At 71.6% G+C, this 57,671-nt stretch carries 47 protein-coding genes (2 of these 47 running past the window's edge); 17 read left to right on the top strand and 30 right to left on the bottom strand.

Annotated features, from left to right (window positions below):
* From ABTX18_RS11250 to ABTX18_RS11225, 6 genes are all read left to right on the top strand, one after another.
* A protein-coding gene (locus ABTX18_RS11250; protein WP_352122438.1) for an SCO5717 family growth-regulating ATPase crosses the window boundary here: on the top strand, nt 1-780 show its final stretch. The gene continues 2,139 nt to the left of window position 1, outside the view; 780 of the gene's 2,919 nt are visible here — the last part of the coding sequence; the start codon falls outside the window, past its left edge; it ends in the stop codon at nt 778-780.
* A gap of 197 nt (nt 781-977) precedes the next feature.
* Nucleotides 978-2,855 carry an ABC transporter substrate-binding protein gene (locus ABTX18_RS11245; protein WP_352122437.1) on the top strand — a complete coding sequence of 626 codons (1,878 nt, stop codon included), beginning with the start codon at nt 978-980 and terminating at the stop codon, nt 2,853-2,855.
* A 119-nt stretch (nt 2,856-2,974) separates the two neighbouring features.
* On the top strand, nt 2,975-4,057 hold the full coding sequence (locus ABTX18_RS11240; protein WP_352122436.1) for an ABC transporter permease: 1,083 nt from the start codon (nt 2,975-2,977) through the stop codon (nt 4,055-4,057).
* On the top strand, nt 4,054-5,022 hold the full coding sequence (locus ABTX18_RS11235) for an ABC transporter permease (RefSeq protein WP_352122435.1): 969 nt from the start codon (nt 4,054-4,056) through the stop codon (nt 5,020-5,022). The genes ABTX18_RS11240 and ABTX18_RS11235 overlap by 4 nt, the downstream gene beginning before the upstream one ends.
* Entirely contained in the window at nt 5,019-6,038 is a 1,020-nt protein-coding gene (locus tag ABTX18_RS11230) for an ABC transporter ATP-binding protein (protein ID WP_352122434.1), read from the top strand. Before ABTX18_RS11235 ends, ABTX18_RS11230 begins: the two co-directional genes overlap by 4 nt.
* Nucleotides 6,035-7,030 (top strand): oligopeptide/dipeptide ABC transporter ATP-binding protein, encoded by a 996-nt coding sequence (locus tag ABTX18_RS11225; protein ID WP_352122433.1) that lies wholly within the window; start codon nt 6,035-6,037, stop codon nt 7,028-7,030. The genes ABTX18_RS11230 and ABTX18_RS11225 overlap by 4 nt, the downstream gene beginning before the upstream one ends.
* A gap of 41 nt (nt 7,031-7,071) precedes the next feature.
* Here the strand turns inward: ABTX18_RS11225 and ABTX18_RS11220 are convergent, their stop codons facing one another.
* From ABTX18_RS11220 to rimP, 9 genes are all read right to left on the bottom strand, one after another.
* Entirely contained in the window at nt 7,072-8,025 is a 954-nt protein-coding gene (locus tag ABTX18_RS11220; protein WP_352122432.1) for a bifunctional riboflavin kinase/FAD synthetase, read from the bottom strand.
* 43 nt (nt 8,026-8,068) lie between these two features.
* Complete coding sequence (locus ABTX18_RS11215) at nt 8,069-11,860, bottom strand: trypsin-like peptidase domain-containing protein (protein ID WP_352122431.1); 3,792 nt, start codon at nt 11,858-11,860, stop codon at nt 8,069-8,071.
* A gap of 202 nt (nt 11,861-12,062) precedes the next feature.
* Entirely contained in the window at nt 12,063-12,959 is an 897-nt protein-coding gene (truB, locus tag ABTX18_RS11210; RefSeq protein ID WP_352122430.1) for a tRNA pseudouridine(55) synthase TruB, read from the bottom strand.
* On the bottom strand, nt 12,956-13,405 hold the full coding sequence (rbfA, locus tag ABTX18_RS11205) for a 30S ribosome-binding factor RbfA (protein WP_352122429.1): 450 nt from the start codon (nt 13,403-13,405) through the stop codon (nt 12,956-12,958). The genes truB and rbfA overlap by 4 nt, the downstream gene beginning before the upstream one ends.
* Before the next feature lie 24 nt (nt 13,406-13,429).
* Nucleotides 13,430-13,726 carry a DUF503 domain-containing protein gene (locus ABTX18_RS11200; protein WP_352122428.1) on the bottom strand — a complete coding sequence of 99 codons (297 nt, stop codon included), beginning with the start codon at nt 13,724-13,726 and terminating at the stop codon, nt 13,430-13,432.
* Nucleotides 13,727-13,863: 137 nt separating this feature from the next.
* Nucleotides 13,864-16,998: a translation initiation factor IF-2 gene (infB, locus tag ABTX18_RS11195; protein WP_352122427.1), complete on the bottom strand. Its 3,135-nt coding sequence runs from the start codon at nt 16,996-16,998 to the stop codon at nt 13,864-13,866.
* Nucleotides 16,999-17,161: 163 nt separating this feature from the next.
* The gene (locus tag ABTX18_RS11190; RefSeq protein WP_176729335.1) at nt 17,162-17,440 is read right to left on the bottom strand and encodes a YlxR family protein; all 279 of its coding nucleotides are present in this window, start codon (nt 17,438-17,440) and stop codon (nt 17,162-17,164) included.
* Between the two features lie 184 nt (nt 17,441-17,624).
* Complete coding sequence (gene nusA, locus ABTX18_RS11185; protein ID WP_136329552.1) at nt 17,625-18,665, bottom strand: transcription termination factor NusA; 1,041 nt, start codon at nt 18,663-18,665, stop codon at nt 17,625-17,627.
* 2 nt (nt 18,666-18,667) lie between these two features.
* The gene (gene rimP / locus ABTX18_RS11180) at nt 18,668-19,165 is read right to left on the bottom strand and encodes a ribosome maturation factor RimP (RefSeq protein ID WP_352122426.1); all 498 of its coding nucleotides are present in this window, start codon (nt 19,163-19,165) and stop codon (nt 18,668-18,670) included.
* Nucleotides 19,166-19,342: 177 nt separating this feature from the next.
* On the opposite strand from rimP, the gene ABTX18_RS11175 reads away from it, so the two are divergent.
* Genes ABTX18_RS11175 through ABTX18_RS11165 form a run of 3 tightly spaced genes read left to right on the top strand, consistent with a single transcriptional unit; the run spans nt 19,343 to nt 21,334 of the window.
* Nucleotides 19,343-19,870 (top strand): hypothetical protein, encoded by a 528-nt coding sequence (locus tag ABTX18_RS11175; RefSeq protein ID WP_352122425.1) that lies wholly within the window; start codon nt 19,343-19,345, stop codon nt 19,868-19,870.
* Complete coding sequence (locus ABTX18_RS11170) at nt 19,867-20,391, top strand: ferritin-like domain-containing protein (RefSeq protein WP_352122424.1); 525 nt, start codon at nt 19,867-19,869, stop codon at nt 20,389-20,391. The genes ABTX18_RS11175 and ABTX18_RS11170 overlap by 4 nt, the downstream gene beginning before the upstream one ends.
* A 28-nt stretch (nt 20,392-20,419) precedes the next feature.
* Nucleotides 20,420-21,334, top strand: a complete 915-nt coding sequence (locus tag ABTX18_RS11165) for an aminoglycoside phosphotransferase family protein (protein WP_352122423.1) — start codon at nt 20,420-20,422, stop codon at nt 21,332-21,334.
* A 65-nt stretch (nt 21,335-21,399) separates the two neighbouring features.
* On the opposite strand, the gene ABTX18_RS11160 is transcribed toward ABTX18_RS11165, so the two are convergent.
* The 12 genes from ABTX18_RS11160 to ABTX18_RS11105 all read right to left on the bottom strand — a co-directional run bounded on the left by ABTX18_RS11160 (nt 21,400) and on the right by ABTX18_RS11105 (nt 39,063).
* A complete protein-coding gene (locus tag ABTX18_RS11160; protein WP_352122422.1) occupies nt 21,400-23,100 on the bottom strand; it encodes a proline--tRNA ligase in 1,701 nt (566 codons plus the stop codon).
* Between the two features lie 85 nt (nt 23,101-23,185).
* Nucleotides 23,186-23,761 (bottom strand): GNAT family N-acetyltransferase, encoded by a 576-nt coding sequence (locus ABTX18_RS11155; RefSeq protein WP_352122421.1) that lies wholly within the window; start codon nt 23,759-23,761, stop codon nt 23,186-23,188.
* A gap of 110 nt (nt 23,762-23,871) precedes the next feature.
* Nucleotides 23,872-24,714, bottom strand: coding sequence for a GNAT family N-acetyltransferase (locus ABTX18_RS11150; protein ID WP_352122496.1), 843 nt, complete (start codon nt 24,712-24,714; stop codon nt 23,872-23,874).
* 191 nt (nt 24,715-24,905) lie between these two features.
* Entirely contained in the window at nt 24,906-26,060 is a 1,155-nt protein-coding gene (gene ispG / locus ABTX18_RS11145) for a flavodoxin-dependent (E)-4-hydroxy-3-methylbut-2-enyl-diphosphate synthase (RefSeq protein WP_266783521.1), read from the bottom strand.
* A 178-nt stretch (nt 26,061-26,238) separates the two neighbouring features.
* Nucleotides 26,239-27,546: a M50 family metallopeptidase gene (locus tag ABTX18_RS11140; RefSeq protein WP_352122420.1), complete on the bottom strand. Its 1,308-nt coding sequence runs from the start codon at nt 27,544-27,546 to the stop codon at nt 26,239-26,241.
* On the bottom strand, nt 27,543-28,805 hold the full coding sequence (gene dxr / locus ABTX18_RS11135; RefSeq protein WP_352122495.1) for a 1-deoxy-D-xylulose-5-phosphate reductoisomerase: 1,263 nt from the start codon (nt 28,803-28,805) through the stop codon (nt 27,543-27,545). Before dxr ends, ABTX18_RS11140 begins: the two co-directional genes overlap by 4 nt.
* A gap of 73 nt (nt 28,806-28,878) precedes the next feature.
* A complete protein-coding gene (locus ABTX18_RS11130) occupies nt 28,879-29,646 on the bottom strand; it encodes a hypothetical protein (protein WP_352122419.1) in 768 nt (255 codons plus the stop codon).
* Nucleotides 29,647-29,685: 39 nt separating this feature from the next.
* A complete protein-coding gene (aroA, locus tag ABTX18_RS11125; protein WP_352122418.1) occupies nt 29,686-30,957 on the bottom strand; it encodes a 3-phosphoshikimate 1-carboxyvinyltransferase in 1,272 nt (423 codons plus the stop codon).
* Nucleotides 30,958-31,119: 162 nt separating this feature from the next.
* Nucleotides 31,120-33,081, bottom strand: a complete 1,962-nt coding sequence (locus ABTX18_RS11120; protein ID WP_352122417.1) for an acyl-CoA dehydrogenase family protein — start codon at nt 33,079-33,081, stop codon at nt 31,120-31,122.
* Nucleotides 33,082-33,340: 259 nt separating this feature from the next.
* A complete protein-coding gene (locus ABTX18_RS11115) occupies nt 33,341-34,786 on the bottom strand; it encodes an aldehyde dehydrogenase family protein (RefSeq protein WP_352122416.1) in 1,446 nt (481 codons plus the stop codon).
* Nucleotides 34,787-34,910: 124 nt separating this feature from the next.
* Entirely contained in the window at nt 34,911-36,476 is a 1,566-nt protein-coding gene (locus tag ABTX18_RS11110) for a PucR family transcriptional regulator (RefSeq protein ID WP_352122415.1), read from the bottom strand.
* Between the two features lie 115 nt (nt 36,477-36,591).
* Nucleotides 36,592-39,063: a type IV secretory system conjugative DNA transfer family protein gene (locus ABTX18_RS11105; protein WP_352122414.1), complete on the bottom strand. Its 2,472-nt coding sequence runs from the start codon at nt 39,061-39,063 to the stop codon at nt 36,592-36,594.
* Between the two features lie 269 nt (nt 39,064-39,332).
* On the opposite strand from ABTX18_RS11105, the gene gabT reads away from it, so the two are divergent.
* A complete protein-coding gene (gene gabT, locus ABTX18_RS11100) occupies nt 39,333-40,673 on the top strand; it encodes a 4-aminobutyrate--2-oxoglutarate transaminase (RefSeq protein ID WP_352122413.1) in 1,341 nt (446 codons plus the stop codon).
* 372 nt (nt 40,674-41,045) lie between these two features.
* Nucleotides 41,046-41,630 carry a phosphatase PAP2 family protein gene (locus ABTX18_RS11095; RefSeq protein ID WP_352122412.1) on the top strand — a complete coding sequence of 195 codons (585 nt, stop codon included), beginning with the start codon at nt 41,046-41,048 and terminating at the stop codon, nt 41,628-41,630.
* On the opposite strand, the gene ABTX18_RS11090 is transcribed toward ABTX18_RS11095, so the two are convergent.
* From ABTX18_RS11090 to ABTX18_RS11055, 8 genes are all read right to left on the bottom strand, one after another.
* Nucleotides 41,615-43,441, bottom strand: coding sequence for a chitinase (locus ABTX18_RS11090; protein ID WP_352122411.1), 1,827 nt, complete (start codon nt 43,439-43,441; stop codon nt 41,615-41,617). The two genes, ABTX18_RS11095 and ABTX18_RS11090, sit on opposite strands and share 16 nt — an antisense overlap.
* A gap of 125 nt (nt 43,442-43,566) precedes the next feature.
* The gene (locus ABTX18_RS11085) at nt 43,567-44,016 is read right to left on the bottom strand and encodes a hypothetical protein (RefSeq protein WP_352122410.1); all 450 of its coding nucleotides are present in this window, start codon (nt 44,014-44,016) and stop codon (nt 43,567-43,569) included.
* Nucleotides 44,017-44,143: 127 nt separating this feature from the next.
* Nucleotides 44,144-45,559: an NAD(P)/FAD-dependent oxidoreductase gene (locus ABTX18_RS11080; protein WP_352122409.1), complete on the bottom strand. Its 1,416-nt coding sequence runs from the start codon at nt 45,557-45,559 to the stop codon at nt 44,144-44,146.
* A 23-nt stretch (nt 45,560-45,582) separates the two neighbouring features.
* Nucleotides 45,583-46,383: an ABC transporter permease gene (locus tag ABTX18_RS11075; protein ID WP_352122408.1), complete on the bottom strand. Its 801-nt coding sequence runs from the start codon at nt 46,381-46,383 to the stop codon at nt 45,583-45,585.
* Nucleotides 46,383-47,309 (bottom strand): ABC transporter permease, encoded by a 927-nt coding sequence (locus ABTX18_RS11070; protein WP_352122407.1) that lies wholly within the window; start codon nt 47,307-47,309, stop codon nt 46,383-46,385. Before ABTX18_RS11070 ends, ABTX18_RS11075 begins: the two co-directional genes overlap by 1 nt.
* Nucleotides 47,306-48,454: an ABC transporter ATP-binding protein gene (locus ABTX18_RS11065; protein ID WP_352122406.1), complete on the bottom strand. Its 1,149-nt coding sequence runs from the start codon at nt 48,452-48,454 to the stop codon at nt 47,306-47,308. The genes ABTX18_RS11070 and ABTX18_RS11065 overlap by 4 nt, the downstream gene beginning before the upstream one ends.
* Before the next feature lie 74 nt (nt 48,455-48,528).
* Nucleotides 48,529-49,779 carry a polyamine ABC transporter substrate-binding protein gene (locus ABTX18_RS11060; RefSeq protein ID WP_352122405.1) on the bottom strand — a complete coding sequence of 417 codons (1,251 nt, stop codon included), beginning with the start codon at nt 49,777-49,779 and terminating at the stop codon, nt 48,529-48,531.
* 43 nt (nt 49,780-49,822) lie between these two features.
* Nucleotides 49,823-51,337, bottom strand: a complete 1,515-nt coding sequence (locus ABTX18_RS11055; RefSeq protein WP_352122404.1) for a gamma-aminobutyraldehyde dehydrogenase — start codon at nt 51,335-51,337, stop codon at nt 49,823-49,825.
* A gap of 213 nt (nt 51,338-51,550) precedes the next feature.
* Here ABTX18_RS11055 and ybiA point away from each other — a divergent pair, with 213 nt between their 5' ends.
* Entirely contained in the window at nt 51,551-52,120 is a 570-nt protein-coding gene (gene ybiA, locus ABTX18_RS11050) for a riboflavin biosynthesis intermediates N-glycosidase (protein WP_503061126.1), read from the top strand.
* 91 nt (nt 52,121-52,211) lie between these two features.
* Here the strand turns inward: ybiA and ABTX18_RS11045 are convergent, their stop codons facing one another.
* Nucleotides 52,212-53,009 (bottom strand): DUF4190 domain-containing protein, encoded by a 798-nt coding sequence (locus ABTX18_RS11045; RefSeq protein ID WP_352122402.1) that lies wholly within the window; start codon nt 53,007-53,009, stop codon nt 52,212-52,214.
* Between the two features lie 120 nt (nt 53,010-53,129).
* Between ABTX18_RS11045 and ABTX18_RS11040 the strand changes: the two genes are divergently transcribed.
* The 5 genes from ABTX18_RS11040 to ABTX18_RS11020 all read left to right on the top strand — a co-directional run.
* Nucleotides 53,130-54,164 (top strand): adenosine deaminase, encoded by a 1,035-nt coding sequence (locus ABTX18_RS11040; protein WP_352122401.1) that lies wholly within the window; start codon nt 53,130-53,132, stop codon nt 54,162-54,164.
* A 24-nt stretch (nt 54,165-54,188) separates the two neighbouring features.
* Nucleotides 54,189-54,929, top strand: coding sequence for a glycerophosphodiester phosphodiesterase (locus ABTX18_RS11035; RefSeq protein ID WP_352122400.1), 741 nt, complete (start codon nt 54,189-54,191; stop codon nt 54,927-54,929).
* Between the two features lie 65 nt (nt 54,930-54,994).
* Nucleotides 54,995-55,801: an SAM-dependent methyltransferase gene (locus ABTX18_RS11030; RefSeq protein ID WP_352122399.1), complete on the top strand. Its 807-nt coding sequence runs from the start codon at nt 54,995-54,997 to the stop codon at nt 55,799-55,801.
* 12 nt (nt 55,802-55,813) lie between these two features.
* The gene (locus tag ABTX18_RS11025) at nt 55,814-57,016 is read left to right on the top strand and encodes a sensor histidine kinase (RefSeq protein ID WP_352122398.1); all 1,203 of its coding nucleotides are present in this window, start codon (nt 55,814-55,816) and stop codon (nt 57,014-57,016) included.
* Nucleotides 57,013-57,671, top strand: partial view of a response regulator gene (locus ABTX18_RS11020; RefSeq protein WP_352122397.1) — the 5' portion only. 70 nt of this gene lie beyond the right edge of the window; only the first 659 of its 729 coding nucleotides appear in the window; its start codon is at nt 57,013-57,015; its stop codon lies off the right edge, out of view. Before ABTX18_RS11025 ends, ABTX18_RS11020 begins: the two co-directional genes overlap by 4 nt.

Raw genomic sequence — 57,671 nt, 5'->3', positions numbered from 1 at the left:
GTGCTGGACCTCGCCGACCAGCTGATCATCATCTCGACCCCGTCGGTCGACGGTGCGTCAAGCGCCTCCACCACGCTGGACTGGCTGTCGGCGCACGGATACGCGGAACTGGTCCAGCGGTCCCTCACCGTCATCTCCGGGGTCCGCGAGACCGGCAAGATGATCAAGGTCGATGACATCGTCCAGCACTTCGAGACGCGCTGCCGCGGCGTGGTCGTCGTCCCGTTCGACGAGCACCTGTCGGCCGGCGCCGAGGTCGATCTCGACATGATGCGCCCGAAGACACGGGACGCGTACTTCCACCTCTCCGCCCTCGTCGCCGAGGACTTCGCGCGCGCCCAGCAGCAGCAGGGGCTCTGGACGGCGAACGGCGGCAACCCGCCGCCGCAGTACGCCCCTCCGATGCCCGGTCAGCAGATGCCGGCGCAGCAGGCGTACGCACCCCAGCAGCCCCAGCACCCCGGTCAGCCGTACCCGCAGCAGCCCGGTCAGCCGTACCCGCAGCAGCAGCCGCCCTACGGCGGGCACCCGCAGCAGCCCTATCCCCCGCAGCAGGCGCCCGGCGCCGGGCAGAACTGGCAGCAGTCACTGCCCTCCCAGGCGCAGTCGGCGACCGGTCAGGCCAGCCCGCCGCAGCCGCAGCCGCAGCCGCAGCCGCAGCAGCACGGTGGACAGCCAGGTCAGCCGGGGCAGTCCGCACATCCCGGACTCGAGGGTCCCGTCCCGCCGGCGGGGTGGCAGCAGCAGCCTCCACAGCCGCCGCCAGCGCCTCAGCAGTAAGGCGTCAGAGGTCTAAACCAATGAGGGTCCGCATCGCTCCGGCGATGGGGACCCTCATCGCATTCCCGCAGACCACACGCCGTTTCGGTGACCGTTGACGCGGCTCGACCACCGCTGATAAACCTTCGCTTCACCAGCTGGCGAACCACAGATCAACCCGCCTTCTCCGTGCGAGTCCTGACGCGAGGTCCCTGACCATGGTCGAAAGAGTCCCACCGTCCTCAGCCCAGCCACGCTCACGTCCGCGTGTCCTCCTGGCCTCCGGCGCCGCCGCCCTCGCTCTCGCAGCCGGGTCCGTCGTGCCGGGTGTGCCCTTCGCGCCTGCTCCCCAGCAGGCGCAGGCCGCCGACAGCGGCGACAAGACGCTGACCGTCGCGGTCGCGCAGAGCGTCGACTCCCTGAGCCCGTTCCTCGCCCAGAAGCTGCTGAGCACCAGCGTCTCCCGGCTCATGTACGACTTCCTGACGAACTACGACCCGAAGGACAATCACGCCGTCCCTGGTCTCGCCACCAAGTGGGAGCCGTCAGCCGACAAGCTGACGTGGACGTACACCATTCGGCCCAATTCCAAGTGGTCGGACGGTCAGCAGGCCACCGCGGAGGACGCGGCCTGGACGTTCAACAAGATCATGACCGACGAGAGCGCCGCCCAGGCGAACGGCAGTTTCGTCACCAACTTCAGGAAGGTGACGGCTCCGAGCCCGACGAAGCTGGTCATCGAGCTCAAGGAACCGCAGGCCACGATGGCCGCGCTCGATGTGCCGATCGTCCCCAAGCACGTCTGGGAGAAGGTCAAGGACTTCTCGAAGTTCAACAACGACACGGACTTCCCCGTCGTGGGCAACGGGCCCTTCGTGCTGAGCGACTACAAGGTCGACCAGTACGTGAAGCTCAAGGCCAACAAGGACTTCTGGCGCGGCAGCCCGAAGTTCGACGAGCTGGTCTTCAAGACGTACAAGGACCAGGACGCCGCGGTCGCCGCGCTCCGCAAGGGCGAGGTCTCCTTCGTCGCCGGCTCCCCCGCGCTGACGCCCGCCCAGGCCGCGTCGCTCAAGGGTGACGCGAACATCAAGGTCAACGAGGGTCCCGGCCGCCGCTTCTTCGCGCTGGCCACCAACCCGGGCGCACAGACCAAGGACGGCAAGAAGTTCGGCAACGGGAACAAGGCGCTGCTGGACCAGAAGGTCCGCCAGGCGCTGTTCCTGTCGATCGACCGCAAGACGATCATCGACAAGGTCTTCCAGGGCCACGCCGTCGAGGGCCAGGGATACATCCCGCCGCGCTTCTCGGAGTACAGCTGGCAGCCGTCGGCGAGCCAGAACCTCGCCTACGACCCCGCGAAGGCGGGCCAACTGCTGGACCAGGCGGGTTACGCGCTCAAGGGCGGCAAGCGCGTCGGCAAGGACGGCAAGGCACTCGACCTGCGCATCCTGTGCCACGCGACGGACCCGAACGACAAGGCGATCGGCAAGTACCTCAAGGAGTGGTGGGGCAAGCTCGGCGTCGGCCTCAAGGTCGACTGCCTCGATGACGTCTCCGTGCCCTGGTACGCCGGTGAGTACGACCTCGCCTTCGACGGCTGGTCCGTCAACCCGGACCCGGACTTCGTCCTCGGCATCCACACCTGTGCGGCCCTGCCGGCCAAGGCCAAGGCGAGCGCGGCCACGGACAACTTCATCTGCGACAAGACGTACGACGGGCTGTACAAGAAGCAGCTCGCCGAGTACGACCCCGCCAAGCGGGCGAATCTCGTCGGCCAGATGCAGTCCTGGCTGTACGACTCCGGTTACATGAACGTCATCGCGTACCCCAACGCGGTCGAGGCGTACCGCACGGACCAGATCAAGTCGATCACGACCATGCCCGAGGCGGCCGGCAACATCTACGGCCAGGACGGGTACTGGAGCTGGTGGTCGGCCGTTCCGGCCGGCAGCGGTGACGGGGACGGTGACAGCGGCTCCGGTTCGAGCTCCACGGGCATCGTCATCGGCATCGTCGTCGCCGTGGTGGTCCTCGCCGGTGGCGGGTTCCTCCTCTCCAGGCGCCGCCGCACCACCGCGGACGACCGCGAGTAGGACCGCGGACCGCGGGCAGTTCCCGCGGACGGATTGAGAGCGATCGGCCGGCGGGCCCCGGACAGCCTCGGGCCCGCCGGCCGGTCCCTCCACACGCAGCACGAGTAACGAGAGTTCCTATGACAGCTGACAGCACTCCGGCGCTCGTGAAACAGGCGGATGCGGACACGGACGGTCCGGCTCCTGCCGCACCTTCGGCCGCCCGCGGCCCACGGGCGCGCGACACCAAGGCCTATCTGAAGTACGTGGCCGGCAAGATCATCGGCGCGGCCGTCTCCCTCTTCGCCGTACTGGTCACCAGCTTCTTCCTCTTCCGGCTCATCCCCAGCGACCCGGTGAAGCAGATGACCGGCGGACGCCGCGTCTCCGCCGAGCAACTCGAGTCGCTGCGCCACCAGTTCGGCCTCGACCAGCCGATGTGGCAGCAGTTCACCGATTACGTGGGCGACGCGCTCACCGGCGACTTCGGCACCTCGTTCCAGTACCACGCCCCGGTCATCGACAAGATCACCGAGGCCCTCCCGGCGACGCTGCTCCTCACCGGAACGGCGTACGTCCTCTACAGCGCGCTGGGCATCTGGCTCGGCACCCGTACCGCCTGGCGCAACGGATCGAAGAGCGACCGCTTCCACACCGCGCTCGCGCTGACTCTCTACTCCGTGCCCTCGTTCTGGCTCGGTCTGCTGCTGATCATCGTCTTCTCGGTGGGCGTCGGACCGATCCCGGGCATGTTCCCGACGGGCGGCCTGGAGTCGGGCAACGAGACGGGCTTCGCGTACGTGCTCGACGTCGCGCACCACATGGTGCTCCCCGTGATCACCCTGGTCGCGGTCGGCTACGCGCAGACGCTCCTCGTGATGCGCTCCTCGCTTCTGGACGAGATGGGCAGCGACTATCTGACGACGGCACGCGCGAAGGGACTCCGCGACGACACGGTCCGCCGTCGGCACGCCGTGCCCAACGCGATGCTCCCGACCTTCACGCTGATGTTCGTCAACCTGGGCCATGTGGTCGCGGGGCAGATCCTGGTCGAGACGGTGTTCTCCTGGCCGGGTCTCGGCGGACTCTTCTACCAAGGGCTGAGCGTCCCCGACCTTCCGCTCGTCCAGGCGCTGTTCTTCGTCTTCGCCACCGCGGTGATCCTGGCGAACACCCTGGCCGATCTGCTGTATCCGCTGCTCGATCCCCGGGTGGGCCGATGACGACCGAATCCATGCCCGCGTCCACGCCGGGGGCGAAGGCCCCCGTACCCGAGGAGTCCGGGCCGGAGGCGGCCAAGAGCCCCGGCGCACTGGCCCGGGCCCGCAAGCGGCGCTCGATGGCCCGGTTCTGGCGGGAGTACCGCGGCCACCGGGGCGGCCTGTGGGGACTGGCCGGACTCGCGCTGATCGCACTGATCGCGGTGTTCGCTCCCGCGCTGACCGGCTCGGACGCGCAGAGCGTGACCGAGGCGCCGGGCGGCGCGCTGGAGTCACCGAGCGCCGAATTCCCTCTCGGGACCGACCAGTTCGGCCGCAGCGTCCTTGCCCTGCTGATCTGGGGGGCACGCGTCTCCCTCACCGTGGGGCTGCTGGCGGCCTTCCTCTGTGTGGCCATCGGTACGGTCATCGGGATCGTCGCGGGGCACTTCCGCGGCTGGTACGCGACCGTCCTGATGCGGGTCACCGACTGGTTCCTGGTGATGCCGACCCTGGTCCTGGCGATCGCGCTCGCCACCGTGATGGACCGCTCCCTGTGGACGGTCATCATCGCGATCGGCGTCACGACCTGGCCGACGACGGCCCGGCTGGTGCGGGCGCAGACCCTTGCCGTGGAGTCCCGCCCGTACATCGAGCGCGCCCGCGCGCTCGGCGGCGGGCACGGGCGCATCATGCTCCGGCACGTCCTGCCGAACGTGATGCCGCTGGTGCTCGCGCAGACCACGCTGGTGATCTCCGGCGCGATCCTGACGGAGGCCACCCTGGCCTTCCTCGGGCTCGGCGACCCGACCATCACCTCCTGGGGCGGCATGCTCCAGGACGCGCGCGAGGCCGGCGCGGTGAGCGCGGGCGACTGGTGGTACCTGGCGCCGCCCGGCATCGCCATCGCCCTGGTGGCCCTGGCGTTCACGCTGTGCGGCCGTGCCATCGAGACCGTCCTCAATCCCAAGCTGGGGGTGACCCGTTGAGCACGACGAACATCCGCGCGACGCCTCTTCTCGAGGTACGCGATCTGACGGTGACGTACGCCGGCGGGGCCGAGGCCGTCCGCGGGGTGGATCTGGAGGTCGACGCGGGCAGGAAGCTGGGCATCGCCGGGGAGTCGGGTTGCGGGAAGTCGACGCTGGCGCTCGCCCTGCTGCGGCTGCTGCCCGCGGGCACGAAGGTCACCGGCGAGATCCTGCTGAACGGCGAGGACGTCCTCGCCATGAAATGGGGCCAGGTCAGGGCCGTGCGCTGGGCGGGCGCCTCGATCGTCTTCCAGGGCGCGATGCACTCGCTGAACGCGGTGCACCGCATCGGCGACCAGATCGCCGAGCCGATCGTGCTGCACGGGAAGACGACGCAGGCCGCCGCCCGCAAGCGCGCCGGTGAGCTGCTGGAACAGGTGGGTCTGCCCGCCGCCCGGGCGGACACCTATCCGCACGAGCTCTCCGGCGGGCAGCGGCAGCGCGTCATGATCGCGATGGCGCTCGCCTGCGATCCGGGCCTGATCATCGCCGACGAGCCCACGACGGCCCTCGACGTGATGATCCAGGCCCAGATCCTGCGGCTGATCGAGCAGCTGGTCTCCGAGCAGGACCTCGGACTGATCATGATCAGCCATGACCTCGCGGTGCTCTCGGACACCTGCGACCGGCTCGCGGTGATGTACGCGGGACGGGTCGTGGAGCAGGGGCCCGCGTCCGAGGTCTACGAGCGGGCGCACCACCCGTACAGCAAGGCCCTGTCGGGCGCCTTCCCCCGGATCGGGGACCCGGCCTCGCGGTTCGCGCCCCGGGGACTGCCGGGCGACCCGCCCGACCCGTCGGCGCTGCCGGCCGGCTGCACGTTCCATCCGCGCTGCACGGTGGCCCTGGACTCCTGCACCACGCAGGACCAGGTGCTGCGGGTGGCGGGGCCGGGGCGGGAGGCCGCCTGCGTGCTGGTCGGGCCGGACGGAGCCGCCACGCGGGGCGCCGAGGAAGCAAGGAGCACAGCATGACCACCACCACGGACCTGCTCAGCGCGCGGGAGCTCCAGGTCACCTTCCCCGGCAGGCACGGCGCCGGGCCGGCCCGCGCCGTGGACGGCGTCGACCTCGACATCAGGCCGGGCGAGATCGTCGCCCTGGTCGGCGAGTCGGGCTGCGGCAAGACGACGCTGGCGCGCTCGCTGCTGGGCCTGGTCCCGCCGACGGCCGGGCAGGTCACCTTCGACGGCAAGCCGCTCGACTACGGCAGCCGGGCGCTGAAGGCGTACCGCAAGCGGGTCCAGCTGGTGCTCCAGGACCCGAGCGGTTCGCTGAACCCGCGGCACACGGTGTACGACGCGGTGGCCGAGGGCCTGCGGATCCACCGTTACCCGGGCGACGAGCGGAAGGCGGTGGCCGACGCGCTGTCCCGGGCGGGACTGCGGCCTCCGGAGCGGTTCTTCCTCCGCTACCCGCACGAGCTGTCGGGCGGTCAGCGTCAGCGGGTCGTGATCGCGGGCGCGCTGGTCCTGGAGCCGGAACTCATCGTCGCCGACGAGCCGGTGGCCTCCCTGGACGCCTCCGTGCGCGGCGAGATCCTGGCGCTGCTGCTGCGCCTGCGGGACGAGCTGGGCCTGTCCGCGCTGGTGGTCACGCACGACCTCGGTCTCGCGTGGAACATCGCGGACCGGGTCGCGGTGATGTATCTCGGCCGGATCGTGGAGACGGGTGACGTGGAGCAGATCCTTACCGCTCCGCAGCATCCCTACACCCAGGCGTTGCTGTCGGTGCTGCCGGAGGCCGAGGGCGATCCCGTGGTGCTGACCGGTGAGCCGCCGGACCCGTCCAAGGTGCCGTCGGGCTGTCGCTTCCATCTGCGCTGCCAGGTGCTGGCCTCGGGCGAGGCGGAGCGGGCCGGTGTCGCCGACGCCTGCCGTACGAAGGACCTGCCGGTGCTCTCGGGCGGCGGCGAGACCCAGGTGGCGTGCCACTGGGCCGGTGCGACGGCGGTGGCGCGGACTTAGGGCCTCTCCGGCGGATCAGGGCCGGGGCGGAGGGGAGGCCCTCAGCCCCGGTCGTACGCGGAGATCAGCTCGCTGCACCGCTTCACATCGGCGGCCATCGCGACGAGCAGGTCGTCGATCGAGTCGAACTTCAGCATGCCGCGTACGTACGCGAGGAAGTCCACGGCGACGTGCAGGCCGTACAGATCGAGGCCGACGCGGTCGATCGCGTACGCCTCCACCGTCCGCTCGGTGCCGTCGAACTGCGGGTTGGTGCCGACCGAGATCGCGGCGGGCATCGCCTCGCCGCTCGCATGCAGCCAGCCCGCGTACACGCCGTCGGCGGGGATCGCGGTGTGCGGCAGGGTCTCCACGTTCGCGGTGGGGAAGCCGAGTTCGCGGCCGCGCTGCGCCCCGCGGACGACGATGCCCTCGACGCGGTGCGGCCGGCCGAGGATCTCCGCGGCGCCGGCCACATCCCCTTCGGCGACCAGGCGCCGGGTGAGGGTCGAGGAGAACGGCTCGCCGCCGCCTGCCTCGCCGCGCACCCGCAGGTCGATGACCTCGACGCGGTAGTCGTAGGTGTCGCCGAGTTCGGTGAGCAGCCGCACGTTCCCCGCGGCTTTGTGACCGAACCGGAAGTTGGGGCCCTCGATGACCAGCTGGGCGTGCAGCTTGTCGACGAGCACCTTCACGATGAAGTCGGCCGGAGCGAGCTTCGAGAACTCGGTGGTGAACGGCAGGATCAGCACCGCGTCCACGCCGAGCTCGGCCATCAGTTCGGCGCGGCGGTGGTGCGGGGCGAGCAGCGGCGGATGGCTGCCGGGCCGGACGACCTCGCTGGGGTGCGGGTCGAACGTCACGACGACCGACGGCACCCCCAGCTCGCGGGCCCGCTCGACGGCCCGGCCGATGATCAGCTGGTGTCCGCGGTGCACCCCGTCGTAGGAGCCGATGGTGACGACGCTGCGTCCCCAGTCCTGGGGGATGTCCTCCAAGCCACGCCAGCGCTGCACTCTGACCGCTCCTCGCCCGAACCTGTGTACGTGGGTGTGTCTCTTACGCAGGTCTAAGACTGCCATGCTCACGCCCTGCGGCCTGCATCGGCATGGTCATCGGGGCTCCCGGGGGCCCCTCGTCGACGGGCGGGACGCCCTCCAGGGCCTCCACCGTCCGCCGCGCGCCGGGGCCGACGACCGCCGCCCACTCCTGCGGGGCATCGGCCAGCCACCCGATGACCAGGGCGCCGAACCCGGGTACGGCCCGGGCGAGCGCGACCAGCAGGCGGTCGAACAGAGCTGCCCCCTCGGGGGTGCGGACCAGCAGCATCCCGGTGCGGTGCACCAGGGCCCGGGTGCGGGCCGGTGACCGCGTCGCGCAGCCGGTCGCGGCGGCGCGCAGCAGCGCCTCCAGCACCACCGGGTCCCGGTGCCCGCCGCCCTGCTCGAAGTCGAGCAGCACCTCCAGCAAGGTGTCCCGCAGTGGCTGGGAGGCGGGGCTGCCGGGCGAGGCCAGCACCCCGGCGAGCGAGCCCCGGACCGGTGCGGCCGCCGGGCGGTCCCTGAGCAGTCCGGTCAGCAGGGGAAGCAGCAGGGCCCGTGCGGCCGGCCCGTGCTCCAGCCTGCGCTCCAGGTACGCGGCGGTGTGCGAGGTGTCGCCCGGGTGACTGCCGGCATAGGCGCGTACGAGTCCGGCGGCGTGCAGGGCCAGCGCGGGAGCATCGATCCCGGCGAGCGCGCGCAGCACCTCGCCCGCGCCGTCCCCGGGCCGCACGAGCCGTTCCCGGTAGGCGGCCAGCACCTCCTCCGGATGGGTCGGCAGGGCGACGGCGAGCGCGGCGGCGTCGATCTTCGGCCCGTCCGCGGCGAAGGCCCGAAGGGCTTGCGGCAGATAGCGGTCCCGGGTCTGCGGGTCGGCCACGAGCAGGGCGAGCGCGGGGCCGTGCAGATCGGTGTCCGCGGGGCGGGCCAGCAGGGCGAGGGCGGCGCGGCGCAGCAGGGCGCGCTCCGTGTCCCGGGTCAGGTGCCCGGCCACGAGCGCTCCGTAGGAGGCCGCCGCGATCCGGCGGGCGCGGCGGTCGTCGTCGCGTGACCAGCGTTCGACGGCCCGGCAGAGCGCGGCCGGTTCGTCCTCGGCCAGCGCGGCGAGCAGCTCGTCGGCGCGGGGGTGGCCGGACGAGACGAGCGCGTCGGTCAGTTCGTCCACGGCGAGGTCGCGACGGGCGTGGAGGAGCGCCTGCGCGGCCGCCGCCACGGTCGGGCGCGGGATCACGTCCGGCTCGGCTGCGAGCGGGCGCTCGTCGGTGAACCAGGCGCACAGGAGCGGCTGGATCGTCCGCGGCTGGGCGGCGAGCCGCCGGGCGACGGCGTCCAGGAATCGCCCGCCGTCCCGGTCGCCGGCGGCTTCGGCGTGGGTTGCCGCGTGGGTTGCAGGATCGGTTTCGCCGGCGGTTTCCTCGGCGGTTTCGGAGCGCGGGGGCCCGTCGGCGGGGACGAGACGCCGGAACAGATCCATCCGGTCCGCCTCGGGCAGCCGCAGCCGCCGCCAGAACCACGGCCCGAACTCGGCGTACGCGCCCCACGCCCCGGATCCGCCTCCGTCGGCCGCATTCCGGACGATGCGCCCGGCGAGCAGCCGGAGCACCCCGAGGTAGGGCCGGGCGTCAGGGACCCGCAGCATCGTCTCGGACAGCAGGTGCCCGGCCCACCAGCGCGCGTCGGGGAGGGGCAGGGCGCGGTCGGGGGCCGTTTCCCGAGGCTTGGGGGACTCGGCGGGCGTCGCCGCGCCCTCGCGCTCCCCCGCGGACAGCCGGTCCAGTGCGTCGATCAGGTCGGCCAGCCGGTGGGCCAGCACGGCCGGGCCCTGGCGGCGGCCCAGGAGGAGGAGTGCCTCGATCACCGGGCCGATCCGGTGGCGCGGCACGGGAAGCCGGTGCGGCTGCTCCGGCGCGGGCGCCTTTGCCGGGGGCGCCTCCTCTTCCGGCGCCTCGCGTGCGGCCTGCCCACCCGGTCGGCGCGGCTGCGGCACCCGGTTACCGCGCTCCCCGGCAACCGCAACCGCCCCCGTCTCCGCATGCCACCGGTGCACCAGCGCCCGCAGTGCCGCGTCCAGATCCAGATGCGCCCCCTGGACCCAGTCCCCCAGCTCCTCGTGTGCGAACCGGTATCCGGCCCCCGCCGGCACCAGCAGGCCCTCCGTCAGCACCGCGGACGCCCAGCCCGTGCGCCACGGGAAGATCTCCTCGAACGCGGCCCGGTCCAGCTCTCCCTGCCCCGGCCCCAGGCAGCGCCGGGCCGCCTCATGGGCCTGGCCCGCCACCCGCGCCGCCAGCCGCCGCACCGCCGTGCCGTGCGGCGCGGGACGCCACTGGGCGGCGATCCGGACCGCGATGCGCAGGCACATGAGGTCCAGATGGGCGCCGAAGACCTCTTCCGTGCCGGGCCGGCCCGGGGTGTCCGCCGGCAGGGCCTCGCGCACGTCGGCGAGCAGCCGAAGGGTGAGCGGATGCCGGTCGTGGCCGGCGGCGAGCGCGTCGGGCGGGAGGCCGTACCGCTCCCGGGCCCGTTCGGCCTGGCCCACGGTCAGGTCGCCGATGCGTACGGCCGGCGGGAGCCGCCTGGCGGGACGGGCGGGGCGGTGCAGCGCGCCGGGCACACAGAGCGCGCCCGCCGTCTTCCAGTGCTCGGGCCGGCAGGCGACGACGAGCCGTGCCCCGTGTTCCCGCAGCCAGTCGACCGTGCCCGCTGTCCACCGGGCCAGCCGGTGGGCCAGGACGGGCGGCATCTCCTCGGGGCCGTCCAGCAGGACGAGCAGCGGGCTGCCGCCGTCCGCGGCCAGCCGGGCCACCCGTTCGGGGGTGGCGGTCGCCATGTCGCCCGCGGCCCCGGCGGCGGTGACGATGCGCCCGGCCTGCCGGAGCGTGCGGGCGATCGCGTCGGCGACCGAGGCGTCGTCGGCCAGCAGATCGGCGCCCCGGAGCCACAGGGTGAGTGCGGGCACCGGCCCCCTGGCCCGGCGGGCGGCGAACGCGGCGAGCTCGGTGGTCCGGCCGGTGCCAGGCGCTCCGACCAGCCCGAGCATCACCGCGGAGCCGGCCGTCGCGAACGCGTCGAACTCCGCGGCCACATCAGGTCGTTCCACCGGATCACGCCCCGCGCCCGGTCCTTCCGCGAAGCCGGCCGACATGGCGGTGAGCTGGAGCGCCCCCGCCACGTTGAGATCGATCCCGTATCCCGGCACCCCGCGCGCGTTGCGCCGCAGCAGCGCGCCCAGTGCGCCGTCCCGGTCCGGGCCGGCCAGGGGCACCGCGCATCCGGCGGCGGCGTGCGGGGTGCGCAGGGCGGTGCCCAGGACCGCGATGACGGCGCCGCTGTCGGGGTCGAGCACGGGCCCGCCGACGGCCGTGCCTCCGAGCCGGAGCGCGTCGCGGCCGTCCGTGCCGAGGGCCAGTTCCAGCGCCCGGCCGATCGTGTGGGTGCGGCCGTCGGCTGTGTACGTAGCCGAGGTCGCGCCGAGCACGCGCGCTTCGCGCCAGCCGTGGGCGGCGATCGACACATACGTACCGGCGTCGATCCGCTCGCGCGGGGCGATCGGCAGGGGCGGCACGCCGAGCGCCTCGGGGCCGCCGGTGGGCAGGAGCGCGAGGCCGAGTTCCGGCAGGGCGGTGAGGTCGGAGGCATCGACGCGGCAGGTGCGGCCGCCGACGCCGTGCAGGAGGAGGTGCGGGAGTCCGGCGACCGCCTCGTGGCTGGTCACGACCGTGCCCCGGTCGTCCGCGACGAAGCCCGTCCCCCGCGGCCGGCCCGCCGGATCGCACAGTCGTACCAGCGTCGCCCGGTCCCCGCATCCCATGATCCGACGTTAGGCCCGTGGTGATCGACACGAGAAGCGATCAGGGTGAAAGCGCCCCCGTTCGCACCCCGGTTCACTCCGAGCGCCTGCACGTTGGGGTGAATCGGGGGCGTTCGCCGGACAGAATCCGGTGGGGGGTCGTGGAGCGGGCACTGGGGGCACTGCCCGCTCCACGAGGGGCCAGCCGAAGGCACCCGGAAGGTCAGGCGAAGACGGCGAGGCTCTTGGCCTTGCCCTTCTGCTCCTCGACGAGGACCAGGAACCGCCCGTCGGGCCCGAAGACCGCGACCGGACCCGGCGGGTACGCGGGCATGTCGAGCCGCACGCCGTTGAGCAGCAGCTTGGCCCGCCTCTCGTCGACGTCCCAGCGGGGGAACGCCGAGTCGGCGGCCTCGGCCACCGGCATGACGACGAGCTCCTCCTGGTGCTGGTCGAGCGTCCGCGCGGCATCGATGCCGTACGGACCGACGCGGGTACGCCGCAGAGCGGTGAGGTGGCCGCCCACGCCGAGCCCGGCGCCGAGGTCGCGCGCGATGGCCCGGATGTACGTACCGGAGGAGCAGACCACCGAGACGACGAGGTCGACCACCGGGGTGCCGTCCTCGGCGACGGCGGGACGGACGTCGTAGACCTGGAAGGACGAGATGGTCACCGGACGGGCCGGGATCTCGAACTCCTCGCCGCCCCGGACCCGCGCATAGGATCTCTTGCCGTCGATCTTGATGGCGCTGACCTTGGACGGCACCTGCATGATGGCGCCGGTCAGAGCGGCGACGCCCGCGTCGATGCCCTCGCGCGTCACGCCGGAGGCGTCCGTGGACGAGGTGATCTCGCCCTCCGCGTCGTCCGTGACGGTGTCCTGGCCGAGCCGGATCGTACCGAGGTACTCCTTCTCGGTCAGTGCGAGGTGGCCGAGGAGCTTGGTGGCCTTCTCGACGCCGAGCACGAGCACACCCGTCGCCATCGGGTCCAGCGTGCCGGCATGGCCGACGCGGCGGGTGCGGGCGATGCCGCGCATCTTGGCGACGACGTCGTGCGAAGTGAAGCCGGACGGCTTGTCGACAATGACAAGGCCGTCCGGCGTTTTGTTCTGCGTCATGCGGAAGGTGAGTCCTCGTCCTCGTCCTCCGGCTTGCGGTACGGGTCCGCGTCGCCGGCGTACGTGGCGCCCGAGGACGCCTCGCGCACCTTGGCGTCCGAGGCACGCGCCCGGTTGAGGAGGTCCTCGATCGCCTTGGCGTTCTCGGGCAGCGCGTCCGCCACGAAGGCGAGGGTGGGGGTGAACTTCGTCCCCGCCGCCGAGCCGACCGCGGAGCGCAGGATGCCCTTGGCGCTCTCCAGGCCGGCCGCCGCGCTCGCCCGGTCCTCGTCGTCGCCGTAGACCGTGTAGAAGACCGTGGCCTCCCGCAGGTCGCCGGTGACGCGGGTGTCCGTGATGGTCACGTGCGTACCCAGGCGCGGGTCCTTGATTCCACGCTGCAGTTTCTCGGCGACCACCTCCTGAATGAGGTCCGCCAGCTTCTTAGCCCGCGCGTTGTCGGCCACTGGTCCGTCTCCTTCTACCCTTGCTCAATCGTCTTCGTCGCTGTGCAGCCGCCGTCGTACGGACAGCAGTTCCACCTCGGGCCGGCCGGCGACCAACCGCTCGCACCGGTCGAGCACGTCTGTGAGGTGCCGGGTTTCCCCGGAGACCACGGCGAGGCCGATCTCGGCCCTGCGATGGAGGTCCTGCCCGCCCGTCTCCGCCACGCTCACCGCGTACTTGCGCTGGAGCTCGGCAACGATCGGACGGACGATGGAACGCTTCTCCTTCAGCGACCGTACGTCGCCGAGAAGCAGATCGAAGGACAGTGTCCCCACATACATGTGTGTCCGGATGTCCCGCCGGTTCGGGTTCGCGCCCCGCCGGTGATTGGCAGGGACACAAGAACCGTACACGGAACGGCCGGGGCCGATCGACGGATATATGTCCCGTCGACCGGCCCCGACTGTTGAGGTACGGGTCAGCCTCGCGGCTTCTCGCGCATCTCGTACGTCGCGATGACGTCGTCGATCTTGATGTCGTTGAAGTTTCCGAGGTTGATACCGCCCTCGAAGCCTTCGCGGATCTCGGTGACGTCGTCCTTGAAGCGGCGCAGACCGGAGATGTTGAGGTTCTCCGCGATGACCTTGCCATCGCGCAGCAGGCGCGCCTTGGTGTTGCGCTTGACCTCGCCGGACCGGACCAGCACACCGGCGATGTTGCCCAGCTTGGACGAGCGGAAGATCTCGCGGATCTCCGCCGTACCGAGCTCGACCTCTTCGTACTCCGGCTTGAGCATGCCCTTGAGGGCCGCTTCGATCTCTTCGATCGCCTGGTAGATGACCGAGTAGTACCGGACGTCCACACCTTCGCGGTCGGCCATCTGCGCGGCACGCCCTGCGGCGCGCACGTTGAAGCCGATCACGATGGCGTCGGAGCCGGTCGCCAGGTCGATGTCCGACTCGGTGACCGCACCCACACCGCGGTGCAGGACCCGGATGTCGACCTCTTCACCGACGTCGAGCTGGAGCAGCGAGGACTCGAGAGCCTCCACCGAACCGGACGCGTCGCCCTTGATGATGAGGTTGAGCTCCTGGACCAGACCGGCCTTGAGCGCCTCGTCCAGGTTCTCCAGGGAGAACCGGACACCCTTGCGGGCGAAGTTGGCGTTGCGCTCACGAGCGGCACGCTTCTCGGCGATCTGACGGGCCGTACGGTCCTCGTCGACGACCAGGAAGTTGTCGCCGGCACCCGGGACGTTGGTGAGACCCAGCACGAGGACGGGGGTCGAGGGACCCGCTTCCTCGACGTTCTCGCCCTTGTCGTCGAGCATGGCGCGCACTCGGCCGTAGGCGTCGCCCACGACCATCGTGTCGCCGACGCGCAGCGTGCCTCGCTGGACGAGGACGGTCGCGACGGCACCGCGGCCGCGGTCGAGGTGGGACTCGATCGCAATACCCTGCGCGTCCTGCTCCGGGTTGGCCCGCAGGTCGAGCGAGGCGTCGGCGGTGAGGACGACGGCCTCCAGAAGAGCCTCGATGTTGAGGCCCTGCTTGGCGGAGATGTCGACGAACATCGTGTCGCCGCCGTACTCCTCGGCCACCAGACCGAACTCGGTGAGCTGACCGCGCACCTTGGTCGGGTCCGCACCCTCGACGTCGATCTTGTTGACCGCGACCACGATCGGCACGTCGGCCGCCTTGGCGTGGTTCAGCGCCTCGATCGTCTGGGGCATCACACCGTCGTTCGCCGCCACCACGAGGATCGCGATGTCGGTGGACTTCGCACCACGTGCACGCATGGCGGTGAACGCCTCGTGACCCGGGGTGTCGATGAAGGTGATACGGCGGTCCTCGCCGTTGACCTCGGCGCCGACCTGGTACGCACCGATGTGCTGCGTGATGCCGCCGGCCTCGCCCGCAATGACGTTCGTCTTGCGGATCGCGTCCAGCAGTCGGGTCTTACCGTGGTCGACGTGACCCATGACGGTCACGACCGGCGGACGGGAGACCAGGGCCTCTTCGCCGCCCTCGTCCTCGCCGAACTCGATGTCGAAGGACTCGAGCAGCTCGCGGTCCTCCTCCTCCGGGCTGACGATCTCCAGGACGAAGTTCATCTCGTCCGCGAGGAGCTTCAGCGTCTCGTCGGAGACGGACTGCGTGGCAGTGACCATCTCGCCGAGGTTCATCATCACGCCGACGAGCGACGCCGGGTTGGCGTTGATCTTCTCGGCGAAATCGGTGAGGGAGGCACCGCGCGACAGCCGGACGGCCTGTCCGTTGCCGCGAGGCAGCATGACGCCGCCCACCGACGGGGCCTGCATGGCCTCGTACTCCTGGCGCCTCTGCCGCTTCGACTTGCGGCCACGACGCGCGGGACCGCCGGGGCGGCCGAAGGCGCCCTGCGTGCCACCACGGCCACCGGGGCCGCCGGGACGTCCACCGAAGCCGGGACGACCGCCGAAGCCGCCGCCACCACCGGGACGGCCTGCGCCGCCACCGCCACCGCCGCCACCGGGACGACCGGCGAAACCGCCGCCGCCGCCACCGGGACCGGCCGGACGGCCTGCGAAGCCGCCGCCCGCGGGACGGCCTGCGCCGCCACCGCCGCCGGGACGACCGCCGCCGCCACCGGGACCACGGCCACCGCCGGGGCCACCACCGGGACGCGGGCCGGCAGCGGGACGCTGCGGCATCATGCCCGGGTTCGGACGGTTACCGCCGGCGCCGGGGGCGCCGCCGGGACGAGGGGACTGCGGGCGCGGCATGCCGCCGGGAGACGGACGTGCGCCGCCCTGACCCTGACCCTGCGGGCGCGGGGCGCCGCCGGGGCCGCCCTGCGGACGCGGGGCGCCGGGGCGCTCCGAGCCGCCACCGGGGCGCGGGGCGCCGCCGGGACGGGGCGACTGCGGACGGGCCATGCCCGTCGAGCCACCGGAGGTGAAGGGGTTGTTACCCGGACGGGGACCGGCCGGACGGGCGCCGCCGGGGCGCGCTGCGCCCTGGCCTGCGGGGCGGGCGGGGCGCTCGGCGCCACGCTCTCCACCACGGGCGCCGTCACGCTGTCCACCGTCGCGGCCGCCATCGCGCTGACCGCCGGCCGGAGCCGGGCGGGTGGCGGGACGGGGACCCGGGGTGGCACCCGCGGGACGCGGGGCCTGCTGCTGCGGTGCTGCCGGCTGGGCCGGAGCCGGAGCCGAGAACTCGGCTGCGGGGACCGGGGTGACCGGAGCGGCCTTCGGCGCCGGCTTGGGGCCCGGACGCGGGCCCGCAGACGGTGCGGAAGGTGCTGCGGGGGCGCTGCTCGGGGCCTCGGCGGCGGCCGGCTTGGGGGCCGGGACGCCGGGCTTCGGGGCAGCGGGACGTGCCGCAGCGGCCGGGGAGGGCGCCGCGGGCTTTGCCGGGGCGGCCTTACGGGGCGCGCCAGGCTTTGCAGCGGACTTGCCGGCGTTGCCGCCGGGCCCCTGCAGTGCGTCAGTCAACTTGCGTACAACCGGCGCCTCGATCGTCGAGGACGCCGAACGTACGAATTCACCGAGTTCTTGGAGCTTGGCCATGACGACCTTGCTCTCCACTCCGAACTCCTTGGCGAGTTCGTATACCCGGACCTTAGCCACTTCGCTCCTTTTAGGTCCGGGTTACCGCCGGACCGTCGCTACTTCATGGGCGTACTCATCGCGTACTCATCGAGTGCTCATCGCAATCTCGACCTACTTCCAACTCGCGAGGTACCTGACCGCACGGGGACCCGTGCCGTTCAATTTCTTACGGTGTCACTTCTTACGGTGTCACCCGCTCGACGAACCGCTGCACCGCAGCGGGGTCGAACGGCCCCTTGGCCTTGAAGGCCCGGGGGAAGGCCCGGCGGCGAACCGCCAGGTCCAGACAGACGGAGACGGGGTGTACATAGGCACCCCGGCCGGGCAGCGTACCGCGAGGATCGGGGACGCATGCATCCCCGTCCACCACGATGCGCAGCAACTCGCTCTTGGCCGCTCGCTCCCGGCATCCCACACAGGTTCGTTCGGGGCAAGCGCGAGCGTGCGTCCGGCCAGACACGTTTAAGTCTACCTCCCCGCACCGACCTCACCCCTTTGGGGCAAAAATCGAACGGATGTTGTCGTGATCTCAGCGGCGTGGCGACGAGATCTATTCCCTGCCGCCCTGTCGGCCACCGGTCGGACCTGCCCGGACCGCGCTCTGTCGGTCCGGTCCGGGCAGGCCCGTCCGGGGCCGTCGCGGGTCAGCGTCGCTCGGAGCGCTCCCGGGCCCGCTCGGCCCGCTCGCGGTCCGCGACGTCGCGCTCGGCGTCGGTCTCGGTGTCCGGGCGGATGTCGATGCGCCAGCCGGTCAGGCGGGCGGCGAGACGGGCGTTCTGCCCCTCCTTGCCGATCGCCAGCGACAGCTGGTAGTCCGGCACGGTGACCCGGGCCGAGCGCGCGCCGAGGTCAACGACCTCGACCTCACTCACCCGTGCGGGCGACAGCGCGTTGGCGACCATCTCGGCCGGGTCGTCCGACCAGTCCACGATGTCGATCTTCTCGCCGTGCAGCTCGGCCATGACATTGCGCACACGTCCGCCCATCGGGCCGATGCAGGCGCCCTTGGCGTTCAGGCCCGAGCGGGTGGAGCGGACGGCGATCTTGGAACGGTGGCCGGCCTCGCGGGCGATCGCGCAGATCTCGACGGATCCGTCGGCGATCTCCGGGACCTCCAGCGCGAAGAGCTTCTTCACGAGGTTCGGGTGGGTCCGCGACAGCGTCACGGACGGACCGCGGACGCCCTTGGCGACCCGTACGACATAGGTGCGCAGCCGCAGACCGTGGGTGTACTCCTCGCCCGGCACTTGCTCCTGCACCGGCAGGATGGCTTCGAGCTTGCCGATGTCGACCAGGACGTTCTTCGGGTCCTTGCCCTGCTGGACGACGCCGGTCACGACATCGCCCTCGTGGCCCGCGTACTCGCCGAACGTCCGGTCGTCCTCGGCGTCGCGCAGCCGCTGCAGGATGACCTGCTTGGCGGTGGTCGCGGCGATCCGGCCGAAGCCCGACGGGGTGTCGTCGAACTCCTTGGGCTCCTGGCCCTCCTCGAGGTCGGCCGGGTCCTCCTTGGCCCACACGGTCACATGGCCGCGCTCGTCCAGCTCCACACGGGCCTTGCGGTAGCTGCCGTCCGTGCGGTGGTACGCGATGAGGAGGGCCGACTCGATCGCCCCGACGAGCACGTCGAACGGAATCTCCTTGTCCTGCGCCAAGCCCTTCAGAAGCTTCACATCGATGTCCACGGCTACGCCTCCTCTTCCTTCTTGTCCTTGCGGTTGAATTCCAACTCCACGCGCGCCTTGGCGATCTCGGTGAAGGCGATCCGGCGGGACGTGGGCTTGCGGCCCTTGACGCCCGGCACCTCGAGATCGAGGCCTTCTTCGTCGACCGCGAGGATGCGGGCCACCAGTTCGTCGCCCTCGACCGGGGTCAGCCGGGCCAGGCGGCCCGTGGCGCGTACGTAGTGGCGGTGCTCCGTCAGCGGGCGGTCGGCACCGGGAGAGCTGACCTCGAGGACGTACTCGTCCTCGCCCATCACGTCGGTCTCGTCGAGCTTCTCGGAGATCGCGCGGCTCAGATCCGCGCAGGCGTCGAGCTCCACGCCCTCTTCGGAGTCCACGATGATCCGCAGTACGCGGCGGCGGCCGGCCCGGGACACTTCGATCTCTTCCAGATCCAGCTGCTCCGCGCTGACGAGCGGTTCTACCAGCCCGCGCAGCCTCTCGCTCTGGGTGGTGCTCATCCGGGTGACTCCTCGGCCGCGTGTGCTGTTGTGGGGTTCGTCGCGTGTCTGGTCAAAGGGTATCCGGTCCCAGGGGGTGTTGCTGTCCGCCGGCCCTCGGGGCGCGAGTACGCTCACCAACAGTGATCACTTCCGGACAGATCCAGTCAAGACAGGTCCAGGCCCGAAGGAGAACAAGTGCGGCGCACGGGGACGACGCGCAGGGGAGCGCTGACCGCGACGGGAGCGATCGCCATGGGGGCGGTGCTGGCCGGCTGCGGCGTCGACGATGACGGGCGCGCCGGGCCCGAGCAGTCCGCACGGCCCGGCGCCCGGACCGCGGCGGACCGTTCCTCCGCGGAGTCGTCCTTGCGGTCGGCGGCCCGCTCCGTGAGCACCTCGCTGCTCGCCCAGTACGAGGCGGTGGTCGCGGCCCATCCGCAGACCGCGGCCGGACTCACCCCACTGCGGGACGCGGTGCGCGCCCACATCACGGCCCTCGGCCCGGGCGACGCGCTCGGTCTCGTCCGGACGCGGCCCGGCAGCGGCGGGGCCGGGGCGGCGGTCAGTGAGCTGGCCGCCGCGGAACGCCGCGCCGCCGCCTCGCACACCGAGGCCCTGATGAAGGCTCCGCCGGAGCTCGCCCGGCTGCTCGCGTCGGTCGCGGCGGCGGCCTCGGCGCACGCCTATCTGCTGACCGCGCTGGCCAAGGAGACGAAGGCATGAGCGAGGACGGGACGCTGGAGGCCGCGCAGGCGGCCCTGGCCGCCGAACACGCGGCTGTGTACGGGTACGGAGTGGCGGGCGCCCGCGTCGCGGCTGACCGCCGCGCCGAGGCCACCGCCGCGCACCACGCCCACCGCGCCCGGCGCGACGCCCTGGTGCGTACGGTGCGCGACCTGGGCGGTGAGCCGGTGGCGGCGGGCCCCGCGTACGCACTGCCGTTCGCGGTGCCGGACGCGGCCTCGGCCGTGCGCCTGGCCGCCGTGCTGGAGGAGCGGGTCGCCGATGTCTACTCCGACCTCGTGCGGGCCTGTGAGGGCCCGCTGCGGCGGTCGGCGGCGGACGCGCTGCGGGAGGCCGCGGTGCGCGCGGTCCGCTGGCGCGGCAGCGGCGTACCCTTTCCCGGGCTCGCAGAGCGGGCCGCGGACGGCTCCCGCACGGACGGGACCGGTCCGGGGGACAAGGCGGCGGAGGCCGGCGCGGAAGCGGGGCCCGACGCCGGGCCGGCCGGCCCGGCGCACTGAGCAGGCTCTGAAAGGGAACACGGCACGTATGGGTTTTGAACCGCCTCAGCGTCTGGTGCGAGCGCTCGGCGAGTCGTACGGGGATACGGCCGCCGGGGACTGGCTCGCGGGGCTTGTCGGGCTGACCGAGCAGGCGCTGGCCGCGATCGGGCGGGGGACGACCGTGGAACGGGTCGCCGCCCCGGGCGGGCGCAGCAGCCTGGTCCTGCTGGTACGCGACGCCGACGGCACTCCGGGAGCGCTGAAGCTCGCCCCCGCCGGGGCGGCCCCGGAGCTGGAGAGGGCCGCGCTGGCGCACTGGAACGGCTGGGGTGCGGTGAAGCTGATCCCGTCCGTCTCCGAGGCGGGGGGCGCCCTGCTGCTGGAGCGACTGCACCCCGAGGTGTCGCTGCGCTCGCTCCCGGAGGCGAAGGCGCTGCTGGAGGCTGCCGGGACGGTGCGGCGGCTGTGGGTCGACCCGCCGGCGGGGCACTCCTTCGAGACGGTCGCCGGACGGACCGGGCTGCGCCTGGAGGCCATGCGGGCGTCGGCGGAGGCCGATCCGGTGCTGGAGCCCCTGGTCTCGGCGGCCCTGGCGGCCCGTGAGGAACTGGTCGCCCACTCCCCCGAGACCCTGCTGCTGCACGGCAACTTCCGCCAGAGCAAGGTGCTCTCGGGCGAACGCGCGCCCTGGCTCACGGTCGGCCCCGAGCCGGTGGTCGGCGAGCGGGCCTACGATCTGGCGCGGCTGGTGCGGGACCGGGTCGAGGACCTGATCGCCTCGCCCGGTGGCGCCATGACCGCCCGACGCAGGATCAAGAGGCTCGCGGAGGCGCTGGACGTGGACCGTGAACGGCTGCACGGCTGGACGCTGTTCCGCGCGGTGGAGTCCGGCACCCGGGCGCTGGCGGCGGGCCGCCGCCAGGAGGGCGAAGTGACGCTGGAGTTCGCGGGCTGGCTCTGAGGCACGTACGCCGAAGGGCCCGCACGGAACGCGTCCGTGCGGGCCCCTCGGCGTATGACGGGGTATCAGTCCTGGGCGGTCAGGCGGGCGATCGCCTCGTCGACCGTGAGCTCCTCGCGCTCACCGGTGCGCCGGTCCTTCAGCTCCAGGACGCCTTCGGCCGAGCGGCGGCCCGCGACCAGGATCTTCGGGACGCCGATGAGCTCGGAGTCGGTGAACTTGACGCCGGGCGAGATACCCGGGCGGTCGTCGACCAGAACGCGCAGGCCGGCGGCGTTCAGCTTCTCGGAGACGTCGAGGGCGAGTTCGGTCTGGAGCGCCTTGCCCGCGGCGACGACGTGCACGTCGGCCGGGGCGATCTCGCGGGGCCAGCACAGGCCCTTGTCGTCGGCGGTCTGCTCGGCGAGGGCGGCCACGGCGCGGGAGACGCCGATGCCGTACGAGCCCATCGTGACGCGGACGGGCTTGCCCTGCTGGCCGAGGACGTCGAGGGAGAAGATGTCGGCGTACTTGCGGCCGAGCTGGAAGATGTGACCGATCTCGATGGCCCGGTCCACCTGGAGGCCGGCGCCGCACTTCGGGCAGGGGTCCCCCGCCTCGACGACGACGACGTCGAGGTAGTCGTCGACCTCGAAGTCGCGGCCCGCCACGACGTTCCTCGCGTGCTTGCCCTCCGTGTTGGCACCCGTGATCCAGGAGGTGCCGGCGGCGACGCGCGGGTCGGCGATGTAGCGGACCTTCTCCAGTCCCTGCGGGCCGACGTAGCCGCGGACCAGGTCGGGGCGGCCCACGAAGTCCTCGGCGGTGACGAGCTCGACGACGGCCGGGGCCAGGTGCTCGCCGAGCTTGCCGAGGTCGACCTCGCGGTCGCCGGGCACGCCCACGGCCACGATCTCGCCGTCGACCTTGACCAGCAGGTTCTTGAGCGTCGCGGAGGCCGGGACGCCGAGGTGGGCGGCGAGCGTCTCGATGGTCGGGGTGTCGGGGGTGTCGAGCTCCTCGACGGGGGCGGTCGCCGAGCCGTCGACCGGGGTGGCCTTGTAGGTCACGGCCTCGGTGTTGGCGGCGTAGTCGCAGTTGGGACAGTCGACGAAGGTGTCCTCACCGGCGGGCGCGGGGGCCAGGAACTCTTCGGACGCCGAGCCGCCCATGGCACCGGAGACCGCGGAGACGATGCGGTGGTCGAGGCCGAGCCGCTCGAAGATCCTGATGTAGGCGGCGCGGTGCAGCTGGTACGCCTCGGCGAGACCCTCGTCGGTGGTGTCGAAGGAGTACGAGTCCTTCATCTGGAACTCGCGGCCGCGCAGCACGCCGGCGCGGGGGCGGGCCTCGTCGCGGTACTTGGTCTGGATCTGGTAGAGGATCACGGGCAGGTCCTTGTAGGACGCGCACATGTCCTTGACGATCTGGGTGAAGATCTCCTCGTGGGTGGGTCCGAGGAGGTAGTCGGCGCCCTTGCGGTCCTTGAGCCGGAACAGCAGGTCGCCGTACTCGTCGTAGCGGCCGCTCGCCTCGTACGCCTCCTTGGGGAGCAGCGCGGGGAGCAGGACCTCCTGGCCGCCGATGGCGTCCATCTCCTCGCGGACGACGCGGGTGATGTTCTCCAGGACCTTCTTGCCGAGCGGCAGCCAGGACCAGATGCCGGCCGCGGTGCGGCGTACGTACCCGGCGCGGACGAGGAGCTTGTGGTTGAGCGTCTCGGCGTCCGCCGGGTCGTCGCGCAGTGTCTTGATCATCAATCGGGACATGCGCTGGACCTGGGCCATGATGAACTCCTGCTCGGAAGGGTGATGGGCCCGAGGTTAGCCGGGCGGCACCGGCGGGCGGAAATCGATATGCCCGGACCTGCCGTCAGGCGTGGGTGCGGCGCAGCAGTGGGAGTGGTGCTCCCATGACCGCGTACGGCATGGGAGCGCTGGGGAATCGCACCTGCCGGGCCAGGTCCCGGTAACCGAGCGAGCGGTACAGACCGCGTGCCGGGCTCTCCGTGTCGATGGCGGAGAGGATCGAGCGGGGCTGGTCGACCGCGTCGGTGATGGTGGTGATGAGGGTGCGGCCGATGCCGCGGTTCTGGAACTCCGGGTGGACGTGGAGTTCGGTGATCACGAAGGAGTCGTCGAGCCAGCCCGCCGTGCCGGTGGCCCGCAGGTGGGGCTCGACGACGGTGGACCACCAGTGGCCGCGTTCGTTGGGCATGCCGTAGACGAATCCCACGAGGCCGCCGTCCGGGGCGACGGCGCCGAGCGCGCGTGCGCAGGGGTGGTCGAGGTGTCTGAGGACGATGTGGCGGCGTACTTCGACCTCTTCGGGGCCGAGCCCGAAGGCGAGGGCCTGCACGGCGAGCGCCTCGTCCACGCGTGCGGCGAGATCGATCGGTGCGATCCGGACGCTGGGGGTGTGGGGTCCTTCCCCGGAAGCTGCTGCCATGAACCGACCCTACTGTCCGGGACGGGGTGCGGGGTACGGACCGGGACGGGCCGGCGGCGGGACGGGAGAAGCGTGCACGTGCGGGCACGGCGCGGCACGCTCCCGCGGGTTCAGAACAGCACGCTCATGAAAGCGCCGGTCTCACGGAAGCCGATGCGGCGGTACGCCTTGCGTGCGGGGGTGTTGTAGTCGTTCACGTACAGGCTGACGATCGGTGCGACGTCGGCCAGCGCGTACCGCAGGACGGCGGCCATGCCGGTCTCGGAGTGGCCGCGGCCGCGGAATTCGGGGGCGACCCAGACTCCCTGGATCTGGCAGGCCTGCGCGGTGGTGGCGCCGATCTCGGCCTTGAAGACGACCTTGCCGTCCTCGATCCGGGCGAAGGAGCGGCCGGCGGCGATGAGTTCGGCGACGCGGGCCTGGTAGAGGAGCCCGCCGTCGCCGGCGAGCGGGGAGATGCCGACCTCTTCGGTGAACATGGCGACGCAGGCCGGCATGAGGAGGTCCATCTCGTCCTTGCGGACGCGGCGGACGAGCGGGTCGGGCGCCACGTCGGCGGACGGGCTCTCGGTGACCATGACCGGCTGGTTGGCCCGGACCTCGCGGGCGGGGCCCCAGCCCGGTTCGAGGAGCCGCCACAGCTGGGCGGTGGGCTCGGCGGGACCCACGATCGAGGAGCAGCGGCGGCCGGCCCTGCGGGCGCGGTCGGCGAAGGCCCGGACGGCCTCGGGGGTGGCGCAGATGGGGACGAGGTTGGCTCCCGAGTAGCAGAGGGAGCGCAGCTGTCCGCCCGCGTACCAGCCCCACATCTCGCCGCCGAGGCGCCAGGGGTCGAGGCCCGCGATCCGGACCCGGGAGGTCACGAAGGCGTTGGCTACGGGTTCGCTCTCCAGCACCGCGAGGGCGGCGCCGAGGTCGCTGGGTTCGAGGACCCGGGTGGTGGTCTGCGTCAACACGAGGGGGCCTCACCATGCGGTCTGCTGATTTCCGCACTGTACCCAAAGAGGCTGGGGCACGCCGCTCGTGCCCGTGAACAGGCTCTGCGGAGGCCGGTGACCTCGCTCACGAGCAGCGCCCCGCGCGGAGGGTTTCTCCGGCGGGGCGCTGTCGTGGTTGTCATGGGTCAGCCCGTGGTTGTCATGGGTCAGCTGATGGAGACCTCGGGCTCGCCGGAGGCGACGCCGTCCTTCTCCATCTGCTCGGCGATCTTGAGGGCTTCCTCGATGAGGGTCTCGACGATCTTCGACTCGGGCACCGTCTTGATGATCTCGCCCTTGACGAAGATCTGGCCCTTTCCGTTGCCGGAGGCCACGCCCAGGTCGGCCTCGCGCGCCTCGCCGGGGCCGTTGACGACGCAGCCCATCACGGCGACGCGCAGCGGCACCTCCATGCCGTCGAGGCCGGCGCTCACCTGGTCGGCCAGCTTGTACACGTCCACCTGCGCACGGCCGCAGGACGGGCAGGACACGATCTCCAGCCGTCGCTGCTTCAGGTTCAGCGACTCCAGGATCTGGAGGCCGACCTTGACCTCCTCGGCCGGCGGCGCGGACAGGGAGACGCGGATCGTGTCGCCGATGCCCTCGCTGAGCAGGGCGCCGAAGGCGACGGCCGACTTGATCGTGCCCTGGAAGGCGGGGCCGGCCTCGGTCACGCCCAGGTGCAGCGGGTAGTCGCACTGTGCGGCGAGCTGCCGGTAGGCGTTGACCATGACGACCGGGTCGTTGTGCTTGACCGAGATCTTGATGTCGCGGAAGCCGTGCTCCTCGAAGAGGGACGCCTCCCACAGGGCCGACTCGACGAGGGCCTCCGGCGTGGCCTTGCCGTACTTCTTCAGCAGCCGCGCGTCCAGCGAACCGGCGTTCACGCCGATGCGGATCGGCGTCCCGGCGTCGTTCGCCGCGCGCGCGATCTCCTTGACCTTGTCGTCGAACTGCTTGATGTTGCCGGGGTTGACCCGTACCGCCGCGCAGCCCGCGTCGATCGCCGCGAAGACGTACTTCGGCTGGAAGTGGATGTCGGCGATCACCGGGATCTGCGACTTGGAGGCGATCGTCGCGAGCGCGTCCGCGTCGTCCTGGGTCGGGCAGGCCACCCGCACGATCTGACAGCCCGAGGCGGTCAGCTCGGCGATCTGCTGGAGCGTCGCGCCGATGTCCGACGTACGCGTCGTCGTCATCGACTGCACCGAAACCGGCGCGTCCCCACCGACCGCCACCGACCCGACCTGGATCTTGCGGCTGACCCGCCGTACGGCGAGCTGGGTCGGAACGGTGGGCATTCCGAGAGAAATCGCAGTCATGCGCTGAGCATCCCCAAGGTGTGGATCGAGGTCCCGAAGTCGGCGGGCTCCGGCCTTCGAGGTTACGGCACCGAGCACGGGGTGAGGCACACCGCGTCCGAGTGCCCCCGCAGAAAGGGGCTCCCGGACGCATCGTGCGCATCCGCCGTCACTCGGGATACATCCGCGGACGGTCCGGTCAGGAGATCTTGACCGGGTTGACGACGTCGGCGACCAGGACGAGCAGGGTGAAGCAGATGAACACCCCGGCGACCACGTAGGCGACCGGCATCAGCCGGGCGACGTCGAACGGGCCGGGGTCGGGGCGCTTGAAGACACGTGCCGTGTTCCGGCGCAGCGCCTCCCAGAGGGCCCCCGCGATGTGGCCGCCGTCGAGCGGCAGCAGCGGCAGCATGTTGAAGAGGAACAGCGAGAGGTTGAAACCGGCGAGCAGGAACAACATCATCGCGACCTGGTTCTGCGCCGGCACGTCCAGGTTCATCACCTCGCCGCCGATGCGGGCCGCGCCGATGACGCCGACCGGGGAGTCGTCCGCGCGCTCACCGTCGTTGAAGGCCGCGTCCCACAGGGCCGGGATCTTGGACGGCAGGGCGATGATCGAGTCGACACCGTTCTCGATCATGTCGCCCATACGGACCACGGAGTCACCGAAGGAGAGCGGGACGATCTCCGTCCGCGCCGCGAAGCCGAGGTAGCCGGCGGTCACGAATCCCGGGACCACCTCGCCGTGGGAGTCCTTCTTCGCCACGGCGTTCTTCTGGAGCACGGCGTGGAGGGTCTTCTCCTGCCCGTCGCGCCGGACCGTGATGGTGGCGGGGCCGATCGTGTCGCGGATCTTGTCGGAGAGTACGGACCACTCGTCGATCTTCTGGCCGTTGAAGGCGACGATCTTGTCGCCCACCTTCAGGCCCGCCGCCTTCGCGGGCGAGACCGGGTCGGACTTCTTGCAGGTCTCCCGCTTCTCGCTCTGGGAGATCACGCACTTCTGGACGCCCGCGACATCGGTCGTCTGGGTCTGGAACCCGAAGGTCATGGCCACGCCGAGGAAGATCGCCACGGCCAGGATCAGGTTCATGAACGGTCCGGCGAACATGACGATGACGCGCTTCCACGGCTTGCGCGTGTAGAAGAGACGCTTCTCGTCGCCCGGTTCCAGCTCCTCGAAGGCGGCGGATCTGGCGTCCTCGATCATGCCGCGCCACGGTGAGGTCGACCGGGCCTCCAGCTTCCCGTCCGGTCCCGGCGGAAACATCCCGATCATGCGGATGTAGCCGCCGGCGGGGATGGCCTTGATCCCGTACTCCGTGTCGCCCCTCTTGCGCGACCAGACGGTCGGGCCGAAACCGACCATGTACTGGGGGACGCGGATGCCGAAGAGCTTCGCGGTCGACAGGTGGCCCAGCTCGTGCCAGGCGATGGAGAACAGCAGCCCGACGGCGAAGACGGCGATGCCGAGAATCGTCAGCAGGATCGTCGTCATACTCATGCGCGCGCCTCCGCGGTGGCCTTGGCCGAGAGTTCACGGGCCCGGGTCCGTGCCCAGGCCTCCGCTTCAAGGACGTCCGCGACCGTCAGGGAAGTTCCCGCCGGCGGCGTTCCGTGTTCGCAGACCACCGCCGTGACCGTGTCCATGATGCCGTTGAAGGCCAGCCGCCCGGCCAGGAACGCGTCCACGCACTCCTCGTTCGCCGCGTTGAACACCGCCGGAGCGGTGCCGCCCAGCGCTCCCACGTGCCGGGCGAGTCCGACGGACGGGAAGGCCTCGGTGTCGAGCGGGAAGAACTCCCAGGCCGAGGCCTTCGTCCAGTCGAAGGCGGGCGCCGCGTCGGGGACGCGCTGCGGCCAGCCGAGGCCGATGGCGATCGGCCCGCTCATGTCGGGCGGGGTGGCCTGGGCGAGGGTGGAGCCGTCGGTGAACTCCACCATCGAGTGAACGTACGACTGGGGGTGGACCACGACCTCGATCCGGTCGAAGGGGATGTCGTAGAGGAGGTGCGCCTCGATGACCTCAAGACCCTTGTTGACGAGCGTGGCCGAATTGACCGTGATGACCGGGCCCATGGCCCAGGTCGGGTGATTGAGGGCCTGCTCGCGTGTGACGTCGGCGAGCTCGCTCCTGGTGCGTCCCCGGAACGGGCCGCCGGACGCCGTGACGACGAGCCTGCGCACATCGGCGCGCGTGCCGGCCGCGAGCGCCTGGAAGAGCGCGGCGTGTTCGGAGTCGACCGGGATGATCTGGCCGGGGGCCGCGAGCGCCTTGACCAGGGGGCCGCCGACGATCAGCGACTCCTTGTTGGCGAGCGCCAGCGTGCGGCCCGCCTTCAGCGCGGCCAGGGTGGGGGCGAGACCGATCGAGCCGGTGATCCCGTTCAGCACGGTGTGGCAGTCGCTGCCCGCCAACTGCGTGGCGGCGTCGGGTCCGGCGAGGATCTCGGGAGGCTGCTCCCCCGCTCCGTACTCCTTGCGCAGCGCCTCACGCAGGGCCGGCACGGCGTCGGGAGAGGCGACGGCGACCGTGTGCACCCTCAGTCGGCGCGCCTGCTCGGCGAGGAGGGCGACCCGGCCGCCCGCCGCGGAGAGCGCGGTGACGCGGAAGCGGTCGGGGTTGCGCAGCACCAGGTCGATGGCCTGGGTGCCGATGGACCCGGTGGAGCCGAGGATGACGAGATCCCGGCGGCCTTCCACGGCGTCGAAGACGAGGTGCGGGTCGGCGAGGGGGGCGGGGCTGTCGCTCATGCCCCCCATTGTCACCGCATCGGCTGTGCGCCTGGACAGCGCGCCCCCCGCGCCGCGTCGTGGCTGTCCGCTCATGGAGTCCTCAGCCCTTCGCCGCGCGGAACTTGGCCCACTGGGCGGCCATGACCTCGGGCGGCACCCCGCCGATGTCCTTGGTGGAGGTGATCTCCGCCCGGAAGGCGAGGGTCGTGGAGCCGGAGCGGACGACGGTGAGGTACTCGTACAGCTTCTGCTGCCCCTTCACATCGAGGATGGTGAAGCGGTACGCCTTCGCCTCGTCGGCCTCGGCCGCGAAGGCGGGGGCCTTGGCCGGTTCGACCTTCAGGTACTTCGCGGCGGCGACGGCCCGCTGCTCGGTGAACCCTCCGGCGCAGTCCCGGCCGGCCTTGTCGAGGGCCTTCATGACGGTGGCCGCGCCGCCGTTCGCGTAGCTGCGCAGGGTGATGTCGACGGTGGTGCCGAGCATCTCGTCCGGGACGTCGACCTTGCGCTGGACCTGCGCGGCCGGGTCCGGGTCGCTGACCTCGCCGGAGAGGCTGACGAGCGGCTGGCAGCCGTCCGGGACGGCGGTGTACGCGTCGCCGAGCGGGCCGTCGAGGACGTACTCGGAGGCGGTGTACGCGCCGACGCTCTCGCCGTCGGTGAAGGACGCCGCCTTCAGCCGGGCCTCGTCGGGTGCCGCGGGCGCGGAGGGCCTGGCCGGCGCCTTGGTGTTCTTGCCGCCCGAGGCGGCGCCGTCCGTACCGTCCTCGTCACCGCCACAGGCGGACATGCCCAGCGCCAGGGCGGCCGTGATCCCGACGACCGCCAGCCGGCGCCGTCGGCCCCGCTGGTCCCTCACCCCGTACATGCGTGTCCCCATTCGCTGATCTGCCGGCGTCCGGGGAGCCTATCGCCCCGGGCCGGCGGGGGCCCGCCCCTCCAGGAGCTCCGCGAACCCGGCGAAAACCTCGTGGAACCGGGGGAACGTCTTGCGTACGCAGCCGGGGTCGTCGTACGTGATGCCGGGCGTCCGCAGACCGGTGACGGCGAAGGACATGACGATGCGGTGGTCGCCGTGCGTCTCGATGTCCGTGGGCTTCGGGCTGCCCGGAAGGACCTCGATCCAGTCCGGACCGGTCGTGACGGTGATGCCCATGTTCCGCAGGTTCCGGGCGCACGCCTCCAGCCGGTCGCACTCCTTGACCCGGGTGTTGCCGACGTCCTCGATGCGGACCGGGCCCGAGGCGAAGGGGGCGATCGCGGCGAGCGTGGGCATGGTGTCGGAGATGTCGCGCATGTTGACGGTGAGGCCGCGGAGTTCACCGGTGGACCGGACGGTCGTGGCGTCGGCCGTCATGTTCACCTCCGCGCCCATGCGGCGCAGCACGTCGACGAACCGCAGATCCCCCTGGAGGGCGCCCTGCCCGAGGCCGGGGACGGTGACCTCGCCGCCCGTCAGCGCCGCCGCGGCGAAGAAGTAGCTCGCGGTGGAGGCGTCGGGCTCGACGGCGTACGTGGTGGCGCGGTAGCCGCCGGGCGGCACCGTGAAGACGGCGTTGCCGGGGCCGCCGCGGGTGACCTCGACGCCGAAGCTCCGCATCATCGCGAGGGTGATCTCGATGTACGGCGCCGACACCAGATCGGTGACGGTGATCGTGAGCCCCTGCGCCGTCAGCGGTCCGAGCATCAGCAGCGCGGTGAGGTACTGGCTGGACTGCCCGGCGTCCAGGGTCAGTTCGCCGCCCTTGATGCCGGCGGCCTCGATGCGCAGCGGGTGGTGGCCCTCTGCACCCTCGTGGCGGAGGTCGACACCGAGCGTGCGCAGCGCCTCGGTGAGCGGGGCGAGGGGGCGGCGACGCATCTGGGCGGAGGCGTCGAAGCGGTAGCTGCCGCGGGCGCCGGCCGCCGCGAGGGTCGGCAGGAACCGGGCCGTGGTCGCGCCGTCGCGGCAGTAGACGTCGGCCTCGGTGGCGGCGGGTCCGGACGGGCGGCCGGTGATGCGCCAGGTCTCGGCCTCCTGTTCCACCGCGTAGCCGAGGGCGGTGAGCCCCTCGGCGAAGCCTTCGGTGTCGTCCGAGCCGAGGGGGCGTACGAGGGTGCTGGTGCCGTTCGCGGCTGCGGCCAGGAAGAGGGCGCGCGCGGTGACGGACTTGGAACCGGGGACATGGATGACGGTCACGGACGGCCATCCTGCCGTGCCGGCCACGCGGCGGCGGGGCACGTCCATCGAGTGGACGCGCCGCGGACACGGCGGCGGGGCGCGTCCGGTGCGGACGCGCCCCGGACACGGTGGCGGGGCACGCCCGGTGCGGACGCGCCCCGCCGCCTCGGGCGCATTGGTTCAGCGGATCGGCCGGTGCACGTTCTCCCGCGTCGAGGGGCCCGGGGTGGCGTCGGCGATCCACGGGCCTTCGCCGCTCGGGTCGACGATGCCCTCCTCCAGCCAGGTGTACGTGCCCGCGAGGACTCCGTCGACCATCTTCCGGTCGAGGTCGTCGGTGTTGGACCAGAGCCGGGTGAAGAGCTCCTCGATCCGGATGCGGGACTGCCGGCAGAAGGTGTCGGCCAGCTGGTACGCCTCCCGGCCGTGGTCGCCCTCGGCGCGCAGGTGCTCGGCCCGGACGCAGGCGGCGCTCATGGCGAAGAGTTCCGCGCCGATGTCGACGATCCTGCCGAGGAAACCCTGCTTGGTCTCCATCCGGCCCTGCCAGCGGGACATGGCGTAGAAGGTCGAACGGGCCAGCTTGCGGGAGCCCCGTTCGACGTAGCGCAGATGACCGGACAGGTCGGCGTGACCGGACGGGTGGAACTCCCCGTAGGTGCCCGGGAGCTGTCCCGGTCCGGCGACGAGCTTCGGCAGCCACTTCGCGTAGAAGCCGGCCGCGTTCGCCCCCGCCCTGGCCTTGGCGGAGAGCGGCTTGTCGGGGTCGATGATGTCGCCCGCGACCTTGAGGTGGGCGTCGACCGCCTCCCGGGCGATCAGGAGGTGCATGATCTCCGTCGAGCCCTCGAAGATCCGGTTGATCCGCATGTCCCGGAGCATCTGCTCGGCGGGGACGGCCCGCTCACCCCGGGCGGCGAGGGAGTCCGCGGTCTCGAAGCCCCGGCCGCCGCGGATCTGGACCAGCTCGTCGGCCATGAGGCAGCCCATCTCGGAGCCGTACAGCTTGGCGAGCGCGGCCTCGATCCGGATGTCGTTGCGGTCCTCGTCCGCCATCTGCGAGGAGAGGTCGACCACGGCTTCGAGGGCGAAGGTGGTCGCCGCGATGAAGGAGATCTTGGCGCCCACGGCCTCGTGGCGGGCGACGGGCCGGCCCCACTGCTCACGGACGGCCGACCATTCACGGGCGATCTTCAGACACCATTTCCCGGAGCCGACGCACATCGCCGGCAGCGAGAGCCGGCCCGTGTTGAGCGTGGTGAGGGCGATCTTGAGCCCGGCGCCCTCCGGGCCGATGCGGTTCGCCGCGGGTACGCGCACCTGGTGGAAGCGGGTGACGCCGTTCTCCAGGCCGCGCAGGCCCATGAAGGAGTTGCGGTGTTCCACGGTGATGCCCGGGGAATCGGCCTCGACGACGAAGGCCGTGATGCCGCCCTTGTGCCCTTCCGACTTCGGTACGCGCGCCATGACGACCAGCAGGTCGGCGACGACCCCGTTGGTGGTCCAGAGCTTCACGCCGTCCAGGACGTAGTCGTCCCCGTCCGGGACGGCGGAGGTGGCGAGCCGCGCCGGGTCGGAGCCGACGTCCGGCTCGGTCAGGAGGAACGCCGAGATGTCGGTACGGGCGAGCCGGGGCAGGAAGGTGTCCTTCTGCTCCTGGCTGCCGAAGGTCTTCAGGGGCTGCGGCACACCGATGGACTGGTGGGCGGAGAGCAGGGCGCCGATCGCCGGACTGGCGGAGCCGGCCAGGGCGAGGGCGCGGTTGTAGTACACCTGCGTCAGGCCGAGACCGCCGTACTTCACATCGATCTTCATGCCCAGCGCGCCGAGTTCCTTGAGGCCGTTCACGACCTCGTCGGGGATCTTGGCCTCGCGCTCGATCAGGGCGCCGTCGATCCGGGTCTCGCAGAAATCGCGAAGTCGGGAGAGGAACTCCTCGCCGCGCCGGACGTCCTCGGCTGCGGGCAGCGGATGGGGATGGATCAGATCGAGCCGGAAGCGGCCCAGGAAGAGTTCCTTGGCGAAACTGGGTTTGCGCCAGTCCTGCTCGCGCGCTTCCTCGGCCACCTGTCGCGCTTCGCGCTCGGTCACCTTGGGCGTGTGCGGTTGTGCGGACGGACGTTGTGCGGATGGTGCGGACATGAGGAGCTCACCTCGCCGCTTCGTGGGGTGGGTGGTCCCGCCAGGTCCGCTCGGCGGCCGGGGAACCGTCCGCCCGTGCGTACCTGTCGGTGCTACTCGTCCGTATGTACCCGATTCCTGCCGGTGTCACCAGCCTTCGGGCGCCGATCGGGTCGCTCGCCACTCCACTGCCCGCCGCGGCGTGCGGGATGCCGAAACGGCCGGAGCCCCCCGCACAGTGGGGCCCCGGCCGTCGTTCGACAGCCCGTGCTGACGTGACTTACAGGGCGAGGCCCGTGAGGACCAGGACGCGCTCGTAGGTGTAGTCGTCCATCGCGTACCGGACGCCCTCTCGGCCGACACCGGACTGCTTGGCGCCGCCGTACGGCATCTGGTCGGCGCGGTACGAGGGGACGTCGCCGATGATCACGCCGCCGACCTCCAGGGCGCGGTGGGCGCGGAAGGCGGTCTGCAGGTCGTGGGTGAAGACGCCTGCCTGCAGGCCGTACTTGGAGGAGTTCACGGAGGCGAACGCCTCGGTCTCACCGTCCACCTTCTGCACCGAGAGGACCGGCCCGAAGACCTCCTCGTGGCAGAGGGTGACGCCGTCGGGGAGCTCGGCGAGGACGGTCGGCGCGTACGTCGACCCGTCGCGCTTGCCGCCGGTGAGCAGCTGGGCGCCGGCCTGCACGGCCTCGTCGACCCAGGACTCGACGCGCTTGGCGGCGTTCTCGTCGACGAGGGGGCCGACGTCCGTGGTGGCGTCGGACGGGTCACCGGTGACCTGCGCCTCGACGGCCGCGACGATCTTGGGGAGGAGCCGGTCGTAGACGGCGGCGTCCGCGATGACGCGCTGCACCGAGATGCAGGACTGGCCGCCCTGGTAGTTGGAGAAGGTCGCGATGCGGGTCGCGGCCCAGTCGAGGTCCGCCTCGGAGGCGTAGTCGGCGAGGACGACCGCCGCGCCGTTGCCGCCGAGCTCCAGGGTGCAGTGCTTGCGCGGCACCGAGTCCATGATCGAGTAGCCGACCTGGGCGGACCCGGTGAACGAGATCACGGGCAGGCGCTCGTCCTGGACGAGGGCCGGCATGCGGTCGTTGGGAACCGTCAGTACGGACCAGGAACCGGCGGGCAGGTCGGTCTCGGCCAGCAGCTCGCCGAGGATCAGCGACGAGATCGGGGTGGCCGGGGCGGGCTTCAGGATGATCGGGGCACCGACGGCGATGGCCGGGGCCACCTTGTGGGCGCTCAGGTTCAGCGGGAAGTTGAAGGGGGCGATGCCGAGGACCGTGCCGCGCGGGAAGCGGCGGGTCAGGCCGAGACGGCCGGTGCCGCCGGCGTCGGTGTCCAGGCGCTGGGCGTCACCGCTGTTGAAGCGGCGGGCCTCCTCGGACGCGAAGCGGAACACGGAGACGGCCCGGCCGACCTCGCCGCGCGCCCACTTGATCGGCTTGCCGTTCTCGGCGGAGATCACCTGGGCGATCTCCTCGGTGCGCTCCGTCAGGCGCCGGGCCACGTGGTCGAGCGCGGCGGCGCGGACGTGGGCCGGGGTCGCGGCGAACTCCTCGCGCACGGCGTGTGCGGCGGCGACGGCCTCCTCGACCTGGGCATCGGTGGGCACGCTGACGGTGCCGACGAGACGCCCGTCCCAGGAGTTGGTGACGTCGAAGCTTTCCTCGCCGGTGGCCTCTCGGCCGGCCAGCCAGAAGGCGTGGGTGGAGGTCATGGAGGTTCCGGCCCTTCGATGTCGTGGGGTGTTCCGTCCCCACCGTAGGGCCGACCCGTCCGCCTGGCGTTTGTCCGCCGTGGAGCACGCGAGCGCCGGGGTGCGCCGGTTTGGCGGACACTCCCTAGGGGGCCGGGGGGCTCGCGATCTTGAGGGCGAGCCACAGCTCCATCCGGACGTCCGGGTCGTCCAGCGAACGGCCGAGGATCTCCTCCACGCGTCGCATGCGGTAGCGCAGGGTGTGCCGGTGCACTCCCAGGTCCGCCGCGGCCGCGTCCCACTGACCGTGGTGCGAGAGCCAGGCCCGCAGGGAGGCCACGAGGTCGCCGCGGCCCTTGGCGTCGTGCTCGTACAGGGCGCGGAGCATGCCGTCGGCGAAGGCCCTGACCGCGTCGTCCGCGAGCAGCGGCAGCACGGAGCCGGCCGCCAGTTCCTCGTGCTCGACCAGGGCCCTGCCCCGGCGGCGGGCGACCGAGAGGGCCTGTTCGGCCTGTTTGTACGCCGCCGAGACGGCGATCGGCCCCGCCGGCGCGGAGAGGCCGACGACCACCTCCGCGTCCTGCGTGGACGGTTCGCGCGGGGGCGCGGCCTCCTGGGCCTCGGCATAGGCGGCGACGGCGGCGACGGCGTGGCCGCCGTCGGCGGCCAGCACCACGAGGCGTTCACCCTCGGGCACCATCAGCAGTGTCTCCCCGGACCGGGCGGCGGCGGTTTCCATGGCCTCGGTCAGCTGCGCCGTGGTGGAGGGGTCGGCGGCTTCGGCGATGAGGAGCCGGAAGGGCGCGTCGAGCAGCCCGCCGTACAGATCCCCGGCGACGCCGCGCGCGTGGTCGGGCTGGCCGGCCAGGAGCATGCGCAGCACCGCGGCGCCGAGCCGCTGCTCGGCGCCCTGGAGGGAGCGGGAGCGGGCCGTGGTGAGGGTGAGCAGGGCGACCGCCGAGTGGACCGCGTAGCGCTCCGCGGTGCCGAGCGCGGCCCCGGTGCCCACGGCGAGCGCGCCGCGGACCCGCCGGCCGGTGCCGAGGGACTGGAGCTCGACGCGGTCCTCGGTGTCGCCGACGACGACGCTGGCCGGCGCGGGGCGTTCGCGCAGGCGTTCCACGTCGGCGGTGAGCCGGGCGGCGCGGCGGGCCGCCCAGTCGGGGGCGGCGGCCACGACGGCGCCGGAGGCGTCGTACAGCGCGGCCCAGCCGTCGACGGTCGCGGCGAGACGGGTGAGGAGTTCGGCGGGGCCGTCCCCGGCGAGGGCCGCCCTGGTGAGTTCCCGCTGGGCCTCGAAGCCCGCGGTGACGGCCCGGTACTGGTCGGCGGCGATCTCCGAGGAGACGGCCTTGGCGATGGCGAGGAACGGGGTGCGGCGCGGCACCTCCAGCAGGGGCAGCCCGGCCTCCTCGGCGGCGTCGACGAGGGGCTGCGGCACGTCGTCGTAGGTGACCCCGACGGCGAAGCCGAGCCCGACCACTCCGGCGCCGGCGAGCCGTCGCACGTACCGCCGCATGACCTCCGGGTTCTCCGCGTCGAGATTGGTCGCGGTGACCAGGAGCAGTTCCCCGCCCTCCATGTAGGGGACGGGGTCGGCGAGCTCACTGGCGTGCGCCCAGCGCACGGGCGTGTCGAGCCGGTCCGCCCCCGCACGCACCGTGAGTTTGAGCGCCGAGTGCTGGACGAGCGAGGCGAGCGTGGGGGGCATGGGATCGGGGACCTTTGGGAGGGGGAGATTTCGCCGTCCCGTATGAACGGCTACGAGCGATTCTGCCAGGGTGGCAGAGTTCCCGTCACCGTCGCACCGGCCGTGCCCGCCTCCGTCAGCCGTCGAGCCGCACCAGGAGCGGCGGCGCGTGTTCGCCGTCGACCGTGGTGAGGGAGAGCACCGCGTGGCCGACGGGCAGCTCGTACGCCAGTCCGGAGGCGGACCAGCGTTCCCGCTCGACCTGGCGGACGGTCACCGCGTCGGTGGTGACGGCCTTGCCGGTGGCCAGTTTGCGCAGGGCGTGCAGGGCGCGGGTGAGCGGCTGGTCGGCGAAGACGCCGTGCTGGGCGACCTCGCGGACCTCCACCCACTCCTTGCCCCAGGCCTCGGCGAAGCGTTTGCCGTCCCAGGTGGTGACGCCGGGGAAGGCCATGGTGCAGCCGACCGCTCCGAGCAGCGCCGTGTGCAGCTCCTCGGGAACGTCGTCGAGCGTACGGAGGGTGAGGACGGCCCCGGCGTTGACGGAGCGCAGCCGGCGGATGCCCCGGACGGTCTCCGCGGTGACGGTGTGGGTCGCGTCGTCCAGGACCAGGCAGACGAAGAGCGAACGGTCGGCGCGGGCCGCGGCGATCGCGTTGAACTGGGCGAGGACGATCCGGGCCAGTACCCGGGACGCCTCGGCGTGGGCGCGTTCCGGCAGTTCGACGCGCACCCGCAGCGGATGCCGCTCCAGGGAGCGCAGCGAGAAGGGGCGGGCGCCCGGCCCGGTGGCGAAGAACCCGGCGAAGGCGGGCCGGTCGAGCACGGCGATCCGGTCGGCGAGTACGGCGGCCGGGTCACCGGCGCCGGCCGCCTGCCGCTGCCGGGCATCCAGCTCGCGCAGCATCGCGTGGTGGCCCGTCGCCTCGAGGGCCTCGCGCAGGCCGCCGAGCGCGGCCGCGGAGCCTTCGAGGAGTTCGCGGAGTTCGGGTACGGGAGGGAAGGTGCCGTGGACGGCGCGGTACGGGCCGAGCAGCTGGCCGAGCGCGGTCGCCGCCCGCCGGGTGTCGAGGGCGGGGAGGTCTCCGGCGAGGCCCTCCGCGAGGGCGGCCGCCGCCTCGTCGGGGTCGGTCGTCCCGCCGTACAGGTCGAAGTCGTGCAGGGACGCGGGGTCGCCGATCCTGATGACGACGTCGTAGGCCCCGTCCGGGCCGAGCCGGTCGCCGGCCCCGCCGACGGCGAGCACGGCCGCCTGGCCGGTGAGCGCCCGCAGGGCGAGCGATTCGACGACGGGCCGGACCACCCGCTCCGTCTTCCCGGAGCCGGGCGGTCCGACGACCAGCAGCGAGGTGCCCAGCGAGGCGGGTTCCAGCGCCATGCCCGATCCGCGCCGCGCATAGGGGTTGCGCGGGTCGTCGGCGCAGGCGCCGATCCGGACCTGGCCGGTGAGCGGGTCGTGCACGGCCGTCCGCCGGGGCAGGTCCCGGCGGCCGGAGGGGTGGAGGAAGGCGTCGGCACCCTTGCGCAGCACCGTGTCGGTGAAGGAGGCGCGCAGGTCGGGGCGGGTCCGGGCGGCACTCCAGGCGTGGCGCAGCCGTACGCAGTCGACGTCGTTCAGCCGGTCGGCGTGCACGGCGGCGGTGAGCGCCTCGGCCGCGTCGGTGCTGCCGGCGGTCCGCAGTTCGGGCCAGTGGGCGAGGCCGGGTCCGGCCTGTGCGGGAGCGGTCCGGGACTGCTGGGGGGCGGGTTCACCGCGGCCCCGAAGCGCGCCGAGCGCCGCCGGCCACTGGCCGGTTCTGGCGAAGGGCCACACGATCGCGGTGCCGATCACGGCGTAGGCCACGATCGAGACGAGGAGCGCCGCGTACTGGTTGCCGCCGCCCTGCATCCAGCTGGTCGGGACCGCGGGCAGGACGATGTCGGCGAGCGGCACCCGCCGCGTCCAGACCAGCCAGATCGCGAGTGCCGCACCGGATGCCGAGAGCAGCAGCCTGGCCCGGCCGAGCCTGGGCCCGGCGAAGTACCGGAAGACGTGGGCCCAGCCGCCGATCCGGGCGGCCCAGAAGCCCAGGCCGAGGACCAGGACCTGGTAGTAGAGCGTGGTGGAGTTGACCACCAGCGCAGGTGCGTCCTCCTTGAGCCCGCCGAAGGACCACCACTCGGGGCCGGTGATGATCTCGATCGGCTTGGAGACATAGGGGACGGCGCGCTCCGTGAGCAGCAGCCACAGCAGGAGCCACAGGACCATCGTGGCGGCCGGGCCCACCAGCGAGGGGCGCGGCGGCCGCTCGGCGGGCCGCGGGGCGTAGGCGTACCGCCATACACCCGCCTCGGTCTCGGGGCGCGGCGCGTTCAGCCATTCCGCCGTGGCCGAGCGCGGCCCGGCCGGCCGGGCCTGCCCGGGGGCCGTCGCGGGCCGCTGCGGGACGGAGGGCGGGGCGGCGGGCGGCGGGACGGCCGGAGGGAACGCGGGCGGGGCGGCGGGCGGCGGGCCGGGGGGCAGCGCGGGCGGCGGACCGGCCGGGTGGGGCACGGAGCTCCCGGGCCGGCCGCCGGGCGGCTGCGCACCCCGCGTGCCCCGGGTGCCGTGCGTGCCTTCGTTGTCCATGAACCGTTGCCCCCTGACCAGCCCGGGTCCGACCGCTGCCCGCTCAATCTAGTGCCTGGACACGGTCCGTTGAGGAAAGCGCCCGGACAGTGAGCGCAGGAGGCGGCCGCCTCACTTCCGTACCGCCTCCTGGCCGCCTTCCGTCCGTCTTCTGTCCGTCGCGGACAAGGACACGCGCTCCACCACTCCCGATCGGAACATGCCCGACCCCCTCCCCCGCCCCTAGCCTGCAGAAACAGAAGCGTCCGAAACACCCCCAGGAGCCCCGCATGACCGCAATTCCGCAGGAGCGCCGCGTCGTCACCGCCATTCCCGGCCCGAAGTCCGCGGAGCTGCAGGCCCGCCGTCTCGCGGCGGTCGCCGCAGGTGTGGGCTCCACCCTGCCGGTGTTCACGGCCCGTGCGGGCGGCGGGATCATCGAGGACGTGGACGGGAACCGTCTGATCGACTTCGGTTCCGGCATCGCCGTGACGTCCGTCGGCGCCTCCGCCGAGGCCGTCGTGCGCCGCGCCTCCGCCCAGCTCGCCGACTTCACCCACACCTGTTTCATGGTCACGCCGTACGAGGGGTACGTCGAGGTCTGTGAGCAGCTCGCCGAGCTCACGCCGGGCGACCACGCGAAGAAGTCCGCGCTGTTCAACTCTGGCGCCGAGGCCGTCGAGAACGCGGTGAAGATCGCCCGCGCCTACACCAAGCGCACCGCGGTCGTCGTCTTCGACCACGGCTACCACGGCCGGACCAACCTCACGATGGCGCTGACGGCGAAGAACATGCCGTACAAGCAGGGCTTCGGCCCGTTCGCGCCCGAGGTCTACCGCGTGCCGGTGGCGTACGGCTACCGCTGGCCGACCGGTGCCGAGAACGCCGGTGCGGAGGCCTCCGCGCAGGCCATCGACGAGATCACCAAGCAGATCGGCGCGGAGAACGTCGCCGCGATCATCATCGAGCCGGTCCTCGGCGAGGGCGGCTTCATCGAGCCGGCGAAGGGCTTCCTGCCGGCGATCGCGCGGTTCGCCAAGGACAACGGCATCGTCTTCGTCGCCGACGAGATCCAGTCCGGCTTCTGCCGCACCGGCCAGTGGTTCGCCTGCGAGGACGAGGGCATCGTCCCGGACCTGATCACGACCGCCAAGGGCATCGCCGGCGGTCTTCCGCTCTCGGCCGTGACCGGCCGCGCCGAGATCATGGACGCGGCACACGCCGGCGGCCTCGGCGGCACGTACGGCGGAAACCCGGTCGCCTGCGCGGGTGCGCTCGGCTCCATCGAGACGATGCGCGAGCTGGACCTGAACGGAAAGGCCAAGCGCATCGAGGAGGTCATGAAGGGCCGGCTCGCCGAGATGCAGTCGAAGCTGCCCAACGGCGACCTCATCGGTGACATCCGCGGCCGCGGCGCGATGATCGCGATCGAGCTCGTGAAGTCCGGCACGAAGGACCCGAACCCGGAGGCGGCAGCCCAGCTCGCGAAGGCCTGCCACGCAGAGGGCGTCCTCGTCCTCACCTGCGGCACGTACGGGAACGTCCTGCGCTTCCTGCCGCCGCTGGTGATCGGCGAGGACCTGCTGAACGAGGGCCTCGACGTCCTCGAGCAGTCGTTCGCCGGGATCTGATCCGCCGGCCCGGCCCCGGGCGTTTTCACCGGAGGTGCCCGGGCCCGGGTGAGGGTCTGTGAAGAACGTGTGCGGGGGCGATGGCGGGATACCGTTCCCGCTGTCGGTCCCCCACCGCCTGACGTACGGTTTCCGCAGATGAGAGAAACACCCCGCCCGCAGGGGACTGCGGGCGACACCGGGCCGGAGCTTCCCCAGCGCCGTCCTGGTTGTGCCTTCGCGCACGCCACTGGAGCCTCCGGCTCCGGAACTCCTCACCGATCGGATGGCCGCCCGCCCCACACCCCCCGGGGCGCGCGGCAACCCGATCCCACCGTCCGGCCCGGAACAACCCCCCCTGTTCCGGGCCGGACGGCCCTTTTCGTCTCCCTGGTGTCCGGCCTGTCGGCCGTGTTCGCCCTCACCACCTGGCAGATCGTGGCCGACGGCCCGCTGCGCCGCGTGGACGAGCGCGTCGGCCGTGCCCTCGTCGGACACGGCCCCGCCGGGCTCACCGAATTCCTCGCCGATCTCGGCAATATGCAGGTCGCGCTCCCGGTCCTCGGCTGCGCGATCGTCTGGGTTCTGGCGCGAGGCGAGCGCCGGGCTCCTCTCGTCGCCGCCCTGGCCATGGCCGCGGTGCCGCTGCTCGTCGTCCCCCTCAAGGAGTGGATCGCCCGTCCCGGGCCGCTGACCGACGCCACCGGGTACTACCCGTCCGGCCACGCGGCGACCGCCGCGGTCGCGTACGGTGCCGCCGCCCTTCTGCTCTCGCCGTACCTGCGACGCGCATGGATGATGCCCGTCGCCGCCGTCCTGCTGACGGTGGCGACGGGCATCGGTCTGGTGCTGCGCGGCTACCACTGGCCGCTCGACGTGGCCGGCAGCTGGTGCCTGTGCGGAGTGCTGCTCGTGGCGCTGCGGGTGCTCGGCCGCCGTGCCGCTCGTGATGGTGCGGGCGCTCAGCCGCCGAAGTAGGCGTCGAAGTTCTTCGAGAACTCCCCGTTGTTGAAGCGGTCCCAGTTGATGGACCAGGTCATCAGCCCGCGCAGCCCGGACCAGGTGCCGTGCGTGGCGTACGAGCCGCAGTCGGTCTTCTTCGTCAGGCAGTTCAGCGCCTTGGTGACGTCGGCCGGCGAGGTGTGTCCGTTGCCCGCCTGGGTGGAGGCCGGCAGGCCGATCGCGACCTGGTCGGGGCGCAGGCCGGGGAAGACCTTGGTCTGGTCGCCCGCGACCGGGAACCCGGTCAGCAGCATGTCGGTCATCGCGATGTGGAAGTCGGCGCCGCCCATGGAGTGGTACTGGTTGTCCAGTCCCATGATGGAGCCCGAGTTGTAGTCCTGGACGTGCAGCAGGGTGAGGTCGTCGCGCAGCGCGTGGATCACCGGGAGGTAGGCCCCGGCGCGCGGGTCCTGGCCGCCCCACGGCCCGGAGCCGTAGTACTGGTAGCCCAGCTGCACGAAGAAGGTCTCGGGGGCCATGGTCAGGACGAACTTCGCGCCGTACTTGGCCTTGAGGGTCTTCACCGCGGAGATCAGATTCACGACGACGGGCGTGGTGGGGCTCCGGAAATCGGTGTCCCCGGTGTTCAGCGACAGCGAGTGGCCCTCGAAGTCGATGTCCAGGCCGTCGAGACCGTACTCGTCGATGATCTTGCTGACCGAGGAGACGAAGGTGTCGCGGGCGGCGGTGGTGGCGAGCTGCACCTGGCCGTTCTGGCCGCCGATGGAGATCAGCACCTTCTTCCCCGCGGCCTGCTTGGCCTTGATGGCCGCCTTGAACTCGGCCACGGACTCGACGTTCGGGCATTCGGCGACCGGGCAGAGCGAGAAGCGGATGTCGCCGGAGGTGACGGAGGTCGGCTCGCCGAAGGCCAGGTCGATGACGTCCCACGAGTCCGGCACGTCCGACATCCGGGTGTAGCCGGAGCCGTTGGCGAAGCTGGAGTGCAGATAGCCGACGAGCGCGTGGGCCGGCAGCTCCGAGCCGCCGCCGCCCCCGCCGCCCGCCGTGGTGGTGGCCGAGACGGCGGCCGACTTCGCGGACTCGCCCGCCTCGTTGGTGGCGGTGACCTGGAAGCTGTACGCGGTCGAGGCGGCCAGGCCCGTCACGGTCGCCGAGGTACCGGTGGCGCTAAGGACCTTGGTGCCGCCCCGGTAGACGTTGTAGCCGGTGGCGCCCGCGGCGGCGGTCCAGGACAGCGGGACCGAGGACGAGGTGGGCGTGCCGGCCTTGAGACCCGCGGGGACCGCCGGGAGCGTAACGGGGTCGCCGCCGGGGCCGACGAGGCTGAGGTCGTCGGCGTAGTAGGCGGGGGTGCCGTACCAGCCGTGCGTGTAGACCTTGACCGAGGTCGTCGACGCGCCCGTCCTGAAGGTGGTGGTGAGCTTCTGCCAGGTCCCGGCGGACGGCGTCCACGTGGACACGTCCGTCGTTCCGGTGCCCTCCGCGCCCAGGTAGACGTAACTGCCCTGCACCCAGGCGCTCAGCGTGTACGTGGAGTCGGGCTTTACCGTCGCGGTCTGGGAGCACGTGGCGTTGTCGCTGCCGGCCGGGGTCGCCTTCAGCGCCGAGGTGCCGCCGTGCACGGGCGAGCCGACGACGGCCCCGCTGCCGCCCGTACAGTTCCAGCCGGTCAGACCGGCCTCGAAGGTGCCGTTGCGCGCCAGTTCGGCGTCGGCCGCGCTGGCGCCCGGCGCCGTGGCGGCGAGGCCGCCGACGGCCAGCAGGGCAGCCGAGAAGGCGGCCAGAAGTCCGGTCATGCGGGTGGGGGGTCCCGTGCGTTCCACAACGGCCTCCGTGCAGGGGGGAATTGAACGTGGCGCACAACATGGTCCAGACCAATCAGGTTGTCAAGACCTCTGGCGCTCACGGGGCTGGGCCGCCTGCCCGGCGGATCAGGGTCGGACCGGCCCTAATCCCGCCCTTCCGCTGCTGCTTCATGCATCGCGAGTTCCAGCAGCGCGGCGTCGGTGAGTGTGCCGGACCCGTCCGGCGGAATCAGCCAGCGGACCCCGCCGGCGGCGGCCCGCCCCGGGTGGGGGACGACGATCCAGGCACCCCTGCCCGCGCCCCGCACCCCCGTCCCCACCCAGTGGGCGACCGTGCCCGGCGGCACGAAGAAGCCCATGCGGGCGTCGCCGAAGCCGGAGAGGACCGGTCCCGGCCGGTCGATGAGACGGGTGAGCACGTCGAGCGTCCGACAGCCCAGCTCCCCCGGAAGTATCAGCACGTCCCAGCGCCGGCCGGCGGGCAGGAGCGCGATCCCTCGCGGATCGCGTTCCCACTCGCGCCGGCACGCGCCGGGATCCGGCGCCACCGAAGCAAGCCACTCGACTGCCGCCTTGACCCCCGAGCCCGCCATGACCCGCCTCCGCTCCGTGGTGCACCGGCGGCTGGTCGCCGGTGCGTTCACGGAGGAGAGCGGGGTGGAGCCGATTCATTACGCGGGACCGGCTACCCATCGGCAGTGAGCTGGGTCACATCCCCTCTCAGCTGTCGAACCCGAGCCCCAGCCGGTCCATCGTCCGCAGCCACAGATTCCGGTGGCCGCCGTTGCTGTCGGCCCTGGCCAGCGACCGCTTCGTCAACTCGATCCCGGCCCAGGCCAGGGGTTCCGGCGGAAACGGCATCGGCCTGGTCCGCACCATCTCCAGGGCGGTCCGCTCGGACCGCTCCCCTGCGAGGAGGTCGAGCATCACGTCCGCGCCGAACCGGGTGGCCCCCACGCCGAGTCCGGTGAATCCGGCGGCATAGGCGACCCGGCCCTGATGGGCCGTACCGAAGAATGCGGAAAAGCGGGAACAGGTGTCGATCGCGCCGCCCCAGGCATGACTGAAACGCACGCCCGCCAATTGCGGGAAACACTCGAAGAACTGTCCGGCGAGTTTCAGGAACGTCTCGGGCCGCTGGTCGAGTCCGGCGCTGAGCCGGCCACCGTACGGATAGACCGCGTCGTATCCGCCCCACAGAATGCGGTTGTCCGCGGAAAGCCGGAAGTAATGGAACTGATTGGCGCTGTCCCCCAGTCCCTGCCGGTTCTTCCAGCCGATGGCGGCGAGGTGGTCCTCGGTCAGCGGCTCGGTCATCAGCGCGTAGTCGTAGACCGGGACGGTGTACGGACGGACCCGCTTGACCAGCGAGGGGAAGATGTTCGTGCCCAGGGCGACCCGGCGGGCGAGGACCTTTCCGTACGGGGTGCGGACCGCCATTCCGGTTCCGGTTCTGGCCAGCTCCAGCCCGCGGGTGTGTTCGTAGATCCGCACTCCGAGGTCCAGACAGGCCTGCTTCAGACCCCAGACGAGCTTGGCCGGATGGAGCATCGCGACACCGCTCCGGTCCCAGAGGCCGCCCAGGAAAGTCGGTGAGTCGACTTCGGCGCGCAGCGCGTCGCGGTCGAGGAACTCGGCCCCGCCGAAGCCGTGCCGCTCAGCCTCCTCATGCCATGCGCGGAGCTCTTCGAGCTGGTGGGGCTGGGTGGCTACATCGATCTCGCCGGTCCGCTCGAACTCGCAGTCGATGGAGTAGCGGGCCACGGCCGCCTCGATGGCGTCGAGGTTGCGCGCGCCCAGCTCCTCCAGCTTCGCGATCTCGCCGGGCCAGCGCTCCAGTCCGTTGGGCAGGCCGTGGGTGAGGGAGGCCGCGCAGAATCCACCGTTGCGGCCCGATGCGGCCCAGCCCGTCTCGCGCCCCTCGATCAGTACGACATCACGTTCCGGTTCGCGCTCCTTGGCGAGCAGCGCGGTCCACAGTCCGCTGTAGCCGCCGCCGATGACGAGGAGATCGCAGTGCTCGTCGCCGGTGAGGGCGCCGAGCGCCTCGGGCCTGCCGGGGTCGTCCAGCCAGAACGACACCGGCTTCGCGTCGGAGAGTGATTGTGCGGCCGTACGCATGGCGGCTGGGGCCATGGTTTCCAACTCCTTCGGAACTTTCAGGGCCGTGCGTTCTTGCGCCGGTTCGCGAGCAGCTGGCCGGCGAGAACCACCAGCACCGCGATGATGAACATCGCCGTGCCGATGACGTTGATCTGTACGGGCGTGCCGCGCTGCGCCGACCCCCAGACGAACATGGGGAAGGTGACGGTCGAGCCCGCGTTGAAATTGGTGATGATGAAATCGTCGAAGGAGAGCGCGAAGGCGAGCAGCGCTCCCGCGGCGATTCCGGGCGCGGCGATCGGCAGAGTCACCCGCACGAAGGTCTGCACGGGTCCCGCGTACAGGTCGCGCGCCGCCTCCTCCAGCCTCGGGTCCATCGACATGACGCGCGCCTTGACGGCCGTGACGACGAAGCTGAGGCAGAACATGATGTGCGCGATCAGAATCGTCCAGAAGCCGAGCTGCGCGCCCATATTGAGGAACAGTGTGAGCAGCGAGGCGGCCATGACGACCTCGGGCATCGCCATCGGCAGGAAGATCAGCGAGTTGATCGCGCCGCGCGCCCGGAACCGGTAGCGGACCAGGGCGAACGCGATCATCGTGCCGAGCACGGTCGCCCCGATCGTGGCCCAGACGGCGATCTGCAGGGAGAGCGAGAGAGAGCCGCACATGTCGGCGACTCCGCAGGGGTCCTTCCACGCCTCCAGCGAGAAGCGCTGCCAGGAGTAGTTGAAGCGCCCGTTGGGCTTGTTGAAGGAGAACACCATCACGACGATGTTCGGAAGGATCATGTAGGCGAGGGTCAGCAGACCCGCGATGACGACCAGGTGGCGTCGCAGCCGGCGCAGTAGGGGCATCAGACCAGGTCCTCCGTCCCGGAGCGGCGAATGTAGACGGTGACCATGAGCAGGACGACCGCCATGAGGATGAACGAGAGCGCGGCCGCCGTCGGATAGTCGAGGACGCGCAGGAACTGGGTCTGGATGACGCTGCCGACCATCTTGGTGTCGGTGGAGCCGAGGAGTTCCGCGTTGACGTAGTCGCCGCTGGCCGGGATGAAGGTCAGCAGCGTCCCGGAGACGACACCCGGCATGGACAGCGGGAAGGTCACCTTGCGGAAGGTCGTGGCGGGGGTGGCGTACAGGTCCCCGGCGGCCTCGTGCAGCCGGCCGTCGATCCGCTCCAGCGAGGTGTAGAGCGGCAGGATCATGAACGGCAGGAAGTTGTACGTGAGACCGCAGACCACGGCCATCGGCGTGGCCAGCACCCGGTTGTTCTCGGTCCAGCCGAGCCAGCTGGTGACGTCCAGGACGTGCAGTGTGTTCAGTACGTCGACGACCGCGCCGCCGTCCGCGAGGATCGTCTTCCAGGCGAGCGTACGGATCAGGAAGCTGGTGAAGAACGGGGCGATGACCAGCACCAGGACCAGGTTGCGCCAGCGGCCCGCCTTGAACGCGATGAGGTAGGCGAGAGGGTAGCCGAGGAGCAGACACAGGAGCGTCGCGGTGCCCGCGTAGAGCAGGGACCGGATGAACTGCGGGTAGTAGTCGGTCAGCGCGTCCCAGTAGGTCTGGAAGTGCCAGGTGACCTCGAAGCCCTTCTCCAGGGAGCCGGTCTGTACGGAGGTCGAGGCCTGGTAGACCATCGGCAGCGCGAAGAAGACGATGAGCCACAGGATGCCGGGGAGCAGCAGCCAGTACGGGACGAGGCGCTTGCGGGTGGCGGGCTTGCGCGCTTCCGGCGCGGTGACGGGGGCCGGTGGCGCCTCCTCGGTGAGCGTCACGCGGCGTCCTCCACCGTCTCCACACCGGCGTCGATGTCCTGGGCGGCGTCGAGGCCGAAGGTGTGCGCCGGGTTCCAGTGCAGGACGACCTCTGCCCCGGCGGTGAGCCGCGCGTCTCGCTCGATGTTCTGCTCGTAGACCTGGAGGGACTTCCCTGCCGGGCTCTCCACCACGTACTGCGTGGAGACGCCGATGAAGCTGGAGTCGACGATCCGTCCGGTGACCCGGTTGCGGCCCTCCGCTATCGCGTCCTCCTCGTCGCGGTGGGCGAGCGAGATTTTCTCGGGGCGGATGCCGAGCAGCAGCCTGCCTCCGTTCGCGGCCGGTGCCTGACAGCGGTCCGTGGGCAGCCGGAGCTTGCCGCCGCCGGCCGCGACGACGATGTCCGTGCCGGTGGAGACGACTTCGCCCTCGATGAGGTTGGAGGTCCCGAGGAAGTTGGCGACGAAGGTGGTCCGCGGGTTCTCGTACAGATCGGCGGGGTCACCGAGCTGCTCGACCCGGCCCGCGTTCATCACCGCGACGGTGTCGGCCATCGTCATGGCCTCTTCCTGGTCGTGGGTGACATGGATGAACGTGATGCCGACCTCGGTCTGGATGCGCTTGAGTTCGAGCTGCATCTGGCGGCGCAGCTTGAGGTCGAGGGCGCCGAGCGGTTCGTCGAGCAGCAGCACCTGCGGGTGGTTGATCAGGGCGCGGGCGACCGCGACGCGCTGTTGCTGGCCGCCGGAGAGCTGGTGGGGCTTGCGCTTGGCGAAGTCACCGAGCTGGACGAGGTCCAGCATGTCGTCGACCTGCTTCTTGACCGATTTGATGCCGCGGCGGCGGAGCCCGAAGGCGATGTTCTCCGTGATGTCGAGGTGCGGGAACAGCGCGTAGCTCTGGAAGACGGTGTTGACGGGCCGCTTGTAGGGCGGAAGGTCGGTGATGTCCTGGCCGCCCAGCGCGATGGTGCCGGTGGTGGCCTCCTCCAGGCCCGCGATCATCCGCAGGGTGGTGGTCTTGCCGCAGCCGGACGCGCCGAGCAGCGCGAAGAAGGAGCCCTGCGGGACGGTCAGATCGAGCGGTTGGACGGCCGCGAAGGAGCCGTACGTCTTGCTGATCCCGGTGAGGCGGACGTCGCCGCCTGTCTGCTGCTGTGTCATGGATCGCAGTCCCAGTGGTGTCAGAGGGAGATCAGGGGAGATCGGGGTGGACCTGGAGAAGGCCGTGCGTGGCGTCAGGCGCCGATGAGCTTGGCGAACTTCTCCTCGTACGCCGTCTCTTCCTCGGCGGTGAGGGAGCGGAAGGCGTGCGACTTCGCGGCCATGGCCTTGTCGGGGAGGATCAGCGTGTTGGCGGCCATCGCCTTGTCGATCCTGGCGAGTTCGTCGCGGACCCCGTCGACCGGGCAGACGTAGTTGATGTAGGCGGCGAGCTGGGCGGCGACCGGGGGCTCGTAGTAGTAGTCCATGAGCTTCTCGGCGTTGGTCTTGTGCCGGGCCTTGGCCGGGACCAGCATGTTGTCGCTGGAGGTGATGTATCCGGCGGCCGGGATGGCGAACTTGATGTCCGGGTTTCCGGCCTGGAGCTGGATGATGTCGCCCGCCCAGGCGACGCAGGCGGCGATGTCGCCCTTGTCGAGGTCTGCGGTGTAGTCGTTGCCGGTGAAGCGGCGTATCTGGTTCTTGTCGACGCCCTTCTGGAGGCGGCCGATCACGGCGTCGTAGTCGGCGTCGGTGAAGTTCCCCGGGTCCTTGCCCATGTCGAGCATGGTCATGCCGATGGAGTCGCGCATTTCGGAGAGGAAGCCGACCCGGCCCTTGAGCGTGGGGTCGTCGAGCAGCTGCGTCACGGAGTCGACCTTGCGGCCGTTGGTCGCCTTGGAGTTGTACGCGATGACCGTCGGGATGCCCGTCCAGGGATACGAGTAGGCGCGGCCCGGGTCCCAGTCGGGGGTGCGGAACTGGGGCGAGAGGTTGGCGAAGGCGTGCGGCAGGTTTGCCGGGTCGAGCTTCTGGGCCCAGCCGAGCCGGATGATGCGGGCGGCCAGCCAGTCGGTGACGATGATCAGGTCGCGTCCGGTGTCCTGGCCGGCCGCGAGCTGCGGTTTGATCTTCCCGAAGAACTCGACGTTGTCGTTGATGTCCTCGGTGTACTTCACCTTGATCCCGGTGCGTTCGGTGAACGCGTCCAGGGTGGGCCGGTGCTTCTCGTCCTCGCTGACGTCCATGTACTCGGTCCAGTTGGAGAAGTTGATCTGCTTCTCCTTGGCCGAGTGGTCGTCCGAGGCCGCCGCCGCGTCGCCTTCCCGCTGGGCGGGCGGGATGCCGCACGCGCTCAGCGTCCCGAGTCCGCCGATCGCGAGCGCGCCCAGGCCTGAGGCGCGCAGCAGTGACCGGCGGGTGAGGGCTCCCCTGCCGTTGGTCAGACTCCGGCGCATCGCGGCCAGCTGGGCCGCCGAGAGACGCTCGGGCTCGAAACTCTCCATACGCGTTGCCCTTTCGGGTGGGTGTGCGGCCGGACCGGCAGGTTTATCGGTCCCCGAAGATCGTGCGGTGCCAGTCCTTCCGGGCGACCGCGGTGTTGTCGTACATGACGTGCTTGACCTGCGTGTACTCCTCGAAGGAGTACGACGACATGTCCTTGCCGAAGCCGCTGGCCTTGTATCCGCCGTGCGGCATCTCGCTGATGATCGGAATGTGGTCGTTGATCCACACGCAGCCGGCCTTGATCTCGCGGGTGGCGCGGCCCGCGCGGTACAGGTCGCGGGTCCAGGCGGAGGCGGCGAGTCCGTAGGGGGTGTCGTTGGCCAGAGCGATGCCCTCGTCGTCGGTGTCGAAGGGCAGCACGGCCAGGACCGGTCCGAAGATCTCGGACTGGACGATCTCGCTGTCCTGCGCGGCGCCGGTGATCAGGGTCGGCCGGTAGTAGGCGCCGTCCGCCAGGGCGCCGCCGGGGACCTCGCCGCCGGTGACGACGGTGGCACAGGCGCGGGCGCGCTCGACGAAGCCGGCGACCCGGTCGCGCTGGGCGTGGCTGATCAGCGGGCCCAGGTCGGTCTTCGGGTCGAACGGGTCGCCGAGCCGGACGGTCTCCATCAGGGCGGCGACGCCCCGGACGAAGGCGTCGTGGAGCGGGCGCTGTACGTAGGCCCGGGTGGCGGCGGTGCAGTCCTGGCCGGTGTTGATGAGGGATGCGGCGACGGCTCCGTGGACCGCGGCCTCCAGGTCGGCGTCGTCGAAGACCACGAAGGGGGCCTTGCCGCCGAGTTCGAGGTGGAGGCGCTTGACGGTGGAGGTGGCGATCTCCGCGACGCGCTTGCCGACCGCGGTGGAGCCGGTGAAGGAGGTCATCACGACGTCGGGGTGGCCGACGAGGTGTTCGCCCGCGTCCCGGCCGGCCCCGGTGACGATGTTGATCACGCCGTCCGGGATGCCGGCCTCGGTGGCCGCCTGGGCGAACATCAGCGAGGTCAGCGGGGTGATCTCGGCGGGCTTGAGCACGATGGTGTTCCCGGCTGCGATGGCCGGGAGGACCTTCCAGGCCGCCATCTGGAGCGGGTAGTTCCAGGGGGCGATGGAGCCGATGACCCCGATCGCCTCTCGCCGTACGTACGAGGTGTGGTCGCCGTCGTACTCGGCGGCGGACTTTCCCTCCAGGTGCCGGGCGGCGCCGGCGAAGAAGGAGGTGTTGTCGATCGTGCCGGGGACGTCGAACCCGGTGGAGAGCTTGACCGGCTTGCCGCACTGGAGGGACTCCGCGTAAGCGAAGTCGTCCGCCTGCTCGGCGAGGACGGCGGCGAAGCGGTGCATGGCCTCGGACCGCTCGGCCGGGGTGGCCCCGGACCAGCCGGGGAACGCCTCGCGCGCCGCGGCGACGGCCGCGTCCACGTCGGCGGTTCCGGCCAGTTCGTAGCTGTAGACGGTGTCACCGGTGGCCGGATTCACCACCTCGTGCCTGCGTCCTGATGTGCCGGACCGCAGCCTTCCGCCGATGTACTGCGCGCCGTCCGCGAAACGGTCCTGTACCTGGAAGCTGTTGCCCATCACGCTCTCCTCCGCCGCTGCCCCGAGGGGAGGGCGGCGTAGCTTCTGCTCGATTTGAGTGCCGATCCTGGCAGAGGGGACCCGACCCAACAAGTGATTCCGTTGTTGCCTTTTGGTTACGCGACGGAATCTGTCGACCATGTGTCGCGTCGATACGGAATTACCCGTACGGAGTGTCAGTGGCGGATGCCAGACTCGGGTGTCATGGAACACATGGGGGATGTCCGGGATGTCAGCGGGCTCGTGTCGCGGGCGGGCCGGGGCGAGAAGGTGAAGTACCTGCTGTTCTGGGGGCACCGGCCGCGCCCGGACGGCCGGATCGGTGCGAGCTGCCTCAGTCAGTGGTGGCCCTCGCCGTTCACGGTCGACGGGGTGACGTACGCGTCGGCCGAGCACTGGATGATGGCCGGCAAGGCAAGGCTGTTCGGTGACGCGGAGGCCGCGGAGCGGGCGGTGGCGGCGAAGAGTCCGGCCGAGGCGAAGAAGGTGGGCCGGCTGGTCCGCGATTTCGACGGTGCCGTCTGGGAACGCGAGCGGTACCGGCTGGTGGTGGCGGGCAGCGTCCACAAATTCGGCCAGAACCCGGAGCTGGGCGGATTCCTGCTGGGCACGGGCGACCGCGTGCTGGTCGAGGCAAGCCCGATGGACCGGATCTGGGGCATCGGACTTGCGGCCGACGATCCGCGTGCGGAGGACCCGGCGACGTGGCGCGGCCTGAATCTGCTGGGGTTCGCGCTGATGGAGGCGCGGGCCGCGCTGCGGGACGGGGCGGACGGCATATGAAACGGGCCCGTGGGCCGTGGGGTGCGTCCCACGGGCCCACGGGCCCGGCTCCCGGCCGTCTACCGGGCCGTACCCGGCGCGGCCGGGGTGGTCATCGCGCGTCCTCGATGACCAGGGACGTCCCGTAGGTGTCGCCGTCGTACGTGTCGTCGTCGAACTCGTCCGCGTGCGTGGCGAGCCAGATGATGCCGCCGATGATGACGACGCCGATGGCGATCCCGATCGACCCCAGAATGACTCCGGCCAGCGCCTGCCCGGCGTTGTCCGCCTCGCCGCGGGCGGCCCGCTTGCGCCCGATGATGCCGAAGATCAGCGCGAGCGTGCCCAGGATGATGCTGGGGATGCCGTAGACGCAGAAGAGGCAGACGGCCAGGATGCCCATGACCATGGCCGCCGTGCCCATGCCGTTGGAGGGCCCGACACCCCACGCGGGCTGGCCGCCGTAGCCGGGGTAGCCGCCGTACTGCGGGCCCGGGGCGACCGGGTAGCCGTACTGCGACTGCTGCGCGCCCGGGTAGCCGTACTGCCCCATCGGCGGCGGGACCGGCTGGCCCGGGCCGTTCGGCCCGACCGGCGGTGGCGGCACCGCGCCCGGGTCCTGCCAGGGGCCGGCCGGCTGTCCCTGGCCGGGAGGGCCGAATCCGGCCGTGGGTATCGGACCGGTCCCGGCGTTCGGCATCGACGTGACCGTCTGCTGGTCGTGCACGGGCGGCGGGCCGGCGTGTCCGGCGTCCGCGTCCGTCTGCGGGCGGGCGTCCGCAGGGTTCTTGTCCAAGGGCACCCGGGCATCGGCGGGGTTCTTGTCCAACGGCACCCGGGTCTCCGGCGGAGCCCACGGATCGCGCGGTGCCGACCCCCCGTCAGCGGGCCGTTCTGTGTTGTCTGACATGGGCCTCCCCCATCGTGATCCCGTCATGGTACGGGCGGGCCCCGTCCTACGATGACTCCCGTCCCCTGCCCGGACCCCCGACGTACCGGGCCCGCATCACCCACGCCCCCGGAGGATCCGATGACCGATCTGCACCCCTTCATCGCGGGGCTGCCCAAGGCCGAGCTCCATGTCCACCATGTCGGCTCCGCCTCCCCCCGCATCGTCGCCGAACTGGCCGCGCACCACCCCGACTCCAAGGTCCCCACCGACCCCGAGGCGCTGGCCGACTACTTCTCGTTCACGGACTTCGGCCACTTCATCGAGGTGTACCTCTCGGTCGTGGACCTGATCCGCACCCCGGAGGACGTCCGGCTGCTGACGTTCGAGGTCGCCCGCGACATGGCGCGGCAGAACATCCGTTACGCGGAGCTGACCGTCACCCCCTTCTCCTCCACCCGCCGCGGCATCCCCGAGCTCGCCTTCATGGAGGCCATCGAGGACGCCCGCAAGGCCGCCGAGGCCGAGCTCGGGGTGGTGCTGCGCTGGTGCTTCGACATTCCGGGCGAGGCCGGCCTGGAGGCCGCGGAGGAGACCACCCGGCTCGCCGTGGACCTGCGTCCGGAGGGGCTCGTCTCCTTCGGTCTGGGCGGCCCCGAGATCGGTGTGGAGCGGCCGCAGTTCAAGCCGTATTTCGACCGGGCGCTCGCCGAGGGCCTGCACTCCGTGCCGCACGCCGGGGAGACGACGGGTCCGCAGACGGTCTGGGACGCGCTGACCTCGCTGCGCGCCGAGCGCATCGGCCACGGCACCAGTTCGGTGCGCGACCCGAGGCTGCTGGACCATCTCGCCGAGCACCGCATCGCCCTGGAGGTCTGCCCCACCTCCAACATCGCGACCCGGGCGGTCAAGGACATCGAGCAGCACCCGGTCAGGGAGATGGTGGAGGCCGGCGTCCTGGTCACCATCAACAGCGACGACCCGCCCATGTTCGGCACCGACCTCAACAACGAGTACGGGGTGGCGGCCCGCCTCCTGGACCTCGACGAGCGGGGCCTCGCCTCGCTCGCCAAGAACGCCGTCGAGGCGTCCTTCCTCGACGCGGCCGGCAAGCGCACGCTGTCCGCCGAGATCGACACGTACACGACGAACTGGCTGGAGCAGACGGGCCGGTGATCCCTCAGCGGTGACAATGACCCCATGGTCACCCCTGTCACCCCTCTCACCGCTGTCACCGCTCTCACCCCTGTCACCGCCGTGGCGCACCGCGGCGATCCCTACCGCGTGCGCGAGAACACCCTCCTCTCGGTCCGCTCCGCCCTCGAACGGGGGGCGGACGCGGTCGAGATCGACGTCCGGATCACGCGTGACGGTGTGCCGGTCCTGCTGCACGACGCCACGCTGGAGCGGCTGTGGGGTCATGACCTGCGGCTGGACCGGCTCACGCACCAGGAACTGACCGAACTGACCGCGGGCTCGGTGCCGACGCTGCGCGAGGCCCTGCTCCTGCCCGGGGCGCACCGCCTCATGCTCGACCTGCCCGGGTCCACCGACGATTCCGTACGCCGGACCGTCGGCGTGGTCCGCGAGTGCGGGGCCGCCGAGCGCGTCTACTACTGCGCGGGGCCCGAGGCGATGCTCCGGGTGCGGGCCGCCGACCCGTCCGCCGAGATCGCGATGACCTGGACGACGCTCGCGCCGCCACGGGCAGCGCTGCTGGACGTCGTGCGGCCGCGCTGGCTGAACTACCGGTTCGGTCTGGTGAGCCGGGAGCTGACCGACCGCAACCACCGGGACGGGCTGCTGGTGTCGGCGTGGACGGCGGACACCGGCCGCACGATGCGCAGGCTGATCCGGATGGGCGTGGACTCCCTCACCACCAACCGGATCGACGTCCTGCACAAGGTGATCCGCAACTCCCCGTCCGTCCACGGAGCTTGACCGGTCCGGCATCATGGACGCGATCTCATCGCCCGGAATGACAGGCCCGCGCCAAGGAGCCAGACGTGACCGCCCCCCGCAGCAACCCCCTGCCCGCCCGCGTCCGTTCCGACGTCGCCCACAACGCCCGGGTCTGGAACTACTGGCTCGGCGGCCACGATCACTTCCCGGTGGACCGGGCGGTCGGCGACCACGTCACGGCCATGTATCCGAGCATCGGCGAAGTGGCGCGGGCGGACCGGGCGTTCCTGGGGCGGGCGGTGCGGTATCTGGCCGGTGACGCGGGCATCGGCCAGTTCCTGGACATCGGCACCGGCCTGCCGACGGCGGACAACACCCATGAGGTCGCCCAGCACACCGCCCCCGACGCCCGCGTCGTCTACGTCGACAACGACCCGATCGTCCTGGCCCACGCCCGCTCGCTGCTGACCAGTTCGCCGCAGGGAGCGACCGAGTACATCGAAGCGGACGCCCGGCACCCGGAACAGATCCTGCGTGCCGCCCAGCCGACCCTCGACCTGGAGCGCCCGGTCGCGGTCATGCTGCTGGGCATCCTGAACTTCGTCCTCGACACGGACGAGGCGCTGCGCATCGTCCAGCGGCTCATGGCCGCGGTGCCGTCCGGCAGCTATCTGGTCCTCACCCACCCCACGTTGGAGCTGGGCGGCGAAGGCAACGAGGCCGCGATGCGGTTCTGGAACGAGAACGCCACTCCCCCGATCACCGCCCGCGGCCGTTTCGAGTTCGCCGCGTTCCTCGACGGCCTGGACCTAGTCGATCCGGGCATCGTCTCGTGCGCCCGCTGGCGGCCCGCGCCCGGCACCCGTGACGCGGAGGTCGCCCAGTTCGGCGCGGTGGCACGGAAGCCCTGAGGCCGCCGCCCCATGCGTATACGCGACATCACCGAGCGAGCGGGACGGGCCGGGCCCCGCACGCTCGATCTGCTCATCGCGCTGCTGGTCCAGGGCGCCATGACCATGCCGTTCCTCGTGCCGCGCGCTCCCGATCTCCCGGAAGCGACATGGACGGCGTACGGGCTGACCACCCTGACAGTGGTGCCGCTGGTGGTCCGCCGCCAGGCCCCGGTCGCGGTCCTTCTCGCCGTGCTCGCAACGGGCGCTGTGTACCGGTACGCCGTCGACGGACCTGGCCAGCCTCTCCCGTACACCGGCCTCGTGGCCTTCTACACCGTGGCCGAGCTCTCCTCGCCGCCGAAGCGGATCGGGGTCTCGACCCTCACCGCGCTGGGTGTGGTGGTCTCGGTCGGCCTGGACAGCGACGCCCTGCGGGAGCTCCTCTTCTCCCTCTTCGTGTTCGCCGCGGCCTACGCCTTCGGCAGGCTCGCCGTCACCCGCAAGGCGTATCTGCGGGCCGTGGAGGACCGGTCGCGGCAGCTGGAGCTGACGCACCGCATCGAGGCCGAGCAGGCCGCGGCCCGTGAACGGGCCCGCATCGCCCGGGAGATGCACGACATCCTGTCGCATGCGGTGAGCCTGATGATCGTGCAGGCGGAGGCCGGGCCGGTGGCGGTACGGGCGGCGCCGGAGCGTGCCGAGGCGGCCTTCGACGCGATCTCGGAGGCGGGCCGGGACGCGATGGTGCAGTTGCGCCGGATGCTCGGCGTGCTCCGTGAGGACGAGGGCGCACCGGACGCACCGCGCGAGCCGCAGCCCGCGCTGGACGGGCTGCCCGGCCTGGTGGAACGGGTCGGCCTGGGCGGTCTCGCGGTCTCGTACGAGGTCACGGGCAACCCCCGGCCACCCGGGCTGGCGGTCGAGGCGACGGTCTACCGGATCGTGCAGGAGGCCCTGACGAATGTCGTCCGGCACGCGGACGCGCATTCGGCACGAGTGCGGCTGGAGCACGGACCCGACGCACTGACCCTGACGGTCACCGATGACGGGAGCGGACCCGGGCGATCCGGGGGCGGATCCGGGCTGGGGCTCACCGGCATCCGCGAACGCGCCGCGGCGCACGGTGGCACGGCCCTTACCGGTCGCGATCCGGACGGCCGCGGCTTCCGGGTCGGAGTGACGATCCCGCACCCGCGGCCCGAAACGGAACAGCAGACAGGACCGAGGCAATGACGATCCGCGTGGTGGTGGCCGACGATCAGGAGCTGGTGCGCAGCGGCTTCGCGATGATCCTGGACGCGCAGCCGGACATCGAGGTGGTGGCCGAGGCCGGCGACGGTGCCGCAGCGGTCGACGCGGTGCGGCGGCTGGCTCCGCAGGTGGCACTGCTCGACATCCGCATGCCCGGCACGGACGGCATCGAGGCCTGCCGCACCATCACGTCCGGGAGTGACTGCCGGACCGTCATGCTGACGACGTTCGACTCGGACGAGTACGTGTACGAGGCACTGCACGCGGGCGCGAGCGGTTTTCTGCTCAAGGACGTCCGCCGGGACGACCTGGTGCACGCGGTACGGGTGGTGGCGGCCGGCGACTCGCTGCTGGCTCCCTCGGTGGCCCGCCGGCTGATCGCCGCGTACACCTCGCACCCGGCGACCGTGTCGTCGAAGCCGTCGGCGCGCCTGGACGTGCTGACCGCACGTGAGCACGAGACGCTGCTCCATCTGGCACGCGGGCTGTCGAACGCGGAGATCGCGGCGGCGCTGGTCGTCAGCGAGCACACCGTGAAGACGCATGTCGGCAACGTCCTGTCCAAACTGGGCCTGCGCGACCGGATCCAGGCAGTGATCTGCGCCTACGAATGCGGCGTCGTCTCTCCCTCCGCGGA

The sequence above is a fragment of the Streptomyces sp. NPDC096323 genome, assembly GCF_040302845.1.
In the GTDB taxonomy this organism is placed as follows: domain Bacteria; phylum Actinomycetota; class Actinomycetes; order Streptomycetales; family Streptomycetaceae; genus Streptomyces.
Note: the sequence above shows the minus strand (reverse complement) of the source record. Positions and strands in the feature narration are given on the sequence as shown.

Bases quoted from the DNA above. Each gene is read 5' to 3' on its own strand.
- ABTX18_RS11245 (WP_352122437.1), top strand. From the start codon at position 978: ATGGTCGAAAGAGTCCCACCGTCCTCAGCCCAGCCACGCTCACGTCCG.
- ABTX18_RS11240 (WP_352122436.1), top strand. From the start codon at position 2,975: ATGACAGCTGACAGCACTCCGGCGCTCGTGAAACAGGCGGATGCGGAC.
- ABTX18_RS11235 (WP_352122435.1), top strand. From the start codon at position 4,054: ATGACGACCGAATCCATGCCCGCGTCCACGCCGGGGGCGAAGGCCCCC.
- ABTX18_RS11225 (WP_352122433.1), top strand. From the start codon at position 6,035: ATGACCACCACCACGGACCTGCTCAGCGCGCGGGAGCTCCAGGTCACC.
- ABTX18_RS11215 (WP_352122431.1), bottom strand. From the start codon at position 11,860: ATGGGATGCGGGGACCGGGCGACGCTGGTACGACTGTGCGATCCGGCG.
- truB (WP_352122430.1), bottom strand. From the start codon at position 12,959: ATGACGCAGAACAAAACGCCGGACGGCCTTGTCATTGTCGACAAGCCG.
- ABTX18_RS11200 (WP_352122428.1), bottom strand. From the start codon at position 13,726: ATGTATGTGGGGACACTGTCCTTCGATCTGCTTCTCGGCGACGTACGG.
- rimP (WP_352122426.1), bottom strand. From the start codon at position 19,165: ATGAGCACCACCCAGAGCGAGAGGCTGCGCGGGCTGGTAGAACCGCTC.
- ABTX18_RS11170 (WP_352122424.1), top strand. From the start codon at position 19,867: ATGAGCGAGGACGGGACGCTGGAGGCCGCGCAGGCGGCCCTGGCCGCC.
- ABTX18_RS11165 (WP_352122423.1), top strand. From the start codon at position 20,420: ATGGGTTTTGAACCGCCTCAGCGTCTGGTGCGAGCGCTCGGCGAGTCG.
- ABTX18_RS11160 (WP_352122422.1), bottom strand. From the start codon at position 23,100: ATGGCCCAGGTCCAGCGCATGTCCCGATTGATGATCAAGACACTGCGC.
- ABTX18_RS11155 (WP_352122421.1), bottom strand. From the start codon at position 23,761: ATGGCAGCAGCTTCCGGGGAAGGACCCCACACCCCCAGCGTCCGGATC.
- ispG (WP_266783521.1), bottom strand. From the start codon at position 26,060: ATGACTGCGATTTCTCTCGGAATGCCCACCGTTCCGACCCAGCTCGCC.
- ABTX18_RS11140 (WP_352122420.1), bottom strand. From the start codon at position 27,546: ATGAGTATGACGACGATCCTGCTGACGATTCTCGGCATCGCCGTCTTC.
- dxr (WP_352122495.1), bottom strand. From the start codon at position 28,805: ATGGGGGGCATGAGCGACAGCCCCGCCCCCCTCGCCGACCCGCACCTC.
- ABTX18_RS11130 (WP_352122419.1), bottom strand. From the start codon at position 29,646: ATGTACGGGGTGAGGGACCAGCGGGGCCGACGGCGCCGGCTGGCGGTC.
- ABTX18_RS11120 (WP_352122417.1), bottom strand. From the start codon at position 33,081: ATGTCCGCACCATCCGCACAACGTCCGTCCGCACAACCGCACACGCCC.
- ABTX18_RS11115 (WP_352122416.1), bottom strand. From the start codon at position 34,786: ATGACCTCCACCCACGCCTTCTGGCTGGCCGGCCGAGAGGCCACCGGC.
- ABTX18_RS11110 (WP_352122415.1), bottom strand. From the start codon at position 36,476: ATGCCCCCCACGCTCGCCTCGCTCGTCCAGCACTCGGCGCTCAAACTC.
- ABTX18_RS11105 (WP_352122414.1), bottom strand. From the start codon at position 39,063: ATGGACAACGAAGGCACGCACGGCACCCGGGGCACGCGGGGTGCGCAG.
- gabT (WP_352122413.1), top strand. From the start codon at position 39,333: ATGACCGCAATTCCGCAGGAGCGCCGCGTCGTCACCGCCATTCCCGGC.
- ABTX18_RS11085 (WP_352122410.1), bottom strand. From the start codon at position 44,016: ATGGCGGGCTCGGGGGTCAAGGCGGCAGTCGAGTGGCTTGCTTCGGTG.
- ABTX18_RS11080 (WP_352122409.1), bottom strand. From the start codon at position 45,559: ATGGCCCCAGCCGCCATGCGTACGGCCGCACAATCACTCTCCGACGCG.
- ABTX18_RS11075 (WP_352122408.1), bottom strand. From the start codon at position 46,383: ATGCCCCTACTGCGCCGGCTGCGACGCCACCTGGTCGTCATCGCGGGT.
- ABTX18_RS11065 (WP_352122406.1), bottom strand. From the start codon at position 48,454: ATGACACAGCAGCAGACAGGCGGCGACGTCCGCCTCACCGGGATCAGC.
- ABTX18_RS11060 (WP_352122405.1), bottom strand. From the start codon at position 49,779: ATGGAGAGTTTCGAGCCCGAGCGTCTCTCGGCGGCCCAGCTGGCCGCG.
- ABTX18_RS11055 (WP_352122404.1), bottom strand. From the start codon at position 51,337: ATGGGCAACAGCTTCCAGGTACAGGACCGTTTCGCGGACGGCGCGCAG.
- ybiA (WP_503061126.1), top strand. From the start codon at position 51,551: ATGGGGGATGTCCGGGATGTCAGCGGGCTCGTGTCGCGGGCGGGCCGG.
- ABTX18_RS11045 (WP_352122402.1), bottom strand. From the start codon at position 53,009: ATGTCAGACAACACAGAACGGCCCGCTGACGGGGGGTCGGCACCGCGC.
- ABTX18_RS11040 (WP_352122401.1), top strand. From the start codon at position 53,130: ATGACCGATCTGCACCCCTTCATCGCGGGGCTGCCCAAGGCCGAGCTC.
- ABTX18_RS11035 (WP_352122400.1), top strand. From the start codon at position 54,189: ATGGTCACCCCTGTCACCCCTCTCACCGCTGTCACCGCTCTCACCCCT.
- ABTX18_RS11025 (WP_352122398.1), top strand. From the start codon at position 55,814: ATGCGTATACGCGACATCACCGAGCGAGCGGGACGGGCCGGGCCCCGC.